Annotated in this window: 39 protein-coding genes and 6 pseudogenes; 19 read left to right on the forward strand and 26 right to left on the reverse strand. The window is 41.9% G+C overall.

The window, feature by feature from the left end; translation table 11 throughout:
* Positions 1-222 precede the first annotated feature (222 nt).
* Positions 223-8,793 carry a YadA-like family protein gene (locus CFY87_RS10820; protein WP_236757423.1) on the forward strand — a complete coding sequence of 2,857 codons (8,571 nt, stop codon included), beginning with the start codon at positions 223-225 and terminating at the stop codon, positions 8,791-8,793.
* A gap of 222 nt (positions 8,794-9,015) precedes the next feature.
* Here CFY87_RS10820 and yczE read toward each other — a convergent pair whose 3' ends face one another.
* Positions 9,016-9,663 carry a membrane protein YczE gene (gene yczE, locus CFY87_RS10825; protein WP_094947741.1) on the reverse strand — a complete coding sequence of 216 codons (648 nt, stop codon included), beginning with the start codon at positions 9,661-9,663 and terminating at the stop codon, positions 9,016-9,018.
* Between the two features lie 241 nt (positions 9,664-9,904).
* On the opposite strand from yczE, the gene CFY87_RS10830 reads away from it, so the two are divergent.
* The 3 genes from CFY87_RS10830 (at position 9,905) to deoD (ending at position 13,238) form a co-directional block, all read left to right on the forward strand.
* Complete coding sequence (locus CFY87_RS10830) at positions 9,905-11,149, forward strand: NupC/NupG family nucleoside CNT transporter (RefSeq protein ID WP_094947744.1); 1,245 nt, start codon at positions 9,905-9,907, stop codon at positions 11,147-11,149.
* Between the two features lie 114 nt (positions 11,150-11,263).
* Positions 11,264-12,493 carry a phosphopentomutase gene (locus CFY87_RS10835; RefSeq protein WP_094947747.1) on the forward strand — a complete coding sequence of 410 codons (1,230 nt, stop codon included), beginning with the start codon at positions 11,264-11,266 and terminating at the stop codon, positions 12,491-12,493.
* A 28-nt stretch (positions 12,494-12,521) separates the two neighbouring features.
* Positions 12,522-13,238: a purine-nucleoside phosphorylase gene (gene deoD, locus CFY87_RS10840; RefSeq protein ID WP_094947750.1), complete on the forward strand. Its 717-nt coding sequence runs from the start codon at positions 12,522-12,524 to the stop codon at positions 13,236-13,238.
* A 35-nt stretch (positions 13,239-13,273) separates the two neighbouring features.
* On the opposite strand, the gene CFY87_RS10845 is transcribed toward deoD, so the two are convergent.
* Both CFY87_RS10845 and CFY87_RS10850 read right to left on the reverse strand, forming a co-directional pair.
* Positions 13,274-14,020, reverse strand: a complete 747-nt coding sequence (locus CFY87_RS10845) for a class I SAM-dependent methyltransferase (RefSeq protein WP_094947756.1) — start codon at positions 14,018-14,020, stop codon at positions 13,274-13,276.
* Positions 14,021-14,027: 7 nt separating this feature from the next.
* Positions 14,028-15,284, reverse strand: coding sequence for an aromatic amino acid transporter (locus CFY87_RS10850; protein ID WP_094947759.1), 1,257 nt, complete (start codon positions 15,282-15,284; stop codon positions 14,028-14,030).
* 297 nt (positions 15,285-15,581) lie between these two features.
* On the opposite strand from CFY87_RS10850, the gene ppa reads away from it, so the two are divergent.
* Complete coding sequence (gene ppa / locus CFY87_RS10855) at positions 15,582-16,109, forward strand: inorganic diphosphatase (protein ID WP_094947761.1); 528 nt, start codon at positions 15,582-15,584, stop codon at positions 16,107-16,109.
* Positions 16,110-16,176: 67 nt separating this feature from the next.
* On the forward strand, positions 16,177-16,953 hold the full coding sequence (locus CFY87_RS10860; RefSeq protein ID WP_094947763.1) for a M48 family metallopeptidase: 777 nt from the start codon (positions 16,177-16,179) through the stop codon (positions 16,951-16,953).
* A gap of 282 nt (positions 16,954-17,235) precedes the next feature.
* On the opposite strand, the gene CFY87_RS10865 is transcribed toward CFY87_RS10860, so the two are convergent.
* Positions 17,236-17,571 (reverse strand): DciA family protein, encoded by a 336-nt coding sequence (locus CFY87_RS10865; RefSeq protein ID WP_094947766.1) that lies wholly within the window; start codon positions 17,569-17,571, stop codon positions 17,236-17,238.
* Positions 17,572-17,673: 102 nt separating this feature from the next.
* On the opposite strand from CFY87_RS10865, the gene secM reads away from it, so the two are divergent.
* The 3 genes from secM (at position 17,674) to mutT (ending at position 21,221) form a co-directional block, all read left to right on the forward strand.
* Positions 17,674-17,979, forward strand: coding sequence for a secA translation cis-regulator SecM (gene secM / locus CFY87_RS11980; protein ID WP_158216630.1), 306 nt, complete (start codon positions 17,674-17,676; stop codon positions 17,977-17,979).
* 73 nt (positions 17,980-18,052) lie between these two features.
* Positions 18,053-20,764, forward strand: coding sequence for a preprotein translocase subunit SecA (gene secA / locus CFY87_RS10875; protein WP_094947772.1), 2,712 nt, complete (start codon positions 18,053-18,055; stop codon positions 20,762-20,764).
* Positions 20,765-20,822: 58 nt separating this feature from the next.
* Entirely contained in the window at positions 20,823-21,221 is a 399-nt protein-coding gene (gene mutT, locus CFY87_RS10880; RefSeq protein WP_094947775.1) for an 8-oxo-dGTP diphosphatase MutT, read from the forward strand.
* On the opposite strand, the gene holA is transcribed toward mutT, so the two are convergent.
* The 8 genes and pseudogenes from holA to CFY87_RS10915 form a co-directional block, all read right to left on the reverse strand.
* The gene (gene holA, locus CFY87_RS10885; protein WP_094947778.1) at positions 21,218-22,264 is read right to left on the reverse strand and encodes a DNA polymerase III subunit delta; all 1,047 of its coding nucleotides are present in this window, start codon (positions 22,262-22,264) and stop codon (positions 21,218-21,220) included. The genes mutT and holA overlap by 4 nt on opposite strands.
* Positions 22,261-22,764 carry an LPS-assembly lipoprotein LptE gene (locus tag CFY87_RS10890; RefSeq protein WP_094947781.1) on the reverse strand — a complete coding sequence of 168 codons (504 nt, stop codon included), beginning with the start codon at positions 22,762-22,764 and terminating at the stop codon, positions 22,261-22,263. The genes holA and CFY87_RS10890 overlap by 4 nt, the downstream gene beginning before the upstream one ends.
* A gap of 137 nt (positions 22,765-22,901) precedes the next feature.
* Complete coding sequence (gene leuS, locus CFY87_RS10895; protein WP_094947784.1) at positions 22,902-25,484, reverse strand: leucine--tRNA ligase; 2,583 nt, start codon at positions 25,482-25,484, stop codon at positions 22,902-22,904.
* A 201-nt stretch (positions 25,485-25,685) separates the two neighbouring features.
* Positions 25,686-25,862 (reverse strand): hypothetical protein, encoded by a 177-nt coding sequence (locus CFY87_RS11750; RefSeq protein WP_158216631.1) that lies wholly within the window; start codon positions 25,860-25,862, stop codon positions 25,686-25,688.
* A gap of 25 nt (positions 25,863-25,887) precedes the next feature.
* Entirely contained in the window at positions 25,888-26,712 is an 825-nt protein-coding gene (gene apaH / locus CFY87_RS10900; protein ID WP_094947786.1) for a bis(5'-nucleosyl)-tetraphosphatase (symmetrical) ApaH, read from the reverse strand.
* 90 nt (positions 26,713-26,802) lie between these two features.
* Positions 26,803-26,979, reverse strand: a pseudogene (locus tag CFY87_RS10905) (xylulokinase); the annotation flags it as partial.
* Positions 26,980-27,091: 112 nt separating this feature from the next.
* Positions 27,092-27,400, reverse strand: coding sequence for a D-lyxose/D-mannose family sugar isomerase (locus CFY87_RS10910; protein ID WP_094947789.1), 309 nt, complete (start codon positions 27,398-27,400; stop codon positions 27,092-27,094).
* 60 nt (positions 27,401-27,460) lie between these two features.
* Positions 27,461-28,032 (reverse strand): annotated as a pseudogene (locus CFY87_RS10915) (ROK family protein); the annotation flags it as partial.
* A gap of 18 nt (positions 28,033-28,050) precedes the next feature.
* On the opposite strand from CFY87_RS10915, the pseudogene CFY87_RS10920 reads away from it, so the two are divergent.
* A pseudogene (locus CFY87_RS10920) lies at positions 28,051-28,781 on the forward strand (response regulator).
* Positions 28,782-28,836: 55 nt separating this feature from the next.
* On the opposite strand, the gene CFY87_RS10925 reads toward CFY87_RS10920, so the two are convergent.
* The 3 genes and pseudogenes from CFY87_RS10925 to CFY87_RS10935 form a co-directional block, all read right to left on the reverse strand.
* Positions 28,837-29,766: an ABC transporter substrate-binding protein gene (locus CFY87_RS10925; protein ID WP_094947792.1), complete on the reverse strand. Its 930-nt coding sequence runs from the start codon at positions 29,764-29,766 to the stop codon at positions 28,837-28,839.
* 49 nt (positions 29,767-29,815) lie between these two features.
* Positions 29,816-30,791: pseudogene (locus CFY87_RS12595) on the reverse strand (ABC transporter permease subunit).
* 25 nt (positions 30,792-30,816) lie between these two features.
* Positions 30,817-32,327 (reverse strand): annotated as a pseudogene (locus CFY87_RS10935) (sugar ABC transporter ATP-binding protein).
* Positions 32,328-32,488: 161 nt separating this feature from the next.
* On the opposite strand from CFY87_RS10935, the gene CFY87_RS12390 reads away from it, so the two are divergent.
* Both CFY87_RS12390 and CFY87_RS10940 read left to right on the forward strand, forming a co-directional pair.
* On the forward strand, positions 32,489-33,193 hold the full coding sequence (locus CFY87_RS12390; RefSeq protein WP_236757429.1) for a hypothetical protein: 705 nt from the start codon (positions 32,489-32,491) through the stop codon (positions 33,191-33,193).
* A gap of 12 nt (positions 33,194-33,205) precedes the next feature.
* Positions 33,206-35,065 carry an ATP-binding protein gene (locus tag CFY87_RS10940; RefSeq protein ID WP_236757430.1) on the forward strand — a complete coding sequence of 620 codons (1,860 nt, stop codon included), beginning with the start codon at positions 33,206-33,208 and terminating at the stop codon, positions 35,063-35,065.
* Between the two features lie 52 nt (positions 35,066-35,117).
* Here the strand turns inward: CFY87_RS10940 and rsmA are convergent, their stop codons facing one another.
* The 5 genes from rsmA to purM all read right to left on the reverse strand — a co-directional run bounded on the left by rsmA (position 35,118) and on the right by purM (position 39,408).
* Entirely contained in the window at positions 35,118-35,984 is an 867-nt protein-coding gene (gene rsmA / locus CFY87_RS10945; protein ID WP_094947794.1) for a 16S rRNA (adenine(1518)-N(6)/adenine(1519)-N(6))-dimethyltransferase RsmA, read from the reverse strand.
* Positions 35,985-36,062: 78 nt separating this feature from the next.
* Entirely contained in the window at positions 36,063-37,007 is a 945-nt protein-coding gene (locus tag CFY87_RS10950; protein ID WP_094947797.1) for a peptidylprolyl isomerase, read from the reverse strand.
* Between the two features lie 69 nt (positions 37,008-37,076).
* Positions 37,077-37,616, reverse strand: a complete 540-nt coding sequence (gene pyrR / locus CFY87_RS10955; protein ID WP_094947800.1) for a bifunctional pyr operon transcriptional regulator/uracil phosphoribosyltransferase PyrR — start codon at positions 37,614-37,616, stop codon at positions 37,077-37,079.
* 116 nt (positions 37,617-37,732) lie between these two features.
* On the reverse strand, positions 37,733-38,371 hold the full coding sequence (gene purN, locus CFY87_RS10960; protein WP_094947802.1) for a phosphoribosylglycinamide formyltransferase: 639 nt from the start codon (positions 38,369-38,371) through the stop codon (positions 37,733-37,735).
* On the reverse strand, positions 38,371-39,408 hold the full coding sequence (purM, locus tag CFY87_RS10965) for a phosphoribosylformylglycinamidine cyclo-ligase (protein ID WP_094947805.1): 1,038 nt from the start codon (positions 39,406-39,408) through the stop codon (positions 38,371-38,373). Before purM ends, purN begins: the two co-directional genes overlap by 1 nt.
* 220 nt (positions 39,409-39,628) lie before the next feature.
* On the opposite strand from purM, the gene CFY87_RS10970 reads away from it, so the two are divergent.
* Positions 39,629-40,093, forward strand: a complete 465-nt coding sequence (locus tag CFY87_RS10970) for a surface-adhesin E family protein (protein ID WP_094947808.1) — start codon at positions 39,629-39,631, stop codon at positions 40,091-40,093.
* Between the two features lie 74 nt (positions 40,094-40,167).
* Here the strand turns inward: CFY87_RS10970 and CFY87_RS10975 are convergent, their stop codons facing one another.
* The 3 genes from CFY87_RS10975 to CFY87_RS10985 form a co-directional block, all read right to left on the reverse strand.
* Positions 40,168-40,890, reverse strand: coding sequence for a TerC family protein (locus CFY87_RS10975; RefSeq protein ID WP_094947810.1), 723 nt, complete (start codon positions 40,888-40,890; stop codon positions 40,168-40,170).
* Positions 40,891-40,959: 69 nt separating this feature from the next.
* Positions 40,960-41,625: a DNA mismatch repair endonuclease MutH gene (gene mutH, locus CFY87_RS10980; protein WP_094947812.1), complete on the reverse strand. Its 666-nt coding sequence runs from the start codon at positions 41,623-41,625 to the stop codon at positions 40,960-40,962.
* A 173-nt stretch (positions 41,626-41,798) separates the two neighbouring features.
* Complete coding sequence (locus tag CFY87_RS10985) at positions 41,799-43,223, reverse strand: porin (protein ID WP_094947815.1); 1,425 nt, start codon at positions 43,221-43,223, stop codon at positions 41,799-41,801.
* Positions 43,224-43,432: 209 nt separating this feature from the next.
* On the opposite strand from CFY87_RS10985, the gene CFY87_RS10990 reads away from it, so the two are divergent.
* Entirely contained in the window at positions 43,433-43,729 is a 297-nt protein-coding gene (locus CFY87_RS10990; RefSeq protein ID WP_094947818.1) for a YfcZ/YiiS family protein, read from the forward strand.
* Positions 43,730-43,795: 66 nt separating this feature from the next.
* Here the strand turns inward: CFY87_RS10990 and ligA are convergent.
* The 3 genes and pseudogenes from ligA to gap all read right to left on the reverse strand — a co-directional run bounded on the left by ligA (position 43,796) and on the right by gap (position 49,989).
* Positions 43,796-45,840, reverse strand: a pseudogene (gene ligA / locus CFY87_RS10995) (NAD-dependent DNA ligase LigA).
* A gap of 250 nt (positions 45,841-46,090) precedes the next feature.
* A complete protein-coding gene (gene ltrA, locus CFY87_RS11000; protein WP_094947821.1) occupies positions 46,091-47,818 on the reverse strand; it encodes a group II intron reverse transcriptase/maturase in 1,728 nt (575 codons plus the stop codon).
* 1,151 nt (positions 47,819-48,969) lie between these two features.
* On the reverse strand, positions 48,970-49,989 hold the full coding sequence (gene gap, locus CFY87_RS11005) for a type I glyceraldehyde-3-phosphate dehydrogenase (protein WP_094947824.1): 1,020 nt from the start codon (positions 49,987-49,989) through the stop codon (positions 48,970-48,972).
* A 344-nt stretch (positions 49,990-50,333) separates the two neighbouring features.
* On the opposite strand from gap, the gene gmk reads away from it, so the two are divergent.
* The 5 genes from gmk to murI form a co-directional block, all read left to right on the forward strand.
* The gene (gmk, locus tag CFY87_RS11010) at positions 50,334-50,957 is read left to right on the forward strand and encodes a guanylate kinase (protein ID WP_094947827.1); all 624 of its coding nucleotides are present in this window, start codon (positions 50,334-50,336) and stop codon (positions 50,955-50,957) included.
* 68 nt (positions 50,958-51,025) lie between these two features.
* Complete coding sequence (rpoZ, locus tag CFY87_RS11015) at positions 51,026-51,292, forward strand: DNA-directed RNA polymerase subunit omega (protein WP_094947830.1); 267 nt, start codon at positions 51,026-51,028, stop codon at positions 51,290-51,292.
* A gap of 75 nt (positions 51,293-51,367) precedes the next feature.
* Positions 51,368-53,491 carry a bifunctional GTP diphosphokinase/guanosine-3',5'-bis pyrophosphate 3'-pyrophosphohydrolase gene (spoT, locus tag CFY87_RS11020; RefSeq protein ID WP_094947833.1) on the forward strand — a complete coding sequence of 708 codons (2,124 nt, stop codon included), beginning with the start codon at positions 51,368-51,370 and terminating at the stop codon, positions 53,489-53,491.
* Positions 53,492-55,573: an ATP-dependent DNA helicase RecG gene (recG, locus tag CFY87_RS11025; RefSeq protein ID WP_094947836.1), complete on the forward strand. Its 2,082-nt coding sequence runs from the start codon at positions 53,492-53,494 to the stop codon at positions 55,571-55,573.
* A gap of 52 nt (positions 55,574-55,625) precedes the next feature.
* Positions 55,626-56,445, forward strand: an 820-nt coding sequence (murI, locus tag CFY87_RS11030; protein ID WP_094947839.1) for a glutamate racemase, incomplete at its 3' end; no start/stop codon positions are given.

The raw sequence follows: 56,445 nt of genomic DNA on the forward strand, positions 1-56,445 counted from the left end.
GGCTATAAGTTTAGTGATGGTAATTCTCGAAATTCACATAAAGACACACCGTTTTATTTAGGCTCAACTCTTGAAATTAAAGCCGGCGATATTTCGTCAAACGGCGCAGACACTCATCTAGGCAAAAACCTAAAAACAGAATTTAAATCAGAATTTGGTAATTCAAAAGCGGTATTTACTATTGGGTTAAAAGACGATCCAGAGTTTAAGACGGTAAAAGTGATGACAACTCCTTCCGATGGTAAGCATGCCGTCAATAAAGAATATGTAGATGGAAAACTTGCCAATGTCGCCGCGAAATTTACTGTTAAGGGAGATAGTGGATCGGAATACCAATTAAATAAAGATAATACAGAATTGAATATTAAAGGGAAATCAGAGCCTAATACTCATCAAAATATTAAAACTGAAGTTAATACTGGAAGTAGAGAAGTTACTTTAAGTCTGAATAGTGATTTAAAAAATATCAATTCTGTTGGTAAAGATGATCATAATAAAATAGCATTTAATACGAATACTACAACTATTAAGCTAGGTGGGATTGATTTAAGTTTAAATAAAACCGGTGATAAAGTCAAAATTTCCGGCGTTGCTGATGGAGTAGCTGACAATGACGCTGTAAACTTTAAGCAATTAGAAGCGTCGAAATTGCATTTCTTATCTGTACATAAAGCAGATAAAAGTAAGGGAAATTACAACAATGACGGAGCAAAAGCGGCAAATTCCGTAGCTATCGGTGTGGATGTAGAAGCACAAACGGGTGCGGATTCTGCGGTCTTGGTCGGACACAGCTTGAGTACGAATGTAAAAAATTCGGTTGTTGTGGGATCGAATATTAACATCGAACAAGGCAGTAATGATAATAATAGAAAAGACGCTGTGGTCGCCATCGGTAGCGGACTGAAATTAAAAAATGCGAAAAGCTCGATCGTGATTGGGGCAGTGGACGAAAGATCGATGGCAGATAACTCTGAAGCGAATGATGCTTGGAGAACGGTCGTCGAAGATGCTATGTGGTCGGTGGTTCTCGGGAACAAAACGAAAATTAAAAATGGTGACGACGTTTTGGCGTTGGGGAATAACATTACTGCAACGGGTACGAGTGCCGGTAAAAGCAGCGGTTTAGTCATCTTAGGAAATAGAGCCAAGGCAACAGACGCCAAAAACAGCGTAGTGATCGGAACTTCGGCAGAATCCAAAGCCGAAAATGCGGTCGTATTGGGTAAAGGAGCGAACGTTGCGGCAAATGCAACAGGCGCGGTGGCGATTGGTGAGAGTGCAAACGTGGCAGCTGCCGCAGGGGATTCCATTGCGTTGGGGAAAAATTCCATGGCGACAGCTAAGAAAACTGTCAATGTCAGCCAAGAAGTGAATGTCGGCAAAAATAGCTTAAAATTTGACTGGCAAAATGGCGGTGTTGGAGCCGATAAATCCGTGGTCAGTGTGGGCAATGTAGGTGCGGAGCGGGTGATCACCAACGTCGCTGCCGGAAGCGTACAGCCCGGTTCCACCGATGCGATTAACGGTTCACAGTTGGATAGCGTAATTCGTGTATTTGGAAAACTGGGCACAGATATTTTAGGGGCGAAAGTGGACACCAACAAAACCTTTAAAGCGTCGACATTTGCCAAGTTAAAAGACAAAGACGGAGCGGACACGAACGTTACAGCTCCAAGTACATTTAAAGATGCCATTGATAAAAACATCGCTAAAATTAATGAGGGGATAGTGTTTGCCGGCAATGAGAAATCATTCACCCGCCAACTCGGTGCAACAGTAACCATTAAAGGCGACGGTACGGATCTCACCTCAAAAGCTGAGAATAACGCAATTACCTTTACGTTAAATAAAGCAAACAGCATTGATAAGGACAATAACACAAACGACGCTAAAGTCGTCACCGCCGGTGCCGTGAAAAATTTTGTGACCGATAAAATTAACAATCTGAGCAGTACCTTGCAGTTAGAGGGGGATAATACCAAAAACGGAACAGCTCAGGCAGACCCAATCGGTAAAGTGGAGTTAAAGACCCAAAAACTTAAACTGGCAGGGGAAGCTGACGAGATTGTCACAGAGGTTACAAAAGACCAACCGACTGTAAACATCAAATTGGCTCAAAAAGTCAAAGATAAGTTGAATATTATTACTGTTGGCGATAACACTGCCAACGGCGACAATTCCTTTGCTTTGGGTAAAGACTCTAAACGAGAAACGAAAAAAACGGTACTGACCGGAATCAAGAATGTAGGTGGTAATGGTGTCACTATTACTTGGAATAATGCGGGTGCAGGACAAGATAAAGAAGTCGTTAGCGTGGGTGATACCGGCAAAGAACGCTTAATTACCCATGTTGCCGCTGGGGAAGTACGTGACGGCTCCACCGATGCCGTCAACGGCGGGCAACTCCACAGCGTGATTGATGTATTTGCTAAATTAGGATTTGACATCCTCGGAGCGGAAAAAGCCGACAATGGAAAAGATGGTTTTAAAACCCCGACATTTGTCAAGTTAAAAGACAAAAACGGAACGGACACGAATCAAGTTCCGGCGACATTTAAAGAAGCGATTGACGGGCTAATCACCACTGTCAATCAAGGGCTGATGTTTGCCGGCGATACAGGTATGGAATTTACTCGCCAACTCGGTGCGACCGTTAATATTAAGGGTAAAGAAGATACAGCAAACAATAAACACAAAAATATCAGCACAGAAGCGAAAAACGGCACCTTGGAAATCGCTTTGAATGAAAATTTAAAAGGCATTAAATCCATTGAAAACGGTGAGAATGCGAAAATTGCCCTAGATGGTGTTAACGGAAGTGATAAAACGATCACTTTCACGTCAGGCGATAAACCGGAAACGGTGACATTAAAAGGTAGCACATTAAGCGGCGTTTCTGAAATTAATAAAGAAGCGGATAAAGGGGCGTTAAAACTCGATAATGCTACCGCTACTTTAGAAAGTGCGAAAGATAAGTCCAAACTTGAATTGAAAGACAGTGAAGCCAAATTAGAAAGTGCTAAGGATAATTCCAACGTTGCCTTGAAAGCCAATGAAGCCACCGTTACGGCTGGTACGGATAAAGGCTCACTAAAACTTGAAGCCGACAAAGCGACTTTAGAAAGTGCGAAAGATAAGTCCAAACTTGAATTGAAAGACAGTGAAGCCAAATTAGAAAGTGCTAAGGATAATTCCAACGTTGCCTTAAAAGCCAATGAAGCGACCGTTACGGCGGGAGCGGATAAAGGAACGTTGAAAGTTGAAGAAAATAAAGCAACTTTAGAAAGTGCGAAAGATGGTTCAAATCTGGCATTGGATAATACCGGTGCAACCTTAAGTGCGGGTAAAGGTGCCGGAAGTATTAAAGTCGTCAATAATGGGGACAAGAAAATCGAGTTAAGTCCGGAAAACGGCTCAACCGTTATGTTGGAAAAAGACGCGAAAAATGGCGGAGTGCAAGCCACCGGCTTATCTACCATCGGTAAAAATGATAGAAACGCCTTGGTGTTTAATGACACCGGAAACACCGCGGAATTAAAAGTTGGCGGAAATGCGTTGATCTTTACACCAACGAATGGAGCCGGAAAAGCTAAAACCGTGAAAATCTCGAATGTGGCGGACGGTAAGCTGGAGAATAGTTCATCAGAAGCCATCACGGGCGGACAACTTCATGCTTTAGGTGTAACGCATTTAGGGTTAACCGTGGATAATAAAGATAACACTAAATTTGAAGCACCAACCTTTACTGCGATTAAAGGTTCTGGCAAAACAGACACACCTACAACCTTTAAAGGCGCAATCGACCAATTAATTACTGCGGTCAATGGCGGATTGACATTTAAAGGCAATGATGACACTAACAGTTCGACTAAATTACAATTAGGCGGAACATTGACCATTGATAGTTCGAGTGCTGGTAGTGAAAAAGACATTACAGCAAAACTGGAGCCGTCTAATGGTAATGATCCTAAAGATGCAGGGAAATTAACATTAACGTTAAATAAAGCTACTTCTGTAGATAAAAATGATGAAAAAGTCATTACCTCAAAAGTCGTAGCAACTGAGCTGGAAAAATATACGAAAACTGCTGATTTGGGTAATACGTATCTGAAAATAGATGGGTCGAATATTGGTGGTGCTTCAGGTAAACAAAAATTTGGTAGCAATGTCGGTATTGCTGAAATCAAATTAACGCCAGACGGTGAGAAAAGTTCAACGGAATTAGTACAGGCTAAAGCGGTGATTGATTACCTAAAAGGTACGGGGGAGAAATCCGTTAAACTTTCTGATTCTTCAACAACGCAGGCGATAGGCGAAGGTTCTATTTCTATCGGACATAATGCTGTGTCAAGAAATGAGGGATCCATTGCCATGGGGTACGGAGCAAACGCATTAAATACTGGGGCAGTATCAATAGGTCAAGATTCCAATGTGCTTGGAATGAGTTCGATCGGTATCGGTAGAGAAAACACGGTACGAGGCAACTTCTCATTTGCCGTGGGAGATAATAACGTTATTGAGAAAGAACAAAATTACGTAATGGGATCGGACAACAAAATCACCGGTAAACAGAATATTTCAATCGGTTCAAGAAATGAAGTTGAAGGAAGCGAAAACATCATCTTAGGCTCGAATATCACGGCAGATGATGAGATACATAACGCCATTGTATTGGGGACAGGTTCGCTGGCGAAGTCCGATGCATTGTCAGTCGGGTCAATGCGACATAAGCGGAAAATTGTGTTTGTTGCCGATCCGACGGACAACTATGACGCCGCCAATAAAAAATATGTTGATGATTTGACATTAACCTATAAATCGAATGGTGAAGACAAAACTAAACAAACCATTAACCTCAAAAATGGTGCATTGGACTTTGTGAAGTCTGAAAATATCTCTGTCTCTGTAAAAGCGGATGGAAAAATTACGCATACGCTGAATAATGAGCTTAAAGAGATTGGAAGTATCAGTGCTACCAAAGATGACAAAGGGGCTAAGATTACTTTATCAGATGGTAAAAATGGAAAAGCTAAAGTAGAACTTAATGACGCTAAATTGACAGGTTTATCAGACGGTAACATTGATGATGAATCAAAAGACGCCGTAACGGGTAAACAACTGGCGGATTTAGCGAGTAAGTTGGGTGTTGCGGTTGATAAGGATAAAACGAAATTTACTGCTCCAATCTTTGAATATCTGTCTAATGTGGATGGCTCATTCAAAGAGAAGAACCCAACCACATTGAAAGGTGCTATTGACGAAGCAAGAGCGAAGTTAAACGAGGGCTTGAAATTCGGCGGTGATGTTCCAACAGGTACAAATAACGGCACCCACTACCTCGGCTCGACCATTAACATTGTTCGTTTAGGTACGCCGACAGGGACAGGTGCGGTAGCTCCAACATCAACCGATGGTTACAGCGGTAGCAACTTAATCACGCAATACACTTATGATAAGGGCAACGCCAAAATCGAAATCGGGTTTAAAGACGCACCGATATTTAGCAAAGTGACTTTATCACAAGAGCAAAAATATGGTGATAGTAAAGTTGGCAACGAAGACGTAATCACCAAGTCTTATCTTGAACAAGCGTTAAACAGCTTTAAGTTTAATGTGGCGTACGATAATAAAACGGTACAAATCGGTCGTGGCGATACCTTGAAGTTTGAAAATGGTTTGAATATTCAAGGTAGCTTGAAGCAAGAGGGGACAACACAGCCAAATGGGGCAACATCTGCCAATAGCACAAGTGCGGTAACTTCAACTACAGCACCAACCACAGCACCAACAACAGTAAACACCCCATCAGGTAGTGAAAATGGCGGTGCAGGTACTACGGTCGTTTCAAATGGTGCTGATAGTTCAAATAGTGGCGGTTCAAATAGTGGCAGTTCTGATAGCACAAGCAATATGGTTTCGTCAGGTGGTACAAATGGTGGTGGTAGCTCAAGTAGTGCAGACGTGGCTTCGTCAGGTGCTACCTCAAGCACAACGCCAGCAAGCACGCCAACCACTACAACCTCAACGACAACAGCTGTAGTCACCATTGGTACGACTGAAGATTTGAAAAATATCAAATCAATTTCCAATGGAGAGAAGGCGAAAATCGCTTTAGATAAGGAAAACAATACCATCAAGTTCACATCGGGTGCGACACCAGAAGATGTGACCCTGACAGGAAGCACACTGAGCGGCGTGTCTGAAATTAATAAAGAAGAGGGTAAAGGGGCGTTGAAACTTGCTGATAGCACCGCCACCTTAGAAAGTGCTAGCGGTAATTCAAAGGTTGCGTTGGAAAACAATGAAGCCACCATCACCGCTGGTAAAAACAAAGGCTCACTCAAACTTGAAGCCGACAAAGTGACCCTAACTAGTGCGAAAGACGGCTCAAGCCTTGCCTTAGCAAAAGACAGTGCCACTGTTAAAGTGGGCGATAAAGCAACCTTTACCTTTAATGAAAATGGCTTAGATTTAGGTAGCAAAAAAATCACCGCACTTGCCAGCGGTTTAGGTTTGCAAGATAACGCTAGCGGAAGTGGTGATAGTGACCCTAATAAGAGCATTATTGACAACGTCCTTGCAGGCGACCCTGATAAAGGTAAGACCGAAGATAAAAACAAAATCGCCAACAACGCCGTGAATGTGAAAGACTTATCCACCGTGGCAAAAGCCCTGATGGATAAAGGTTTAACATTCGTTGGCAATGATAAGCAAGATGTTCACAAAAAACTGGGTGAGACCTTGTCTATCAAAGGTGAAGGTAGCGTGGGGGCAACCGCGGCGGATAATATTGTGGTGAGAGCCAAAGACAATGGGCTTGAAATCGGTCTGACCAAAAATATTCGCAATATCGACACCATTGCTATCGCCGGCACAGGGGACGATAGCGGTAAGGATATATTTATTGATGCCGAGGGCATTACGACTACCGCCAAACTTGATGATGGTACAGTGTTAGTCAATGACCAAACGGCTAGTGGCAATGTGTTACGCAACGGTACTCACCAGACAGAGGTGAAAGCCGGTGAGGTCGCGATTAAGGATAAGAGCGCTCAAGAAATCGTGAGCTTGAAAGTCGCTGACGGTGAAAACGGTCAAGATGGCAAGGGAGCTACGCTGGCGTTTGCCAAAGGCACTGATGGTAAATCAGGCACGGGAACTATTACCGGCTTGAAAGACCTAGATGCCACTTCTGACGGTACCAGTGCGGCGAATAAAAACTATGTGGATGAGAAAGTGTCGGATTTGGACAGCAATCGACCGTTTGATTTCTATATAAAAGAAGGCAAAGACTATATCAAGGTCATTAAAGGACGAGACGGTAAATTCTATGATCCTAAAGATTTAGAAGGAGCGAAGTATGATGTAGGAAGTAAAAAATACGTCACCCAAGATGGTACAACAGTTGAAACCTCTTTATCTGCAGAGGATAAGGTGATTATTCGTGCCGAACCGACCACCTCACCTATCGGGATTAATAATGTAGCAAGCGGTTTGGGGATTACTGCTATAGAGGAGAGTGAAAAGCAATCACTCACTGAGGCGATTAAGGCGAAAGAAGAGGCATTAACAAAACAGAATGAAGCCCTGCTAACCGCTAAAAAAGATGTGGGTAAAAAACAGCAAACATTGGAAGAGAAAACCAATGCACTATCTCAGATTACGGCTGAACGCCCAACTTTATTGATGCAAAAAGCTGACCTTGAGCAGCAACTCAAAGGGCTAAGTGCGAACGATCCACGCAGAACAACCGCACAAGCGGCACTTGACAAGGTAAAAGAGGCACTTACGCAAAATGATCAAAAAGCGACTGAAGCAACAAAAGTTGTCAGTGAGGCATCTGCTGCACTAGATAAAGCGAAAATCGCGTTAGCCGACAGTGTATTAAAAACTCACCAAGCACAACAAGATCTGGCGGATGCCGAGGAAATCTTACGAAATAGAGAATCCGGTGCAGATCGGGTGAAACAATTGCTGGCAGGTAATGCTGGCATTGATGAGAGTAATGTGGCTACGGTCAACGATCTGAAAGCGATTGCCAAAGCAGGTCTGAATTTTGAGGGCAATGACGCTAAACGTCTGCATAAAGATTTGTCGGAGACCTTAACCGTTAAAGGGGAGGGCGAGTTTAACTCTACTGCAACCGCAAAAGGCAACATTAAAGTGGAGTCGGACGGTTCGGGATTAGTGGTGAAATTGTCCGATAAATTGCAAAATCTCACCTCGGTGGAAACCAAAAAAGACGACCAAGGCAGATCCGCCGCCTTGTTGTCTCAAGGGGTGATGGTGAACAATGACACGACGAAAGAACGCAGCCAATTAAGCGAAAACCGTTTGGCATTCTATGAAAACGGGGCGCTAGGACTGAATTTGGACGGTAAATCCCGCGCCTTAAGAATGGGTGAACAAGAGATTATCAAAGTCTCCGAACGGGGTGAAGCTTTGGTTTCCGATCTGAATCCATACAGTTCGGGTCAAGCGATTGCCAATAAAAACTATGTGGACAATAAGGTTAACGAGGCTTCAAGCCGTCTCGGCAATTTGATTAATACCAATAACCAAGATTTACAGGCGGGCATCGCAGGAGCAAATGCAGCGGCAGGTCTTCCTTTGGTTACGATTGCGGGACATTCTATGCTTGCTGTGTCGGCGGCGGGCTATCGTGGACAAAGTGCGGTAGCGGTAGGCTATTCCCGATCCAGTGATAACGGTCGGGTTATCTTGAAGTTGCAAGGTAACAGCAATTCAAGAGGGCATGTCGCCGGATCGGTTGGCGTGGGGTATTTATGGTAACCCTGTAAAATTGTTGCCGAAACTATTAACCGCCTCTCTTTGTTTGGAGAGGCGGTTATGTTTTTGTCGGTTCTCAAACCTGAATATGTTTAACAGCTGCCAACCGTAATTGTTTGGCAATTTCTCCGACCGCCGTTCCTGTCGTGACGGCATCGTCAACCAATGTTACACTCCGGTAAGGAAAAGATTGTCGTTTTGTATTGAGTTGTACTTTTTAGTAATTTAGCGTTTTTGTTGATGAAAAAAGAGGATAAGTTGCAAGGTAAATTGTATTACCCAGCCAATAGAAAAGGCGAAAATTAAGGTGCCGACGCCGACGATTCCGCCGAGTAAAAAACCGAAAAAGCAGACACTTGCCTCCATTAATGTTCGTACAATGCCGACATTCCAATTAAAATAACGACATAATCCGACCATTAATCCGTCTCGTGGTCCGGCACCTTGATGGCAGGTGAGATAAAAAGCGCTGCCGATACCGTAGAGTAAAATGCCGATAAAAATATATAGACTTCGCGAAGAAAGTGTTACGGGCGGGGCGATATAGGCAGTAGTTAGCCCTAATGCCAATGCGATGAGAAAAATATTTAAAATCGTGCCGAAACCCAGTTTTAATTTTAACGGAAACCACATTAACATCACTACACAACTTATCATAAATGATGCCCAACCAACGCTAATGTGGCTTTGAAAGGCAATGCCTTGAGCCAATACTGTCCAAGGCGATGAACCGAAATTGGCTAATACAATCAATCCGTCCCCTATGCCCAATAAGCAAAGGGACAGCACCAAAACCAAAACCGGTCTTTTTTCCAGCGCGAAAAGCGAGCTGGCAGACCATAGGGTGCGGGGAAAAACAGTGATTTTTGCCATAAATAACCTAAATATTGAATGATTGATTGCCTTGTTCGGGTTCATCATAACCTAAAGCGAGCCTCAACTGAACAGCTATATTTTCATAATATATAACGAAAACCGCTAAGCGTTGCGAAAATTTTATGCGAAGTAATCGCTTGCTTTCACATTTTTGAGAATTCGACAAGATTTTTGTGCTAAAAAACGGTAGAATTTGGGGAATTTAGGCACAAGAAGAACGGATAAAGGAAAATACGTTATGAATACTTTAATTAGCTTGATTGGTATTATTGCTTTGTTGGCAATTGCGATTTTGCTGTCGAACAACCGCAAAGCCATTAATTTTCGTACTGTGGGTGGTGCATTGCTGATCCAAATTGCTATCGGTGCACTTATTTTATATGTCCCTACCGGGCGGTTAATTTTACAAAATGTGGCTGCTTCGATAAGCAAGGTGATCGCTTATGGTAATGAAGGGATTAGCTTTTTATTCGGGGGTTTAGCTGATCCGAGTAAATTAGGTTTTGTTTTTGCTATCAAGGTGTTGCCGATTATTGTTTTCTTTTCGGCATTGATTTCTTTACTTTATTATATTGGTGTAATGCAGTGGGTAATTAAAATTATCGGTGGGGCGTTACAAAAAATGTTAGGCACCTCGAAAGCCGAATCTATGTCGGCTGCAGCCAATATTTTTGTTGGGCAGACGGAAGCCCCGTTGATTGTGAAACCTTATATAAGCAGAATGACCGAATCTGAACTTTTTGCGGTGATGTGTGGCGGTTTGGCGTCAATCGCCGGATCGGTATTGGCAGGTTATGTCGGAATAGGTATTCCGCTTACTTACTTGATCGCCGCTTCTTTTATGGCGGCGCCGGCGGGGTTACTTTTTGCTAAGATTTTAGTCCCGCAAACGGAAAAGTTTGATGATTCCTTGGAGCGGGTAGAGATAGAAAAACCGGCAAATATTTTAGATGCTGCCGCAGCGGGTGCTTCCTCGGGTATGATGTTAGCATTGAATGTCGGGGCAATGTTAATTGCATTTGTTGCTTTGATTGCTTTAATTAACGGCATATTAAGCGGTATCGGTGATTGGTTTAATGTGTCGGACTTATCTTTGGGGGTGATTTTCGGTTGGATTTTTAAACCGTTGGCTTGGGTGATTGGTGTGCCATGGGATGAGGCGGAAATTGCCGGACGGATGATTGGAACGAAATTAGCGATTAATGAATTCGTCGGCTATTTAGAGTTTGCTCCTTATCTTAGTGCGGATGCTGCCGTTCAACTCACAGATAAAACCAAAGCGATCATTACCTTTGCACTTTGTGGATTTGCTAATTTTAGCTCTATTGCGATTTTAATTGGGGGATTAGGCGGTATGGCACCAAATCGTCGCGGCGACATTGCCCGTTTAGGGATTAAAGCCGTGATTGCCGGGTCGTTGGCAAACTTGATGAGCGCAACGATTGCCGGATTATTTATTGGATTAAGCGGCGCAGCTTTATAGTTTTATAGCATTTTATAAAAATGCAGTGTGTTTTTAGCGATTTTTATTTTAACACCATGAGTCGCTTGTGGGTTATTATTTAAACGTTTGCGGATAATCTGAAAGGAGAAAGTAATGAAACGAGTATTTATTATGGTATTGGATTCATTCGGTATTGGAGCCTGTGATGATGCGGAAAAATTTGGTGATAAAGGCTCGGATACATTAGGGCATATTGCTCAATATTGTTATGAGGGAAAAGCGAATAACGGTCGTGAGGGGCGTTTATGTTTGCCGAATTTAGAAAAATTAGGATTAGGATTGGCAGCACGGCAATCAACAGGAAACTTACCGGCGGGATTTGCAGCCGCACCTGAATTAATCGGTGGATATGCATATGCTCAAGAAATTTCTTCCGGCAAAGATACCCCCTCGGGACATTGGGAGATTGCCGGAGTGCCGGTACTTTTTGATTGGGGCTATTTCCCCTTATTGAAAGACAGTTTTCCGCAACAATTGTTAGATCGTATTGTGGAGAAATCGGGTATTCCGGGTTATTTAGGCAATTGTCACTCTTCCGGTACCGTGATTTTAGATGAGCTGGGAGAGGAGCATATGCATACCGGCAAACCAATTTTTTATACCTCTGCCGACTCAGTTTTTCAGATAGCTTGTCATGAAGAGACTTTCGGCTTGGAAAAACTCTATGAGCTTTGTCGGATCGTGAGGGAAGAATTGGAGGGTTATAATATTGGTCGGGTTATTGCTCGTCCATTTGTAGGGGGGAGACGAGGGGAATTTCAACGTACCGGTAATCGTAAAGATTATGCGGTGGAACCGCCGGCAAAAACCGTGTTACAAAAATTAGTCGAAGAAAAACAAGGTGAAGTGGTTTCCATAGGAAAAATTGCCGATATTTATGCACACACCGGTATTACGCGTAAAATCAAAGCGACAGGTTTGGAAGAATTGTTTGATAAAACCTTGGTTGAAATGAAAAGTGCGGGTGAAAATACTATTGTTTTTACTAATTTTGTCAATTTTGACTCGGATTTTGGTCATCGTCGTAATGTAGCGGGCTATGCTTCCGCGTTGGAATATTTTGATTCTCGTGTGCCGGAATTATTATCTTTAGTCACGGATGAAGATATGATTATTTTTACAGCGGATCATGGTTGCGATCCAACATGGGAAGGCACTGATCATACTCGTGAGCATATTCCGGTGTTGATGTATGGTGCGGATGTGCCGAAAGGTTTTTTAGGCAAACGCAATACTTTCGCTGATATTGGGCAAACTGTGGCGGAATATTTTGGTTTATCGCCAATGGATTACGGTCAATCAATGATTAATTTTAATCAATAATTCATGTTTAACGAAAGAGGAAAGAATTATGACTCCACATATTAATGCGCCGGCAGGCGCGTTTGCCGATGCGGTATTGATGCCGGGAGATCCGCTACGAGCAAAATACATTGCAGAAACCTTTTTACAAGATGCGCAACAGGTTACCAACGTGCGCAATATGTTCGGTTATACCGGAACTTATAAAGGTCGTCGTATTTCAGTGATGGGGCATGGCATGGGGATTCCTTCTTGCTCAATTTATGCGAAAGAATTGATCACGGAATACGGGGTGAAAAAAATTATTCGTGTGGGATCTTGCGGTGCGGTGCGTCCTGATGTGCATATTCGTGATGTGATTATCGGTTTGGGGGCCTGTACTGATTCTAAAGTCAACCGTATTCGCTTTAAAGATAATGATTTTGCGGCGATCGCGGATTTTAATTTGACCTCGGCGGCAGTTGCCGCGGCAAAACAAAAAGGTGTGGCAGTACGCGTGGGTAATCTTTTTTCCGCCGATTTATTCTATACGCCGGATATGGAAATGTTCGATGTGATGGAAAAATACGGAGTTTTAGGTGTGGAAATGGAAGCGGCGGGGATTTATGGTGTGGCGGCGGAATTTGGTGCAAGAGCTTTAGCGATTTGCACTGTTTCCGATCATATCCGTACTCACGAGCAAACTTCTCCGGAGGAACGTCAATTGACTTTTAACGAGATGATTGAGATTGCCTTGGAAAGTATTTTACTGGATGATGCTGCGTAAGCTAATAAGTCATAAAATTAAGGTAGGTGTCCGTCCTACCTTATTTTTTGTGCTTTAATAAACAATAATACCGGACGATGTTGAAGATCTTTAAATTCGGCGTGCCATTGTTCTTGATCTTCCAGCATAGGTTCGGCGATATGCTGAATTTGAAATCCGTTTTCGATCAATTGATTAATAATGGTTGCCAGGGTGCGATGATAGGTAAGAAAAGGTTGTTTAAACCAATTACGCTCGCGTTTTCCTTCGTCTCGATAATAATTTAAACGATAGGCTATTTGCTGTTTTTGTGTATTTTTTTCCCAGCGTTCCCCCGCGCGGTAGCAGGTGACAATGGGATGTTCTTGGGAAAAAATCAGTTTTCCGCCGAGCACTAATTTCTGTGCAATTTTTTGTAATAAGGCGGCAAAATCCTCCACATAATGAAAGGCAAAAGAGCCGGTGACGAGGTCAAATGCTTTTTCTTCCAGCTGATCCACGTGCTCCATGGAGCAGCGGTACAGCGCAAAGTGCGGTGCAAATTCGGCGAGATTTTGCCGAGCTTGCTGCAGCATCTTTTTTGATAAATCAATGCCAACCACAAATTCAGCTTGGCGTTGCAGATAAAGCCGCAAATGCTCACCGCATCCGCAGCCCATATCCAACAAGCGTTTGCCTTTGAGATCGGGCAATAAGGATAACATAGTTGGTTTTTCCACGATCTCATTGAGACTAATCGGATTTTGGCGTAACTTTTGATACAGCTCGAAAAATCCGTCGGTGTCATATACACTTTGCCGCATCTGTCGGCTATCCTTTAAAATCCGCTAACCAGCCTAATTGCATGGCGATTTGCGCAAAGATATTGAGAAGACCGAATAAAAAGATGAAATATACCATAAAGTTGCCGCCATAAACTGTGAACGAGTGCGCACTAAATTTTTTGCGGCTTGCTTTAATTAATAAACTCGGCACGATGGCAGTCCAGATAGTAGCGGCTAAACCGGCGTAACCAATGGCAAGGACAAAGCCATAAGGAAATTGTAAACTAAGCAGTAATGGCGGTAAGAAGGTGATGAGCGCAGTTTTTGCGCGCCCAAGGAGGCTGTCGCTGAATTTAAATAAATCCGCAATATAATCAAATAAACCAAGAGTTACCGCTAAAAAGGAGCTGGCAATTGCCATGTAGGCAAAAAAGCGCAAAATAATGCCGATATAATCGGTCGGTAAATATTTGTTTAAGGCATCCAAGAGGGCGGCAATATCACCACCTTTTTCAATGACGGGAGAAAATTCGCTGCGCGGTAAATTGCCTTGTACCGCGATTTGCCATAATAAATAGATGCCTAAGGCAATGGCAGTACCGATAAAAATAGATTTCAGCACTTTTCGGCTGTCGCGATCATAGTATTTCACTAAACTTGGAACATTTTGGTGGAAACCGAAAGAAACTAAGCACACCGGCAGAGAAACCAGTGCATAAGAAAAATATTGCGGATCCTGTTGCGCGACTTGATCGAATAAAACCTCTGTGTTAACGGAGGAAACCAAGCCGGTGATGGATAAGATGAAAGAAATGACCATACCGGCGATTAATACGGTACTAAAACGATCGACCGCTTTGGTGGAAAACCAGACAAAAAGCCCCAGCACTAAACAGAAAATTAAGGAACCGGAAGTGCGTCCAATTTCGACCGCACTTTGCTCGGAGCTGAACAATTGGTTGAGAAGACTTTCCGTGATCCCACCGCCGGAGGTGATGTAGGCGTAGGTGAGAATGTACAGTACGAAGGCGAGCGCAATTCCGTTGATCACATTCCAACCTTGACCGAGTAAATCTTTGACGATAGTGTCAAAGCCGGCGCCGGTAGGATAATGTAAATTGGCTTCCAGCAGCATTAAACCGGATGTGGTCATACAAAACCAAGTGTAAATTAATATTAACACTGAGCCGATAAACCAAACTCCCGCCATGGAAGTTGGGTTGGCTAACATTCCGGCACCGATGGTACCGCCGGCGATAATCATTGCGCCGCCGAAAAGCGAAGGGCGTTTTTGTACAGTCATAAATAATCCTAATTAGAAAAAAGAAATTTGCACTATTATAGTAGTGCAGAATAAAAAAGCAATAAAAGTGCGGTAATTTTTTCTTTGTTTTTACTTTATAAATAACGTGAACTTGTTATAAATTTGATGGGATATTTAAAATAGTTGATCGCTTAAAGTTTTGAGCAATGACTATATGATAGCGCTATTTTGTGCGAACTCAGCGGATAATATTACACCTCTCTCGACAAATTACCTGAAATAAGGCTATAATTTCGTTGATTTGTTTACAATTAATGTTCAAAAAGGAAGATTAAAATGGGTTTAGAAAATGTACCAGCGGGTAAAGAATTACCTGATGATATTTATGTAGTAATTGAAATTCCGGCAAACTCTGATCCGATCAAATACGAAGTGGACAAAGAAACCGGTACGTTATTTGTTGATCGTTTTATGGCAACAGCAATGTTCTATCCGGCTAACTACGGTTATGTGAACAATACCTTATCTTCTGACGGTGATCCGGTGGATGTATTGGTACCTACTCCTTATCCGTTACAACCGGGATCTGTGATCCGTTGTCGTCCGGTTGGTGTGTTAAAAATGACGGATGAAGCTGGCGGTGATGCAAAAGTTGTGGCGGTTCCGCATACTAAATTAAGCAAAGAATATGATCATATTAAAGATGTGGGCGATTTACCGGCATTGCTAAAAGCGCAAATTCAACATTTCTTTGAAAGCTACAAGGCGTTAGAAGCCGGTAAGTGGGTGAAAGTTGAAGGTTGGGGCGATGTAAACGAAGCCCGTAAGGAAATCTTAGATTCTTTCGAACGCGCTAAAAAATAAGTTCATAATGTACCGTTCTCATGTTTGAGAACGGTTTTTTTATTTAAAATCGAAGATAGAAGCGATTATGTTAAGTCAAGTGAAAAAGTTTGCCTTGGTATGTTCAGTGGCTGTAATGTTAGCCTCTTGTGCGGATTCCGCCACGATTAATCAACAAGCCGCATTGAGCTATAGGCAAGAAATGGGCAAGGTTAGAACCCAAGGGGCGATCGATACGACCTCGGCAACCGCAAAACGCATTCATAAAATTTTTAATACTATGCGCCCTTATGCAGATCGAGAAAACCAAACCGGGGTGAAATTTAATTGGGAATTAACTGTAATTAAATCCAATGAATTAAATGCTTGGGCAATGCCGGGCGGGAAAATGGCGTTTTATACGGGATTAGTGGATAAATTGAAACTTACGGATAATGAAATTGCTACTGTTATGGGACATGAAATGGCGCACGCGTTGAAAGAACATGGTAAAAAGAAAACTAATTTAGCGCAAGTGACTAATGTGGTCGGTTCGGTGGTTCATTCGGTATTAGAGGCTAAAATCGGTTCAGATATGAGCGGATTGGCGGTAGGTTTAGTGTCTGATTGGGGATTGAACAAACCTTATTCTCGTAGCAATGAAACGGAAGCGGATGAAGTAGGTTTGATGTTGATGGCAAAAGCCGGATATAATCCGGAAGCAGCGCCGGCGGTGTGGGATAAAATGAAAAAAGCCTCGGAAGGGCAATCTCGCGGTGTGCTGGAAAGTTTAGCCTCAACGCACCCGAGTGATGAAGCCCGTCAAGAAAATTTATTGCGCTTAATGCCGAAAGCTGTTGCAATTTATAAAGCCGGAAAAAGTTAAATGATATCCTTGTGAAAGAGGTACGTGTGGTTAAAATTCTTTATATTTTTGACCGCACTTTGTTATTTGGCACAAGAAAAGTGCGGTGCTTTTTGGTACAGTTTTCCTTATCACATTGCAAAAAATTTAGCATCCGGCTAGATTTTGGGTTGTTTATTCATTCTTGGCGTCGGCTACAGGAAAAATATCGCGCATCACCAAAATTCAATCGGAAATGGCAATGACCTTATCCAAAAGATGAACTAAATCATGCTGATGCCTGTGCGCAACCGATTTAATGCGCTAAAGATAATGTTCGACATCACTTGCCGGTAAGGATTTTAATTGTGGATTGATGGTAAAGGTAAACCGTTTAATTTGCGGGTAAGTTTTGTTTATTGCCTGTAATAAGGCAACTTGTTTAAATAAAAAACCTTGGCGAATACTAGCATGCGCCACCTCAATAAATAAGGTTTCTTTAGTCATGTGGGTGATTTTATAAAAACCGTGAAACTCTTTTGGAAAGAAAGGGTGTAATTGCGCGTTCAGTTGATTTAAACGCACGCCTTTTTCCATAAGGTTTGCCAAAGCGGATGTTTCCAGAATGGTTTGTACATTGACGGTTTTTTTATAGCGCATAGGATTGTTTTCCGATTTTTTATCTCAATATTATGACATTGCGGCGGATTTCCGTTACAATGATACACATTTTTCGCACAAGACAACATAACGATGATTTTAATGAAAAGCAAACAAAATTTTTGGTCGCAATTACTGCTTAGTATGATTGCGATTTTTGCTTTGCCTGTGGCGGCACAGGGATTGGAAAATCATGCGCTTGGCGGTGAAACCTGTCCGAATGAGCAACGTCAAGCTCCACAACAAGCAGTCAATTTGATTGTGCCGGCGAAACAAACGCGGCAAGAAGGCGGCAAACAGCCCTTGTTGTCGGTAAAAACGGATATTTTTTTCAAAAAAGAACCGCACTTTAACACCTCTATATTGCACGATATCGCCCCCATTCGTGCAGGTCCTCTGATGAGTTGATCGCAATAAAGTATAGTGTTCACAGTACCTTGGTGTTGTGGTGGATTAATTCTATTTTTAAGTAAGAAATCGTATGTTAAGAACAATAGCAACCAAAATTTTTGGTAGTCGTAATGACCGTATTTTACGTCGTTTAAATAAACAAGTTGCCCAAATTAATAAATTAGAATCGACATTTGAAGCCTTAAGTGATGAAGCATTAAAAGGTAAAACCACAGAATTTCGCGAAAGATTACAAAATGGCGAGAAGTTGGAGAATTTGATCCCGGAAGCCTTTGCGACAGTGCGAGAAGCGAGTAAACGGGTGTTAGGGATGCGTCCCTTTGATGTGCAATTGCTCGGCGGTATGGTGCTAAACAATCGTTGTATCGCCGAGATGCGCACCGGGGAAGGGAAAACCTTAACTGCTACCTTGCCTTGTTATTTAAATGCGTTGACCGGAAAAGGTGTACACGTGGTCACGGTGAATGATTATTTGGCGCGCCGTGATGCGGAAACCAATCGTCCGTTATTTGAATTTTTAGGTATGACCGTTGGTGTCAACGTGCCGGGAATGGCGCCGGAAGATAAACGCGCTGCTTATGCCGCCGATATTACTTATGCCACCAACAGCGAACTCGGTTTTGATTATTTGCGTGATAATTTGGCACATTCCGCCCAAGAGCGTTTCCAAAAACAGTTGCATTATGCTTTGGTCGATGAAGTGGATTCCATTTTAATTGATGAGGCAAGAACGCCATTGATCATTTCCGGTCCGTCGGAAGACAGCTCGGATCTATATATCGCTATTGATAAACTGATTCCGTTATTGGTCAAACAAGAGAAAGAAGATTCTGACGAATTTCAAGGCGACGGTGATTTCACCTTGGATTTGAAAAACAAACAAGCACATTTAACCGAACGTGGACAAGAAAAAATCGAAGAATGGTTGGTGCGACAAGGCTTGATGAAAGAAACCGAGTCCTTATATTCGCCGGCGAAAATTACGTTATTGCATCATGTTTATGCGGCATTACGTGCACATACGTTATTTGAACGTGATGTGGATTATATCGTTAAAGAGGGGGAAGTGGTGATTGTGGATGAGCATACCGGGCGCACCATGGCAGGACGTCGTTGGTCCGACGGTTTGCACCAAGCAATTGAAGCGAAAGAAGGGGTGAGAATTCAAAGCGAAAACCAAACTGTAGCGTCCATTACTTACCAAAACTATTTCCGCTTGTATGAAAAACTGGCTGGTATGACAGGGACGGCGGATACGGAAGCTTTTGAATTCCAACAAATTTATGGCTTGGAAACCATTGTTATCCCAACCAATCGTCCGATGATCCGTGATGATCGTACGGATGTGATGTTTGAAAATGAACAATACAAATTTGAGGCAATTATTGAGGACATTAAAGATTGCGTAGCGCGTAATCAACCGGTGTTAGTGGGGACGATTTCCATTGAAAAATCCGAAATGTTGTCCCATGCCTTGGATAAAGCGGGCATCAAACATAACGTATTAAACGCTAAATTCCATGCACAAGAAGCGGAAATTGTTGCTAACGCCGGTTATCCGGGGGCGGTGACAATTGCAACCAATATGGCAGGGCGCGGGACTGATATTGTTTTGGGCGGTAACTGGAAAGCGGAAGTGGCGAAACTTGAAAATCCAACCGAAGAACAAATCGAGGCGATTAAAGCAGAATGGCAAAAACGTCATGAAATTGTACAACAAGCGGGCGGTTTGCATATTATCGGTACCGAGCGTCACGAATCTCGTCGTATCGATAACCAATTGCGCGGTCGTTCCGGTCGTCAAGGTGACCCGGGTTCTTCCCGTTTTTATCTATCGTTGGAAGATGCTTTAATGCGCATCTACCTCAACGAAGGAAAATTGAATTTAATGCGCAAGGCCTTTAGTACGCCGGGCGAAGCAATGGAATCCAAAATGTTGGCGAAAGTGATTGCCTCCGCTCAAGCGAAAGTGGAAGCTCATAACTTTGATGGACGTAAAAACTTGCTGGAATTTGATGACGTAGCAAATGATCAACGCCATGCTATTTATGAGCAACGTAATGTGCTGTTGGATAACGAAAATATTTCCGAAACTATTGAAGTTATCCGTGCAGATGTGTTCAATGCGGTAATTGATCAATATATTCCGCCGCAATCTTTAGAGGAAATGTGGGATATTGCCGGCTTGGAAGTGCGTTTACAACAAGATTTTGCTTTGGAATTGCCGCTGTCTAAATGGTTGGAAGAAGATAATACTTTGCATGAGGAAACTCTGCGTGAACGTATTATTCAAGCCTCGGTGGATGAATATAAGCAAAAAGAAGCCTTAGTGGGTGAGGAAACCATGCGTCAATTTGAAAAAGGAGTGATGTTACAAACCTTAGATGAATTGTGGAAAGAGCATTTGGCAGCGATGGATCATTTGCGTCGTGGGATTCATTTACGCGGCTATGCGCAAAAAGATCCGAAACAAGAGTACAAAAAAGAATCTTTCCAAATGTTTACGGAAATGTTGGATGCCTTAAAATTAAGTGTGATTACCACCTTAAGTCGCGTTCGTATTCGTACCCAAGAGGAAATCGAGGAAGCGGAGCGTTTACGCCAATTAGCGCAAGCGCAGCAGGTGCAAGGAATGCAATATCACAGCAGTGATAATGAGGAAAACGCATCTACTGACGAACATCATGAATTTGCCAATCGTAAAATTGGACGTAACGAGCCTTGTCCTTGTGGATCCGGTAAAAAGTACAAACACTGTCATGGTAGTCGAGCGAAACATTAATTTAGCAAAAGTGCGGTTATTTTGACCGCACTTTTTTCACATCGGGATTTGATTGAGCATGACAAAACCAATAATTCAAGTTGCCGCCGGCATTATTCGCAATGAATTTGGGCAAATTTATTTGACACAGCGTCTTGAAGGGCAAGATTTTGCCCAGTCACTAGAATTTCCCGGCGGTAAAGTGGATGCCGGCGAAACGCCGGAACAAGCCTTGGCACGCGAATTGGAAGAAGAAATTGGCATTCATATTTTAAGTGCGGTCATTTTTGAACGATTTTTGTTTGAATATCCGAATAAAATGATTCATTTCTCTTTTTATTTGGTGGAACAATGGATTGGTGAGCCTTTTGGACGAGAAGGGCAAGAGGGTGCTTGGGTGGCACAAAATGAATTGGATGCCGGAAAATTTCCGCCGGCAAATGCGCGATTGATTCAGCGTTTACTCGCTGAAAGTTAGCAAGACGGGTGGGCAATTTGCATGGATAATGCCGCCAACTCGCTCCAAACTTCATCAGAAAACTCTATTTTTACCTTGCGCTCAATTTTCGCTAGGTGTTGAATAATGACATAAAGTTGTCGGTAATTAAGGCGCTGGATGCATTGAGTAAAAAGCGGGCGACGATTTTGCCACACTTTTAAGCGATCAAATTGTTCTCTTAGTTGCGCTGTCGGCAACGGATCTTGCAGGCTGTTTAAGCGTTGTTGCACTTGAGTTAAGGTTAAGAGGGTAATCAATTCGCGCTGTAATGTGCGCAACAAAATTACCGGTTGCACATCTTCTGCCTGTAACCCTTGTAAAATCCGTTTAGCGCGGGCATATTTCCCTTCCAGTAAGGCATCAATCCACTGAAATGGTGTAAAAATTGACGATTGTTCCACCGCCACGCGTACTTTAGCCGGTGTGACTTTGTCATTGGGATAAAGTAAGGCAAGTAATTGCAAGGCTTGTTTCAGTGCCGGCAAGTTATTTTCATAGCTATAGCATAAAAACTGTGTTGCTTCATTATCTATCGCCAATTGCATATTTTTGGCGCGATTGGCGATCCAGCGCGGCAGTTGAGCGACACTTGGCGTTTGGCAATTGACCACGGTGACGTTTGGCTCAATTTGTGCACCCGTAGTAAACCACGCCTGCTTCTCCATTACTTTATTCAGTTTGCTAACATGCAAAATGAGTAGCACGTCAGCGTGTAGGGACTGCATTAAGGTTAGCAAATGTTGTTGGAGAGGCGTGGAAAGATTTTCCGGCAGATGTAAGCGGATGATTTGACGATGAAAAAACAATCCCATGGATTGAACCCGTTCAAAAAGTACCTGCCAGTCGGTTAAATGATCAATGGTGAGATCAAATTTTTCATCAAAACCTTGGGTAAAGGCGGTTTGGCAAATGAGATCGGCACTTTCTTGTTGTAACAGCGGATCTTGTCCCGCCAAATAATAGATTGATGCCAATTTATTATTTAGTGATTGAGAAAGTTGTTCGCTGAAAATTCGGATCATTTTTGTGTTTTGACTTGCTGTTGTAAGGCAATCATTTTACGAATTAATTGGAGCGCCGCTTGCTCCCGCATATCGCTCCAGAGTACTTCTTTTTCTGCCGATTTTGCTAAGGCTGCACGAGAGTTATCAAAGAATGTGCGGCTAACGCGCGCTGATAGCGGGTAACTGACTTGATTTAATCTGACTGTTGCATTCACATCCAGGATCAGCAATTTTTCTGCTTCACGTCCGCGTTTAAAAATTGAGGCGACTTCATCGTTGGTCGTAGTTTTATTTAATCTTAAGGTTGGCACTTGGCTTTTTGCCTCCACTAAATTAATTCCGTTTGATAGCAATTGTTGCCGCACTGCCATGGACATTTCGCTGTACGGATCGCTGCTTTCCAAGGTTAAGGTTTTTAATTCATTCGGAATTAATTCACCATTTTGGAAATGGAAACCGCAAGCGGAAAGAGCGAATACGCCGGCGACAATAAAAAAAGTTTTGATCGATTTCAACATATAATGACTCTGTTTACAGAATTAAAATTAGCGGTACTTTACCATAAATCTGCAGGGAACAAAAAGAAATATCCCGCTTTGATTTTGTTTCGCAAAATAACCGCACTTTTATAGGCAAAGTGCGGTCTTTTTTGGCGTTATTTGGCGACGAAACTGAGTAATTTACCCGGTATATAAATCACTTTTTGTATGGTTAATCCCTCAAGGAATTTTTCTACATTGGCATCAGCCAGCGCTACTTGTTTAATGTCTTCCTCCACCATATCGGCAGGGACGGTAATTTTCGCACGTACTTTACCATTTACTTGCACGACCACCAATTTTTCCTCGTCGATCATGGCTTGTTCATCCGCTTTCACCCAAGGCGCAAAGTCAATGGTGTCCGCGTTGCCCAATTCTTTCCATAGTTGGAAACAAATGTGTGGCGTAATCGGATATAACATACGAATAACCGCGCTCAAGGCTTCCGCCATTACCGCGCGATCTTGTGCATCATTCAATGGGGCTTTGGTCAGTTTATTCATCAATTCCATGATCGCGGCAATTGCGGTATTAAAGGTTTGACGACGCCCGATATCATCGCTAACTTTAGCAATGGTTTTATGTACATCACGTCGCAAGGCTTTTTGCGCGCCGGAAAGCGCGGTCGGATTTATTGCTGTTTCAGCCGAATTTTTGCTGTATGTAAAGGCTAAATTCCACAAACGACCCAAGAAACGTTTCGCACCTTCTACGCCGGACTCTTGCCATTCCAAGGTCATTTCCGCCGGCGAGGCGAACATCATAAACAAGCGTACCGTATCTGCACCGTATTTTTCTACCATTTCTTGCGGGTCGATACCGTTGTTTTTGGATTTTGACATTTTGGTCATGCCGCTGTGTACCAATTCATGACCTTCGTCGTCCACTGCTTTGGTAACGCGACCTTTTTCATCACGTTCAAGGCTAACTTTAGTCGGCGATACCCAAATGCGTTCGTTGGTTGGGGCGGTGTAATAGAATGCATCAGCAAGCACCATTCCTTGACACAATAATTTTTTAGTTGGTTCATCTGAGCTGACTAAGCCGGCATCACGCAATAATTTGTGGAAGAAACGGAAATAGAGTAAGTGCATGGTGGCGTGTTCGATACCGCCGATATATTGATCCACCGGTAACCAATAATTGGCTTCGTCGCTGTCTAACATTCCGTCGTGAAATTGCGGGCAAGTATAACGTGCATGGTACCAAGAGGACTCCATAAAGGTATCGAATGTATCTGTTTCTTTTAATGCCGGTTGACCGTTATAGCCGGTTTTCGCCCAGTTTGGATCTGCTTTGATTGGGCTTTTCACTCCATCCATCACTACATCTTCCGGTAACACAATTGGCAAATCCGCCAATGGCGCCGTCACCACTTCGCCATTTTCCAAGGTTAACATTGGAATTGGTGCGCCCCAGTAACGCTGACGAGAAACCCCCCAGTCACGTAAGCGATAATTCACTTGGCGTTTACCGCATCCCATAGCTTCTAATTTGTCGGCAATACCGTTGAACGCCGCATCAAAATCAAGACCATTAAATTCAGCTGAATTAACTAATTTACCATGTTCAGTAAATGCTGCTTTGTTTAAATCAATGGCTTCCCCATTTGCCGGCTCAATCACTTGTTTAATTGGCAAGTCATATTTTTGTGCAAACTCAAAGTCACGCTCATCATGCGCCGGCACTGCCATTACTGCACCGGTACCGTAATGCATTAACACAAAGTTTGCTACCCAAACCGGTACTTTTTCGCCCGTGATCGGATGGAGCGCGAATAAACCGGTTGCCATGCCTTTTTTCTCCATGGTCGCAAGTTCTGCTTCCGCGACTTTGGTATTTTTCGCTTCTTGGATAAACGCTGCTAATGCCGGATTTTGCTGTGCGGCAAGTTCCGCTAACGGGTGTGCCGCAGCTACTGCCACATAAGAAACACCAAAGAATGTATCCGGACGTGTGGTATAAACGGATAATTTGTCGTTTACGCCCTCGATATCAAAGGTAATTTCCACTCCTTCAGAACGCCCGATCCAGTTGCGTTGCATAGTTTTTACCATCTCCGGCCATTCCGGCAAACTGTCCAAACCGCCTAATAATTGTTCTGCATAATCGGTAATTTTAATAAACCATTGCGGAATTTCTTTTTGTTCCACCGGCGTATCACAACGCCAGCAGCATCCTTCGTGAACCTGTTCATTGGCAAGTACCGTTTCATCATTCGGACACCAGTTGACAGTGGAGGTTTTTTTGTATACTAAACCTTTTTTATAAAGTTCCGTGAAGAACCATTGTTCCCATTTATAATAATCCGGTTTACAGGTGGCAATTTCGCGATCCCAGTCAAAACCGAAACCCAATAATTTGAGTTGCTTTTTCATGTAGGCAATATTTTCGTAGGTCCATTTTGCCGGTGCGGTTTTATTTTTTATCGCCGCACCTTCCGCCGGCAAACCAAATGCATCCCAACCCATTGGTTGTAATACATTTTTTCCGTTCATACGTTGATAACGAGAAATCACATCGCCAATAGTATAATTGCGCACATGTCCCATATGTAAACGACCGGATGGATAAGGGAACATGGAAAGACAATAATATTTCTCTTTGTTCGGATCCTTCACCGCTTTGAATGTTTTATTTTCAGCCCAAAATTGTTGAACTTCTGATTCAATCAAATCGGGACGGTATTGCTCTTGCATAATTTTACCTTTAAATTTCAGAAAAACTGACCGCACTTTGACGGTATAAATTAAGTTGGAAAATGTGCTATAGGATAGCGTAAAACAGGAAAAATTGATAGAACTTTCAAGAAACTGACCGCACTTTTAGCGACAAAGTGCAGTCAATTTTGGGGATTGTTATGTGATAATATTTGAGATTTACCGTTCGTTAAGGCAACATTATTTTTCCCATTGATAGAGGTTGTTAGCAAATTTTTTCAAAAATTCTGTCCTATGCGGACTTAATTCAAGACTACTGTTACTGACATACATTTCTCGTCTCATAATATCGGAACCTAAGAAAATGAAAATTTTGCGTAATTCTAAATCCGCTGCAATACCGCTGTAGATCTTCAAGGATTAATCCACAAGGGGTACTTTTTTATTTGGCATAATTTTTCACCGCACTTTGCGTAAAATATTGTTGATCTTCCCAACGTAATATGGTCATCCGATTGCCCCAAACACAGCCTGTGTCCAGCGCAAAAATGTGATTCGGCGTCGGTGTATCTACTAAACTTGCCCAATGCCCGAAGATGATATTTTGTGTTTTAAATAGCGGGTTATTAAGCTTAAACCAAGGCGTGAGTTCAGCCGGCGCTTGCCGGACAGTTTCTTTGCAAACAAAATCCAAGCGATGATCGGAATAACAAAAACGCATACGGGTTAACACATTGATGCTATAACGCAAGCGATCCAAACCCTGCAGTGCCGGCGACCAACGATCGGGTTTATCGGCATACATATTTTCAATTAACCAATGACAATCTCCATGTTGCAAAACCTCTTCGATTGCTTTGGCGCAAGATTTTGCGGTTGGTAAATCCCAATCCGGAGAAATGCCCGCGTGCGTCATCACAAAATCAAGTTTTTCATGATGAATTAACAAGGGCTGATGGCGCAACCAATCAATTAATTCCTCAAAATCCGGCGCGGAAAAAATACTGTCCACTCGATCGCGCGGTTTGGTTTTTTTGATACCAAGTGCGGTGGAAATTAAGTGCAAATCATGATTTCCTAACACGGTTTTTCCTGCTTCTCCCAAAGATTTGACAAAGCGCAAACACTCCAGCGATTTATCCCCGCGCGCGACTAAATCTCCGGTTAAATAAAGTTGATCCTTATACGGATCAAACTGCACACTTTCCAATAAAAGCTGTAATTCATCATAACAGCCTTGCAAATCACCGACGAGGTAGGTTGCCATAGATTGCCTTGTCACCTTAGGAGGGTTATCTCCACCAATAATACATTGTGCTTTATTGTAACCAATATTATTTGGCTGTCAAAAAGACGATCAGTGAAAATCCTTTATCCGTTGATATAACGTCGCAAATTTCTCACGTTTTTGTTGATAATATTCATGCCGTTGCAAATTTGGTTGATATATGGCTTCTAGGGGTAAAGGCTGACAAAATTGCGCAATATCTTGTTGCGGATTGAGCGCGATTTTTGCCGGTTTTGCCACACCCAATCTTTAATCCCTTGTTGTATCGTTTCTTTCGGATAATTCGAGATTAGCATGGTGCGATCGATCAATTGCCTAGGGCAATGGTTTTGCGGAAATCTGCCATGCTAATTTTTTTTCAATGGTAATGCATAGGCGTAACTTGGTTTTCATTAACCAGCATGATTTTTTCTGCATAAGGTTTATGGTTATGCGTTGATTGGTTGCGGATAGTAAATAGCGTTAACCCCGTTGTGGCAAATTGACCTAAATTAAAATCGGTTACATCCCAACCTAAGTGCGCTTCTAGGATCTCTTGGTGTTTTGCCCGATCTAAGGTTTTCCAGTCAGTTAAGCTGTAGCGGGCGAATTTAGGTAATAAAAAATGATATTGCGCCATGAGGGCTTTGGCTTGCAAAATCGCTTGATTAATTTCAGAACGTTTCATATAAACCTCGTTAAAAGTGCGGTCATTTTTTCTTGCGTTTTGTGCAACAATAATGAAATGCTATGATTTTTCTAGTGGCCATAACCAAGCCGCCCACGCACACCGCTGGAATCGCCATGTACTGCTTTTTTGATTTCGGTTGCGCATTCTTTACCAAAAATATAATCGCACAATAATTTAGGCACATTGCGATAAAGGCGTTCAATGTTACAGACACCGCCAGCGAATACCACGCTAATACATTGATATAGGCGGCGAGCGCTTTGGCAAGGCGGCGTTCGTAGGCTTGTAATGATTGCTCGGCAAGCGTATCTCCTTGTTCGGCGAGCCGGACGATTTCTTCTCCTTTTAGACGGATACCGGAGCGTCGTTGATAATCGTCACAAAGTCCAGTGGCCGGAGACAAATTGTTCAACACAACCGCGTTTGCCACAGTAACAAGGCGAGGATAAGGTGACAGCTTGTTCTTCTTCATCTTGCCATGGGAGCATATTATGCCCCCATTCTCCACCGATTCCGTTGGCGCCTTGGTGTGGTTTACCGTTAATCACAATACCCGATCCCGAATCGGTACCTAATATCAATGCCAGCACAATATTTTTGCCCGCACCGGCACCATCAGTCGCTTCGGAAAAAAAGGGAGCTGAATAATGTCGCCTAAAACGTCTATTCTAGTGATTGATGATGACGTTCAAATTTGTGAACTATTAACCGATACGTTCGAAGAATATGGTTACGAGGTTGTAAGCGTCCAAAATGGCGAGGCGGCTTTAAGATTATTACAATCTCGTAAAGCATTTTCTTTAATTTTTCTTGATCTTATTCTGCCTGATATTAATGGTCTTATTTTGTTGCAACGGTTAAAATCTTTAACTCATGCGCCCATCATTATGTTGAGTGGGCTGAATTCCGAATTCGATGTGGTCGTCGGCTTGGAAATGGGCGCTGATGATTATATTACCAAGCCTTTTTATCCGCGCGTTGTTGTGGCGCGAGCCAAAGCAGCTATTCGCCGAACCCAACCCTATAATTTTTCCTCCGATTATGTCCACAACGGTTTTGCGTTTGACAAATGGTTTTTAGATATTGATAACCACAAATTATTTTCTCCGCAAAAACGTGAGATTGCCTTAACGCAAGGGGAATATATCTTGTTACACGCCTTAGTTTCTCATGCGCAAAAAGTCTTATCCCGTACCAAATTATTAGACTCACACATAGCGAAAACTTGGAAATTTTTGACCGCACTATTGATGTTTTAATTATGCGGTTACGTAAAAAAATTGAACCGAATGCAAAATCCCCGACATTTATCCAAACTGTTCGCGGAAGCGGGTACTTGTTTAGTTGTGCGGTGGAGCCTTGTTCAACGCAATTTTAAATCTTGACTGAAGAAGGGATGCGCCTCATTTGGGTTCATCCCTTGTTTCAGTTTTTTATTTCACTGTCCAACCTTTATAATCTTTGATGTTATCGCGATTAATTAAGGTAACTGGAATTAAGACCGGTTTCTCCGGTGCCGGTTGTCCTTGCAAAATGTTGTAGCAAATTTGTACCGCTTCTGCTGCCATGACTTGCGGATCTTGTGCCGGTGTACCTTGGAACAAACTATCGCTTTGTTTTAATGCTTCCTCTCCATCTGGCGAGCCATCTACGCCCATAATAAAGAATTCACTGCGTTGTGCTTGTTTTGCCGCTAAATCTGCTCCGATTGCGGTTGGATCATTAATCGCAAAGACCGCATCAATTTTTGGATGCGCGATTAATAAGGACGTCATCACTTCTAAATCACCTTCGCGGCTGCCTTTGGCATTTTGATTATAAGACAGTACATTGATGTCTTTATTTTTCGCAAAAATGTCCATGCAACCTTGTACACGATCTTGTACAGCGGAAACTGGTGGACCGTTAATAATGACGACATCCTCTTTTCCGTTTAATTTATCCACAATGGTCTGACAAGCAATTTCGCCCGCTTGATAGTTATTAGAGGTCACTGTTGCATCTGCGCCATCGGCGGCAACGTCAACCGCGACCACAACAATTCCCGCATCTTTGGCACGCTGAACCGCTGGTCCAATACCTTTTGAGTCGGCAGCATTCAGAATAATCATATCGGTTTTTGCTGCTATAAAATTATCAATTTGAGCGACTTGTTGTCCTAAGTCATAGCCGCTGGATACTAAGGTGACATTGATATTCTCGCCGGCTAATTCGCGCGCTTTCAATTCCGCCCCTTTCGCAATTTGTACGAAGAATGGGTTGGCAAGATCGCCTACGGTAACGCCGATGGATTTTAATTCTTTAGCTTGCGCAAAAGGGGCGCTGGCTAACATTAAGGATACAGCTAAGGTTTTTAACTTCATATAATGTCTCCCATTGGGTGGTTTAACAGAAATAAAACGATAGAATCAATTAATTTGCTTTACGTGTGCGGTATTTATCAATTAAGACTGCCACAATAATCACGCCACCTTTGATGACGAGTTGCCAGAAATAAGATACCCCCATTAAGGTCATCCCGTTATTGAGTGTCGCAATAATCAGCGCACCGATTAGCGTCCCTGTGATGGTTCCGATTCCGCCGACGAAACTGGTACCACCCAGAATAACAGCTGCAATAGCATCTAATTCATACCCAACGCCTAAATTACCATTGGCACTGTATAACCGAGATGCACTCATGACACCGCCTAATCCAGATAATAATCCGCTAGCAGCATATACAAAAATTAATACAAGCGAGACTTTGATCTCAGTTAAACGGGGCGGCTTGCAAATTGCCTCCGACAGCGTAAATATGGGTTCCTAGCGTTGTACGACGTAGGATAAACCAGCAAATAGCGATAACAGCAAAGGCGATAATAACTAACCAAGGCACTGAACCTAAATAACCGTTTCCGATCCAAGCAAAGGAAATTTTTGAATTAATGACCGTGGTTCCGTCAGCAACCAAATAGGCAGCTCTGTGCAATGCGGTATAGGTTCCCAATGTGACGATAAAAGGTGGTAAGCCTGCAAAAGCAACTAATAAACCATTAAATATGCCCATGCCTAAGCCGGTAAGCAGCGCAATTGGAACAGCAAAATCAGCCAATGCCGGATTGAGAGAGCCAACTAACGCCATGACAGCGGTGACTCCCAAAATTGAACCCACGGATAAATCAATACCGCCGGTTAAGATGACAAAAGTCATGCCGGCTGCCAATACAATATTAATTGACGCTTGGCGGGTGATATTCATCATATTGGCTTCGGTCATAAAATTCGGCGCAATAAATGAAAAGATAATAATAATTAATACAAGAATAGGTTATATTCCCATGGCTTGCATCGTGTCAGCGAGAGCTAATTTTTTTAACCCCGGTTTTGTTGATACTGCATTTGTCATCTTGATTTCTCCTTAACACCCACGCTTACGCTTGCGTCCCAAAAGCTAAACTCATAATATTTTCTTGATTAATTTGTTGTGCGCTGACCTCGCCCACAATATGTCCTTCCCGCATCACATATACCCGATCGCTCATTCCTACGATTTCCGGCAATTCACTTGAGATCATCAAAATCGCCACGCCTTTTTTAGCCATTTCAATCATCATGCGATAAATTTCACTTTTAGCACCGACATCTACTCCACGCGTAGGCTCATCTAAAATAAATAATTTCGGATGAATCGCCATCCAGCGGGAAAGTAATACTTTTTGCTGGTTACCGCCGGATAATCCGCTGACTTCTACGTTGGCATTAGGAACGCGTATTTTTAACCCTTTAATTGCCTGTTCAGTTTCTTTTTCCCTTTGTTTTGATCGATAACCATCAACCTAGCGTCTCGTTCTAATGTCGCCATAGTGATATTTTTAAATACGTTCATATCCAAAAATAACCCTTCTTCTTTGCGGTTTTCAGGTAATAATGCAACATGATGAGCAATGGCATCTCTTGGTGAACTAAAACTTATCTCGCCACCATTTAAGTACATTTTTCCCTCTGTAGGCGGGGTGACGCCAAATAATAAGTGCGCTAATTCCGAGCGTCCAGCACCAACTAATCCGGATAGCCCTACAATTTCGCCGGCACGAACGGATAAATTGACTTGATGCACTTTTTTTCCATCAGAAAGATTTTCAACCCGAAGTACCTCATTGCCGATATCAACGTGTTCTTTGTTAAACAAATCCGTCAACGGGCGTCCGACCATCATTTGCACTAACGTATTTGAATTAATTTCTTCACGAATGAGCGAGCCTACATATTTGCCATCTCGTAACACGCTGACACGATCGGCTAATTCATAAATTTCCGCCATGCGATGGCTAATATAGATAATTGCCAGCCCTTCGTCGCGTAATCGTTTAATTAATGCAAATAACTTCTTTGTTTCTCGTGCCGACAGGGCTGCAGTTGGTTCATCCATCACCAAAATGCGGCTATTGCGGTGTAATGCACGTGCGATTTCGACTTGTTGCTGTTCGGCGATCGTTAATGAGGATACTTTTTGTGCAGCAGTAAATTGCGCTCCTAGACGATTAAGCACTTCTTGTGCTTCTTGTTCCATTTTTTTACGGTTTAAGCCGAAAAGTGTTTTGATCTCTCGCCCTAAAAAAATATTCTCGGCAACGGTCAGATTAGGGGAAAGGTGAATTTCTTGATAAATCAAGGTAATCCCGGCACGGATTGCATCTTTCGGCGAGGAAATTGGAAATGGTACTTCATCAATGTTAATTTCTCCGGCACTGGCAATATAAGCACCGGCTAATATTTTCATTAGCGTACTTTTTCCGGCACCATTTTCTCCCATTAAGGCATGAATTTCGCCACGATAAATATCAAGATTGACGTCCTGTAAGGCATAAAAATTACCGAAACGTTTAGCGATACCACGCATTTCCAAAAGTAATTCAGGCGATTTTTGTTTTACCATGTTCATCTTGATGACCTCATAAAATAAATTTACTGAAATTAGAACATAGTTATATGAATGGAAAATGTTGAATCTCATTCATAATTGTCATAATTTAAGTGTTACTTGCTCTTAATATATCCATATCTCTTTTTAAGATAAGAAGTCAAAAAAGTGCGGTAGAAAATATGAAGTTTTTTAAAATTCTTTTTTTAACAAAACGTTATAGTGTGAGATGGCGTTTGATTACTTTTGTGATTATGGCGGTATTATTGGTGATTTCGATTAGTTTTACCTCAGTGATTGGATTAAATAATACCTATAACTCGTTGTCAAATTTGAGAGATAGATCACTAAATCAAATGTTTTTTTCCATGACATTGGGGGTAAAAACGACGCAAATTTCTACCTATGCCACCCGACTAAGTCAAACAATACGTGCACTGGAATATAAAGAGGCTTCCGAACAATTAAGTAATCATATTCTCCAAGTGCATATTCTGTTAGATGAAATAAAAAAGCATACCGGCGAAGAAGAACGTTGTCAATTTTTTCATCTTGTCCGGCTTATTGAATTGTTGGAAAAAAGCGTAAAAGAATTGCTACAACAATCTCATCAGCGACATGTCAAAAATACCATGATTTTAAGTAAGTTAAATCAAGGGTTGTTATATATAAGGCATATTAAGCGCTTAGAAAGCAGTACGACATCAAATGGATTATCTCAATTGCTGAAAATTGAAAGTCTTATTGAAGATGCTACACGCAGCTTTTTTTCTCCCGGCACGTTTTTAAGTATTCAATCGGCATTTTCTTTTTTACCAGCATTTCAACATCCGCTTGCTTCTCAAGAATGGCAGAATGTGGAGGGAGAATTTAAGCAAATTATTTAACAAGCAAAAACGTTGGCAGGCATCAATTTGCGTATTCAATTTTTAACTTATCAAATAGATTCCTTGGTCAAACAAATTGATCAGGGCTATACCCGTTTAGCTAAAGAAAAAGTGGAATTAGTCAATAATGAGTCGAAACAAATACAAACTAATTTGTATAAAAATATTGTATCTATTTTAATTTTTGCTTTGTTTACCATTATATTAATTTTGGTTTTAGGGTTGTATATTTACCGTTTATTTGGCGAGCGTTTATATTCGATTACGCAAGCTTTAACACGTTTATCGCAAGGGGATAAAACCATTAACGTGCCTCAACAGCAAAAACGGGATGAAATCGGCGATTTAGCACGCGCCTTTGATATTTTTCAAAAAAATGTACTGAAATTAGACCAAACGAACGCATTGTTGAAAGAAAAAAGTGAATTATTGCAACAAACTTTTTGGGCGATTCGTGATGGATTTGCAATTTTCGATCAAAAAGGCGTTTTAGTTTCTTGTAATAAAGAATTTGTACAAATCGTCGAGCCGGGGCATCCTCTCGCCTCTTTTCAAGGTATTCGACAACTGGTGGATTTACTGGTCGCTGGAGGCGCGAAAGTATATGGCGCCGATCAAGCGTTGACAGAAGCGGTTTTGACTGAAATTCGCACCAAAGAAGAACCCTTGGAGATTTTATATAATAACTTTATTTTTGAATGGCGGATAAGCCCATTACAAGACGGTGGGTTAGTGGCATTCTTAATCGATCGCACTCAACGTAAAAAGTTAGAGAATGACTTGGCTCATAGTCAAAAAATGCGTACTATTGGACATCTCACAGGCGGAATTTCCCATGATTTTAATAACTTTCTCGCAGTGATTATCGGTAATTTGGATTTGATCGATTCGGCAGCTTTACCTGAAAAACAAGCGAAAAGAATACAACGAGCCTTAAAAGCGGCAGAAAACAGTGCAACGTTAACTCAGCGTTTATTGGCGTATGCCCGTAAGCAGCCATTGCATCCGATGGCACTGGATATTAATCAATTATTGCTTGATTTTAGTGATTTTATGAAACACAGCTTACCACCGGCGATTAAAGTGCGGTTAGATTTAGCCGAGAATTTACCGTTTGCGTATATTGATAAAAATCAGCTTGAAACCGCATTGGTTAATTTATTGGTCAATGCCAAGGATGCGTTAAATGGAGAAGGGAATATTGTCATCCGCACATGCCAAAAATTAGTTCAACGAACCTATTGGCAAGAGCAAATGTTGCAGCTTTCTGTGATTGACGAAGGTTATGGGATGGATGAAACCACCAAAAAACAAATATTTGAACCTTTTTTTACTACCAAGCAAAATGGCAAAGGAAGTGGTTTGGGGCTTTCAATGGTTTACGGTTTTATTCGCCAATCAAAAGGGAGGGTTATTGTAGAGTCGTCGCCGGGTAAAGGGACGACAATTCATTTACAACTGCCGATAGCCCAAGAAAATTCCCAAAAAATCACTGTCCTTTTGGCACCACAAGAGCAAAAAATGAATTTTGCTAACCTGTTGTTGGTGGAAGATCAACAGGCTTTACGCGAGACGTTGACAGAACAATTGAGTGAAATGGGGTATTGCACTGTAGCGGTTGATTCGGCGGAAGCGGCGATAGATTATTTTAATCAGAAACAACCGATCGATTATTTATTATCCGATGTAGTATTAAGTGGACAATTAACGGGAGTTGATTTAGCTAATTATGTCAAACAATCTTATCCACGAACAAAAATTTTATTGATGACTGCAAATTTTGCTGAAGATATTGAAAAATCAACAGAATTTATCGTGTTAAGTAAACCGTTTCATGTGGATAAACTGGCGCTTTTATTGTCAAAATTATAATGAGGACTTAAAAACAAGAAATCTGTTTTAAGACAGATTTCTTGATCAAGATTTACGCCTCCACATCATCAAGCGTTTCATTGTGATTGAACTCTGCCGGCGGGTTGTCGGCGAGCCAGTTGGCGAGGCGGGCGTAGTCGGCAATGGAAAGATTTTCTGCACGGGCGTTTAAATCAATGGAAAGTGCGGTCAATTGTTCGGCAGAAAATAGCGTAGAAAGTGCGTTGCGCAAGGTTTTTCTGCGTTGGTTAAAAGCTTGAGTGCAAACCCGATTGAGCCAATAGAGATCTTTGACCGGATGTGGTAATACTTGATGGGGAATTAAGCGTACAACGGCGGAATCGACTTTGGGGGCCGGTTTGAAGGCACTTGGCGGGACTTCCAATACCGGCATGACTTGGCAAAAATATTGCGTCATGATGGTCAGGCGTCCGTAGGCTTTGCTGTTTGGTGCTGCACACAAACGTTTTACCACTTCTTTTTGTAACATAAAGTGCATATCTTGGATGAGGTAATGAAACTTGAATAAATGAAACATCAACGGGGTAGAAATATTGTAAGGCAAGTTGCCGAATACCCGTAATTTTTGATTTTTTTCCGCCGGTTTTTCATCAAGATACAATTGCTCAAAATTAAATTGCATAGCATCGGTTTCGATTACATTGAGTTTTTGATGTAAAAAAGGATGACGGCGCAGACGTTCTGCAAGATCGCGATCTAATTCGATGACAGTGAGTTGATTAACGCGCTCGGCAACAGGTTCGGTAAGGGCGCCTAAACCCGGTCCGATTTCAACTAAGAATTGATCTTTTTGTGGATAGATCGCTGTGACAATATTGTGAATAACATTATCGTCGGATAAAAAGTTTTGCCCAAAGCGTTTACGCGCGGTATGTCCTAAATATTTTTTTGAGTTCATTTGATTGCCTTTAGCCAGAAAAATTGGAATGTATTATAAAGCAAAATCCCAGCATTGGGCTGGGACTTATCGGATTATTTATTTTAAATATTTAATATCGGCGTGTTTACGCAATGCTTTTACCCAGTTTTTCGATGCTTCTTGTAATTGGTGATTAACAAGTTGCTCGTAGGCTTTTTGCATATAGGCTTCTTGCGTTCTATTGCCTTGACGAGTATCGGTCACCTCTAGAATATGCCAACCGAAATCGCTTTTAAATGGCGCGGAAATTGTGCCTTTTTTAGTGTTTTTGACGGTTTTGGCAAAGGATTCTACATAGGTTTCCGGAAAGGCAAAGCCGAGGTTTCCGCCATTGGCGCCGGATAAATAATCTTTGGAATATTTTAACGCGGCATCGGCAAAGGAAATTTTACCGGAGGTAATATCAGCACGAATTTGCTTTAATTGAGCTTTTGCCTGTGCATCATTTAACATCGGATTGAGTTTTAACAAAATATGACGTACTTGATATTCCGTATCGGTGACTTTTTTTGCAGTCCCTTTTTCTTGCGCTTGTTTTAACATTTTTCGCCCGAGTGCTTGAACTTCTTCGCGTGTAATGTCAACGCTTTTACCAATCGCTCGATTGCGTACTTCACTCATTAGTAATTGGTTGGTGATTTGGCGACGATAGGTTTCAAAGGCAATGCCTTGATAATCCAGCACATCCAATAATTGACCGTAGGTTAAACCGTTTTGTGCGGCAATATTTTCGATAATTTGATCTACCTGTGCATGGTTAATTTTAACGCCGACTTCTTTGATAGCTTGTTGTACCAAAATATCGTCAATAATAGCATCTATAGCCGCTTGGCGATTGGCTTCCGTATTGGCTTTTTTGCCTAATGCTCGTTTTACTTGACTTTCCAAAATTGGCGCACCGTTAATAGTCGCCACCACGCGTTCTACTGCTTGCGCACCGTTTGAAAGAGCAAAGAAACTGACAATAGTAAATAAAAAAGTTTTAAAAGTAATGGCTTTCATTTTTATCCCAAGGTTAAGTTTAAGAAAACTATTCATTAGAGTAACAATTTTGCAAAAGGTTCACAAACATTAATTAGAAAGCAAGGCGACTTCATAGCAATGATCAAATTTCATCGTGCGCACTTGGACTTTTTCACTGCGACTGGTCGGAATATTTTTCCCCACATAATCGGCACGAATAGGCAATTCACGATGACCGCGATCTACAAAAATCACCAACTCAATTTTGGCAGCACGCCCAAAATCAATTAGCGCATCTAAAGCCGCGCGAATAGTGCGTCCGGTAAATAACACGTCATCTACTAAAATAACGGTTTTATTTTGGATGCTCAAATAATTTGAGGCACCGCTATATGTTGGCGATTGACTTTGCGGTTCGGCATATTCCAAATCGTCGCGATAAAATGTAATATCCAAATCCATTGCCGGCAGTTTAACGTTGGTTAAATCGGCAATTTTACGTTTGATTAATTCGGCTATTTCCGCGCCACGACGTTTGATGCCCACGATAATGATATCATCAAGAGATTGATGTTTTTCGATAATTTCGTGTGAAATACGAGAAATGGTACGGATAAATTGGTTTTCATCAATAATGATTTTTTCCATTGGTGCTGATCCTAATCCTGTGGAAAATATAAGTTGTGTTACTATATCAAAAATTATAACAAAAATGACCGCACTTTTAGAAAAAATCCTGACGTAAGTCAGGATTTTGCATGATTTCAGTCGACGGCATAGCCTTGTGCCGGCAACGGTTGTCCGTCTAAATAGGCACGATTCTTAATTAATTTCAAGCGATCTTCCACAAACCATTTTACGACCAACGGGTAAATTTGCCGCTCTTGTACTTTAACCCGCTGTTCAATATCGGCAACGTCATCATCAGAGAAAATCGGTACTTTCGCTTGTAAAATAATGGCTCCGCCATCTACTTCTTCATTGACAAAATGCACCGTTGTACCGTGTTCGCTATCGCCAGCGGCAAGCACTTGTTGATAGGTATGCAACCCCGGATATTTCGGCAATAAAGAGGGGTGAATATTGAGAATTTTGCCGGTAAAACGTTGGGTAAATTCGGCGCTAAGAATTTTCATATAACCGGCAAGTACAATTAAATCCGCACCGAGATCTTCAATATAATTGCCAATAGCATGATCCATAGCTTGATTATCGGCATAATTTTTACGCAAAAAACATTGTGTCGGAATATGTGCTTTGGCGGCACGTTGTAAACCGAAAGCCTCTACCTTATTGCTGATTACCGCACAAATTTCGGCAGCAAAAAAGTTTTCCTTACAGGCATCAATAATCGCCTGTAAGGTTACGCCATGACCGGAAATTAAAACAACGATTTTTTTCATTAGCGAATGATAACTTGTGCTTCGTTTTCTTCGGCATGTTCAATTTGACCGATAACCCACGCTTGTTCACCGGTTTGTTGCAATAATGCTAAGGCAGTTTCCACATCTTCTTTCGGCAAAGCGATAATCATGCCGACACCACAGTTGAAAGTACGGTACATTTCGTCATGTTCAATATTGCCTTGTTCTTGTAACCAGTTGAAAATCGGCGGCCATTGCCAACTTTGCTCATTAATGACCGCTTTCACCGATTTTGGTAAAACGCGAGGAATATTTTCCCAGAAACCGCCGCCAGTTAAATGGCAAATCGCGTGTACATCAGCGTGTTTAGTTAATTGTAAAACCGGTTTGACATAGATCTTTGTCGGCGCCATTACATGCTCGGCAAGGGATTTTCCGGCTAATTGCGCTTCTTTCGGATTTACGCCTGCCACTTCGATAACTTTACGAATTAAGGAATAACCATTGGAATGCGGACCGCTGGAACCCAATGCAATCAAGACATCACCCGCTTTGACTTTGCTACCGTCGATAATTTCACATTTTTCTACTACACCCACGCAAAAACCGGCAAGATCATAATCGCCGGCATGGTACATTCCTGGCATTTCTGCTGTTTCTCCACCAACCAGTGCGCAACCGGATTGCACACAACCGTCGGCAATGCCTTTAATAACGCTTGCCGCTACATCTACTTCCAATTTACCTGTTGCATAATAATCAAGGAAAAATAACGGTTCAGCACCTTGTACCACAAGATCGTTTACGCACATAGCGACTAAATCTACCCCGATGGTATCGTGTTTGTTTAAATCAATGGCAAGACGTAATTTTGTGCCGACACCATCCGTACCGGAAACCAAAATCGGCTCTTTATATTTGGTCGGTAGCGCGCATAAGGCACCAAAGCCACCTAATCCCCCGATAACTTCCGCACGGGCAGTGCGTTTTACGTCGGTTTTGATTTGTTCCACCAAGGCATTACCGGCATTAATATCAACTCCGGCATCTTTATAGCTTAATGACTGTTTACTCACGATGGTTTCCTATTTAATCTAAAAAATAACATGGATTCCGTCATTGTAGCATGCCTAAGCAATCGTTTGCGATAGATTTTTTTTAGCAAAAGAAAAAATTATTTATCTAAGATTAAATCGACCTAATATTAAGATGTTGCCTGTTTTTTTGATTGGATATTCAAGATAAAGTATGCCACAATGAATGTGCTCCCTTAAGGCGGAGTCTAAGGAGTGCAATATGAAAAAATGTAGTCTTGCGGTTGTGATAGTGTTATTGATTGCGTGCTCGACTGCGCCACAACCATCGCAAATCGAGGTCAACTTAGTTCCACCGACCAACATTCAACCCGGGTATTATAAATTGGTAAAAGATGCAGAATATTTTATTGATACTGCCTCGGTGTGGGAGGATAACGAAGACAAGCATTTAATTCATTTTGATGTAGTGATCAATTCAAATAAAGGGCTATTTGTTTACAAAGACAATCCGGAACTTTATGCTAAATCGCTGCGTGAATATAAAATTATGAACTGCAAAAATTTCCATCTAACTCAGGTCAGAACGGATTATTATTCTGACTTTTGGGGGCAGGGTGTAAGGGCAGCGCCGAAATTTCAAATTCGACATACGATCAGATTACAAAAAAACTCAACCCTATACACCATAGGGCAGCTGATGTGTGCTAACCTATATCGTGTTTGATGGTAAGTATAGATGGAAATTTAAAAGCAAAAGTGCGGTTATTTTTGACCGCACTTTTGTTTTTAAAGATGTAATTAAGGTTTTGAAATTAATCGTTTACGCATTTTGATATTAATCATTTCTACAACGATAGAGAAGCCCATGGCAAAATAAATGTACCCTTTCGGAATATGGAAGTCCAAGCTTTCTCCAACTAATGCCATCCCAACTAAAATCAGAAAAGATAAACACAGCATTTTTAATGTTGGATATCTTTCTACAAAATCTCCAATTGATTTTGCGGAAAGCATCATTATCAATACTGCAATCACAATTGCGAGTATCATCACCTCAATTTGATTTGCCATTCCCACAGCAGTAATGACAGAATCTAAAGAAAAAACGACATCTAAAATAGCAACTTGAACTAATACGCTGATAAAACTCGGATTTTTAATCGTTTTCTGTTCATCCTTGTCTTCCGGTTTCACTGCATGATGAATTTCATGGGTACTTTTTGCTACTAAAAACAATCCACCAAGCAATAAAATTAAATCTCGACCGGAAATTTCTTGTTCAAATGCAATAAACAAGGGGGCAGTTAACTTCATCAACCAAGACAAAGACAGTAACAATAAAATACGTATTGTCATTGCCAACGTCAAACCGATAATCCGACCGGGTTGGTGTTGATGTTTCGGGAGGCGACTAACCAAAATACTGATAAAAATAATATTATCAATTCCTAATACGATCTCAAGTGCAGTTAGCGTAAATAATCCGATCCATGCCTCCGGGCTGGCGATCCATTCAAACATAAATTAGTTCCTTAATAAAAAGTGAAGAGTAAATAATATATATTTTTCATTGGAATGAAAAGCAGTAAATTAATTTGCTGTCAAAAAATCTTGCAAAATTCCCTCAGTAAAATTTTTGCGCAAATAAAAGCCTAAAGGCAGCGTATCAATTAATTCACCATGGGGACCGATACCTTTGGTTAAGGCGCGACTGTTGGCGGCTTTCGGACGCAGTTGCAAAACTTCGCCCAAACGGGCATTGATTTTATCCAATTGCCCCAACACAATATATTCCATCAATTCTTCCCAATCTTGGCGCAATTGTTGCGCTTGGTGGGCATTGGGTTGCCACAAAATCGGTGCGCCGATGTGGCGTTGCACTAAAGGAAGTCGGCGTTCGCCCTCAACCGGAATCCATAGCACCTTAGACAGTTTATGTTTGACGTGTGAATTTTCCCACGTAATACCCGTATTTTGAACCAAGGGCGCGAGGCTGACAAACGTGGTTTCCAGCGGTTTTCCGGTGGCATTGATTGGAATGGTTTTTAGCTCAATGCCGAGATGAGAAAAATCTTGTTCCGCTTTGCTACCGGCGTTAGCGCCGAGGGCAATTTCAATCAATGTGCCGACCCAACCTTTGTCGCGTTTTAAATTGGGCGGAACAGGATGATGTAATTCCGTAGCAAGTTCGCCTAAGGTAAGTCCGGCGATTTGTTGGGCGCGTTCCAGTAACGCTTGTTCAGTTTGCGGTTTCATAAAAGTGCGGTCAGTTTTTGCATTAAGTCCAAATTTGTCAATTGATCTTGCTGTGTTGGCATCAATAATTTGCCTATGGGCGAGGAATAATAGCAATAATAGATTGTTGTCATGATTTTCCTATAAAAAAAGCGTATCCGAAGATACGCTTATTATTGCCCATTTTGGCTAAATTAGAAACTGTAATTCATCGAAATACCATAAAGGTTTGCTGTTGCGGTGGATTTATAATCGCCAACCACATTGACTAAACCTCCTATGGATTGGGTTTCTTTAAAGTGAAGTTTTTTGCCTCGTAGATGAGCGTAGGCTAAGTCAACGGATAAATTTGGCGTGAATTTATATGTTGCACCTAGGCTATACCAAGTACGATCTGTATCCGGAATTGCCGCACTGGCATGCGTTCTTGGTGCAGCGGCCTCATCATACGCAATACCGGCACGTAAAGTTAATTTGTCATCCACATTATAGGTAGCACCCAATGCGATACGTGAATTATCCTCATATTTTTCAGGTTTATAGAATGCTTTGTTACCATTTTTATATTGGGCATCTAATTCTTGTAAACGGCTCCAACGTGTCCATTTGTAGCTATAATGCATCGCAAATTTATCGGTTAATTGGTGGAAACCGGAGAATTCGACATATTCTGGTAAGTGCAAGGTTAACCCCCCATTTCCCACGTCAGTATTAATTCCGGTTTTAGTTGGTTGTAAACTTAAAGCGGAACGATCTTTAAAATCAATATCAATTTTGGAATGGTAGGCTAAACCGAAACGGTTGCGTTCATTGACCTCATATACCGCACCTAAATTCCAACCGAATGCCCATGCAGTCTTATCTTCCAAATGGGTTAATACGGTGCTTTTATCAACTCGACCGGCTAATGCGCCTACTGCGCCTAATTTGGCAAGTGTGCCGGCAGGTAATTTTCCGGCTTGTTCAAGTGCCGTAATCTTATCGACAACGCGTTGTTTTGTTAACGGATCCGTGGCAATATTGCGCACACCGGTTGCGAGTATGCCGGCAGTACGTTCAATTTCTGCTCTGGCATAAATCGCATTCACTCCGGCACCAAGGCTCAAACCTTGGGAGACGCGATAAGAACCGCTCAAATTTAAGTTAATGGTAGTTAATGCCGTAGTTCCGCCAAAAATACCGCCATCATAATCGTCCTTGTATTGGCTTTTTAATCCGAAGTTGACATTCATACCTGCACCAAATGCAAATTTATCATTAATTGGTTGTACATAATATAAATGTGGTGCAGCGGCTGTCGGTACAACATCATTGGATTTAGCATCGCCCGTAGCAATTTTTTCACCTGCAACGTTAACACTAACGGTACCTGACATATTGATATTAGAGTCAATGACAATTTCACCGGCACTGATTTGCGGTACTTTAAATAAACTCATTAATGCCGGGTTAGTGGCAACAACGGAGGCATTATCCGCAATTGCCGCTTCACCAGCATAGGCACGTCCTAAGCCGCTGGAAGAAATTTCTGCCAATTGGAAAGCGGAAGCAAAAGCGCTGCCGGCGGAAAGCGTGAATAAAGAGGCAATGAGCGTTTTAGAAAATAATTGTTTATTCATTAGAGGAACCTTGATTTATTTGCTGTTTTTTATAAAGTCTCCGAATTTTAAGTGAAAAAAATGGGACTGCGCAAATAAAATCATTGATTAAGAGAAGTGTTCAGACCAGTTGAAAGGGAGCTTTTTTCAAAAAGTGCGGTTAAATTTGGAGTTAATTTTGAACAGTGCTAAAATCATTGTATCTTTTATTATTAACAAAGGAATAAAAAATGTCAGAAAAAACCTTACAATGTAAAGCGGAAGAAGTGAAAGCTTGTTGTTGCGTTGATGTCGGTACGATCATTGATAACTCCGATTTAACCGTCGATTTTTCACAATCCTATGCAACCGAAGCGCAAGCCAAAGAAGCGCTTGAATATTTAACGCAAAAAGCGCGTGCTGCGGAAAGTGAGCCTTGTGAAATTAAAAGTGAAATTGCAGCGGTAGAGGGCAGTTATCAACTGAACGCACACTTCACCTTCAGCTGTCAAGCAGAAACCATGATTTTCCAATTATCTACCCGTTAATTGAAAATTATAGCTAAAACAAAAGGATACTATGATGGTATCCTTTATTTTTGCGAACTTGCGGGATTATCTGTTTAATTGTGCTAAAAATTCGGTTTCGGAGATTACCTGAATATTTAATTGTTCCGCTTTCGTTAATTTACTACCGGCATTTTCACCGGCAATCACCAAATCGGTTTTAGCGGAAACACTGCCGCTGACCTTGGCACCTAATTGCTGCAAGATTTCTTTTGCCTCGCTTCTGCCCATTTGGCTTAAGGTACCGGTTAACACAATGGTCTTATCTTTAAACGGATTTTCGCGGACTTCTTGGGATTGTACGTCGTCCCAATGTACGCCTTGCGCAATCAGATCATTGACGACTTCCACATTATGCGTTTCGCGCCAAAATACATAAATGCGCTTGGCGACCACTTCTCCGACATCTTGCACAGCTTGTAACTGTTCTAAATCAGCCGCTTGAAGTGCGGTCAAATTTTTAAAATAATTGGCTAAATTTAACGCAGTTGCTTCGCCAACTTCACGAATTCCTAATGCGAAAATAAAGCGGGAAAGGGTAGTTTTTTCGCTTTTTCTAAGCTATTTAACGCATTTTCAGCGGATTTCGCGCCCATTCGCTCCAAACGCATTAAGGTAACTAAATCCAGCTTAAATAAATCTGCCGGCGTGTGAATCAGTTCGCGATCTACTAATTGTTCAATCAGTTTAGCACCGACGCCATCAATATCCATGGCTTTGCGTGAAACAAAATGTTTTAGTGCTTCTTTGCGTTGTGCCGCACAAAATAATCCGCCGGTACAACGTGCTACCGCTTCGCCTTCAATTCGGATAATTTGCGAATGGCAAACCGGACAATGGCTTGGAAAAATAATCGGTTTGGCATCCGGCGGGCGCCGTTCGTGTAATACGCCGATAATTTGCGGGATCACATCGCCGGCACGTCGGATCACCACGGTATCGCCAATAGCAATATCTAAGCGTGTAATTTCATCTCCGTTGTGTAAGGTAGCATTGCTTACCGTGACGCCAGCGACAAAGACCGGTTGCAATTTTGCGACCGGTGTAATTGCGCCGGTTCTGCCCACTTGAAATTCGACATCATTTAATAGGGTTAATTCCTCTTGTGCGGGGAATTTATAGGCAATCGCCCAGCGCGGCGCTTTGGAGATAAACCCTAGTTTTTCTTGCAGCGCAATATCATTGACTTTCAGCACCGTTCCATCAATATCATATCCGAGAAAACTGCGTTTTTCAGCAATAGCGCGGTAGAAATTTAGCACGTTTTCCACACCGTCACATAAACGGATTTCATGGTTAACCGGAATGCCGATTGATTTTAGCCACATTAGGCGAGCGTAGTGCGTATTTGGTAATTCCACGCCCTCGGCAATACCAATACCGTAGGCATTTAGCACTAACGGGCGTTGACTGGTAATGCGTGCATCCAATTGACGCAAGGAACCGGCGGCGGCATTGCGGGGATTGGCGAAAGTTTTTTCGCCTTTTGCTAAGGCAGTTTCATTGAGTTTTTCAAATCCCGCTTGTGGCATAAACACTTCGCCACGTACCTCAAGGCGCGCCGGTGGTGTATCGGTTAATAATTGCAATGGAATATTGCGAATGGTACGGATATTGGCGGTAATATCTTCGCCGGTCGTACCGTTGCCACGGGTTGCCGCTTGGGTTAGTTTTCCGTTGACATATAAAATACTTACTGCCAACCCGTCCAATTTCGGTTCGCAACAAAAGGTCAGCGGAGCGGGTAGAGCAACCAGGCGATCTTGAATCCGCTTCACAAATGCATAAAATTCTTCGTCAGAAAATGCATTATCCAAAGATAGCATTGGAATTTCGTGTGTTACTTGCGAAAAGGCAGATAAAGGTTGCGCACCGACGCGTTGGGTCGGCGAATCGGCGCTGATAAATTGCGGATAACGTTGTTCTAGCGTTTTTAGTTGGCGGAACAGCCGATCATATTCCGCATCCGGCAAAATCGGATTGTCGAGGACATGATAGTGATATTCGTGAAAACGGAGTGTGCGACGTAATTCGTCGATTTGTTGTGCGATTTTTTTGGTTGTATCCGCTTGAGTTTCACTTGGTTGAGTCATTGCTGTTCCTGTTAAGTACAAGCCTTGTCGGCAGTAAATTGATGTGGGGTTATTGTAAGGAATTGGAAAAATTTTGCCATAAAAAACTGCACCTCATTTGTTGAATTTTCAACATCAGAAGTGCAGTCAAATTAGCGATTATAACGAAAAGGGTAAGATCGGGTAGCCAAGTTGTATTACTACAACTTAGCCCCCTAAGAACTGTACAAGCAAATTTCTCTGCATACAGCTCAAGCCTTTCTATTAACTGCTACGCAGTCGGTTTCGCAACGTTCAAATTCAGGCGATGAATTTGTTGGTGACACTCAGGATGTACTAAACATCTGTTATTTAGTGAATCTGTTCCACCATACATTTTGTAAATTATATGATGATCGTGCCAGCCGCTTTCTTTCGTTATTGACGTATTACACAATGCACATTTTCCTTTCTGCTCTTTGTAAAGAGCTTGCCATTGCTGTCTGTGTGATTGTTCATCATACATTCTGGCTTGAGCAAGGTTTTCTCCATACATTTCCCATTCAGGTAAAAATGGTTTGTATTGTGATTTTATCTTTCTGTGTCGCTTAATTTTCACATATCCACAATAGAGTAAATTTATTGGGATTTGTTCTCCTTTATTGCTGTTGGTGACTGTGCCGAAAATCCAATTCCGAGTTGCATTTGAATAAAAGTATTTCTCTTTAATCCAAATTTTTCCTTTGTTTGGATGTCTTCGTCTGCACCAACGCCATAAGGCTTTCCAAATTAAACTATCCATTCGGTTAAATATCACTTTAGCCACAACGTGTTTATGATAGTTTGTCCAACCTCTTATCATTGGATTTAATACTTTTATTAGGTCATCTTGTTTCGCCATTTTCATTTTTGAAATTGGTTGTTTTACCTTGTCGTAAAATGCTTTTGCATTTTTCTTACTTGGTTTAATAATCAATTTTTTATCAAAACGTTTAACAGTCCAACCTAAAAAGTCAAATCCGTGTTCGATATGCACTACCTTGGTTTTACTTTCCGATAAGGAAAGTCTTCTTTCTGCAAGAAAGTTTTTCACCATAGGGATAACTTGTTCTTCCAGTAATTCTTTTGATATACCTGAAATAATAAAGTCATCTGCATACCTAACGAGGTATGTCCGATGTTTTGCTATTTTAAGACTATTCTTTGCACCAAAGTGCTTGATTAGCTCTTTTTCTAACCCATCTAACGCCATATTTGCCAACGTTGGAGAGATAATACCACCTTGCGGTGTCCCCTCCGTTGTTGGTTTTAGTTGACCGAACTCAACAACACCTGATTTTAACCATTTCTTGAGTATTCGCTTATTCATTGGAATATGCTTGAGTAGCCAGTCGTGGTTAATAAAATCAAAACAACCATGTATATCTGCATCCAGTACCCATTCTGCCATTTGACGAGATTGGTTTCCTTTTGTTGAAAATATACTATGTATATGTGATATAGCATCTGCCGTTGAACGGTTTAATCTAAATCCATACGAATTATTGTCTGCTGTTGTTTCTGCTATGGGTTGCAATGCTAGTAAATACAACATTTGCATTGCTCTATCTTTCATCGTGGGTATGCCTAATGGACGTTTCTTCCCATTTGACTTTGGAATGAAAACCCGTCTTAATGGTTTAGGTTGATACCCTTTACTTGATAGATCTTGTATAGCAATCCATTTGGATTCAGGTGTATCCCAAATCCGTTTATCAATACCAGCGGTTCGTTTGCCTGTATTTTCCGTCACCCGTCGTACTGCTAATGCTTTTGCATAAAACGAGTGGGTAAGCATTCGTTGTAAGTTTTTAACCTTACGCCAATTGCTTTTCTGTGTTGCCTTCTCAATCCGCACCTGCATTCCTTTCACATATCGGTTTGCTTTATACCAATTGATATAATGCCATTGCGATATATGTGAGGTCGCTGGAGCTAGACTGCTTACTAATTTCTTAGTATGATGAGTTTGCTCTTTCATACTTACCTCCGTTGAGAGATAAGTTTTCTTGGTAAATTAATCGTTCCTCTTTCTGTTTGGACACTTCAAGAGTTGCTATGATTACCAATAAATTTACACTCTTGAATCACTAAGGATAAAGAGTGCGTGCGTTGGTTTTATTTGATTGGTTTTCAATCTGCAAGCCAACGCTCGCTTTTATCCCGTCAAATTTAAAGGAATTTGTCAGACATCTTGCGATGAAAGACCGGTTAAAGTCTGCACCCTTTTGGGTTAGGTCATATTTCATACCCTATTTGCACCATTACAGTACAACCTTCGCTTTCTCTAACTTCTTTTACCTACACCACCAATAGCATTGCTTACGCGTTGCCTGCCATTTTTCAGGCGGAGATATAGGCTTACCAAGTTCCATTATTACTACATGGATAGGGAAGATATAGTCTTTTTTCCGACAGTGTTTATGATGACGTATCCCAAGGCTAAAATGAGATAACCCACTGCATACCTTTGGGTTCAAGCCGATAGCGACCGTAGGCTTGTTCTACATTGTTAGTAATGATTATTTCAATGAAAGGGGATTTGGGTAAATTTAGAGCGAGAAGTAGCCGTGCTGTTCCGCAAGCCATTCACGGGCAACTATTACTTTCAAGTTGCTGAGGGTGTTTCTTAATAAAAGAATATCCCGAAGTACAGTAAATAAAGATAAGTGTAAAGGTGGCAACCAAATAGAAGAAATTCCACTTTCTTATACTCGAACCGTTTCAGATTGCTACGGTATCTTTCGGACTTTATTTATAGTAGGGTTGAATAATCATTCTTTATGGACGATATGACGTTTTGGATTTGATCCAAGTCACTCTATAAATAGGCGACTAACGGTAGTCCTATCTTTCGATAACGGATCTTGCTTGCTTACTCCTCTTAATATTTATCTAAATATTAAGTACATAAAAGTGAAGACCATACCTTATTACCGCATAAAGTTGGAGATATTCTTACCAACTTAGAACTAGATCTTGAGCAACGCTCCTTTTCTAGTCTGCTACCCAAACTCTTCCCGAGAAGATCTGGATAATCAAGAGAAAGCTACATTACATAGCTTTCTCTTAATTGAGTTAAATCCTTGATATATAAGGACTTAACCCCAGTAAGCACGACGCTTGTCGCACTTAGCCTTTGTAGTTATAAATGTGAGCAACTAAATCTAATACTTTGTTTGAATAACCGGTTTCGTTGTCATACCAAGAAACAAGTTTTACAAAGCTGTCAGTTAATGCGATACCGGCATCGGCATCAAAAACAGAAGTTAACGCACAACCATTGAAGTCAGTAGAAACGACAGCATCTTCGGTGTAACCTAAAACGCCTTTTAATTCACCATTGAAAGTTTTACCTTCAGCTGCTGCTTTAACTGCCGCTTTGATTTCTTCGTATGAAGCCGGTTTTTCAAGATTAACGGTTAAGTCAACAACAGACACGTTTGGAGTAGGAACGCGGAATGCCATACCGGTTAATTTGCCGTTTAGTGCAGGTAATACTTTACCTACTGCTTTCGCTGCACCGGTTGAAGATGGGATGATATTTTGAGATGCACCGCGACCACCACGCCAGTCTTTTGCAGATGGACCATCAACGGTTTTTTGTGTTGCGGTTGTTGCGTGAACAGTTGTCATTAAACCGTCTTTGATACCGAAAGTTTCGTGGATAACACGTGCTAACGGCGCTAAACAGTTTGTTGTGCAAGATGCGTTAGAAACGATATCTTGACCGGCGTAAGCGGCGAAGTTAACACCACGCACGAACATTGGCGTTGCATCTTTAGATGGACCGGTTAAGACTACTTTTTTCGCGCCGGCAGTGATGTGTTTACGTGCAGTTTCATCCGTTAAGAAAATACCGGTTGCTTCAACTGCGATATCAACACCAATTGCACCCCAATTTAAGTTCGCAGGATCACGTTCAGCAGTAACGCGGATCGTTTTACCGTTAACCACAAGGTTACCGTCTTTTACTTCTACGGTACCGTCGAAACGACCGTGAGTTGAATCGTATTTCAACATATAAGCCATGTATTCAACGTCGATTAAGTCGTTGATACCTACAACTTCAATGTCATCACGTTGTTGTGCTGCACGGAATACGATACGACCGATACGACCAAAGCCATTGATACCAATTTTAATTGCCATAAGATTTTTACCTATAATTTAAGTTAAACAAAACGGTTAAGCTTTAATGGAGTTACCCAAACTTGCCGGGCAGGATTATAGCATGGTTTCTTTTTTTGATGAAACTGGACTATTGACAAAACTATATCAGATAAACTTTTTGTGATCTATGTCAAAATTTTGAAATTTTATGCTTGGTTATTATGCTTGCTTATATAGAGGTGAACTGTTTTTTATTTAACCTATCTATATGATGTATGTCTTCATATCCCCTTAAAAACTTCACAAAAAAACACCACACTTTTGCTGATTTTTTATTGAATTATCGGCATAATGGGAAGAAACATGATGTGGAGGGAAATTGAATGTCGCAAGGAAATCTTTATATTATTTCAGCGCCGAGTGGGGCGGGGAAATCGTCGTTAATTTCGGCATTATTGCAGAATAGTCAGGAAAAAATGATGGTGTCGGTGTCGCATACGACGCGTCATCCGCGTCCGGGCGAGGTGGATGGGGTGCATTATCATTTTGTTTCTCATGTAGAATTTGAGCAATTAATCGCGCAAGATTTGTTTTTGGAATATGCCAAGGTATTTGGTAATAATTATTACGGGACTTCGTTGCCGACCATTGAAGCGAAATTGGCTGAGGGGTTTGATGTCTTTTTGGATATTGATTGGCAGGGCGCACAGCAAATTCGTGCTAAATTGCCGACGGTAAAAAGTATTTTTATTTTGCCGCCCTCCGTTGAAGAATTGGAGCGTCGTTTAATTGGGCGCGGGCAGGATAGTGCGGAGGTGATTGCTTCTCGTATGGCACAAGCAGTAAGCGAGATGTCGCATTATGTTGAATATGATTATGTGGTGATCAACGATAATTTTGAGCAGGCATTAGCGGATTTGGGGCATATTTTGCGTGCGGAGCGTTTGACGGTGATTTATCAAGGTGAACAAAACTCTACCTTAATTCATCAATTACTGGCAAAATAGACCGCGCTCTAGTATGATAAATACCCTTTTTTATTTTTGTAGAAATTTAACCTTTGATGGAGTAAGTTATGGCTCGTGTGACAGTGCAAGATGCTGTGGAAAAAATTGGTAACCGTTTTGATTTAATTTTAACCGCGGCGCGTCGTGCCAGACAGTTGCAGTTGCATCAACGTGAACCTTTGGTCTCTGAAGATAATGATAAACCGACGGTAATTGCGTTGCGTGAGATCGAGAAGGGATTGATTAATAACGATATTATGGATTCACAAGATCGTTACGATGCGTTAGAACAAGAAAATGCGGAAGCGCAAGCGGTTTCGTTATTAAGCAAATAGTCCGTTGCTGAAGAAAAGTGCGGTCATTTTTTGTTTAATTTATCAAGTGATAGTGAAAGTGAAGTCAGGTGTTCTTTGTTTCTATTTGAAAGTTTAAATCGAATTATTGAAGGCTATTTGCCGGCGGATAAAATTGAGCTGGTCAAGCGCGCGTTTGTGATCGCGCGAGATGCGCACGAGGGGCAAACGCGTTCCAGTGGCGAGCCGTATATTACGCACCCGGTGGCGGTGGCGTCGATTATTGCTGATATGCGTTTGGATCATGAGGCGGTGATGGCGGCGTTGCTGCACGATGTGATTGAAGATACGCCTTATACGGAAGGTCAATTGAAAACGGAATTCGGTGAAAGCGTGGCGGAAATTGTGGAAGGGGTGTCTAAACTTGATAAATTAAAATTCAGAACTCGCAAAGAAGCGGAAGTGGAAAATTTCCGCAAAATGATTTTAGCCATGACGAAAGATATTCGAGTGGTATTGATGAAACTTGCCGACCGTACGCACAATATGCGTACGTTAGGCGCGCTGCGTCCGGATAAACGTCGGCGTATTGCCAAAGAAACCCTCGAAATTTATGCGCCGCTAGCACATCGTCTTGGCATTGAACATATCAAAAATGAGCTTGAAGACTTAGGCTTTGAGGCAATGCATCCGCAACGTTATGCGGTATTGCAAAAAGTGATTCAACTGGCGCGCGGTAATCGTAAAGATATGATTCAACGCATTGCGGATGAAATTAAAGGACGCTTGGATGATGTAGGAATTAAAGCCCGCGTGTTCGGGCGCGAAAAGCATTTATATGCCATTTATCAGAAAATGCGCTTAAAAGATCAGCAATTTCATTCTATTATGGATATTTACGCATTCCGTGTGGTGGTGGATTCGGTGGATACTTGCTATCGTGTGTTGGGGCAAATGCACAGTTTATATAAACCGCGTCTGGGGCGAGTAAAAGATTATATTGCGGTGCCGAAAGCCAATGGTTATCAGTCGTTGCATACGTCTATGATCGGACCGCACGGTGTGCCGGTAGAGGTGCAAATCCGGACTGAAGAGATGGATCAGATGGCGGAAATGGGGGTTGCGGCGCATTGGGCATATAAGCAAGGCGGGCGCAATGACAGTACCACCGCGCAAATTCGCGCGCAACGTTGGTTGCAAAGTTTAATTGAATTGCAACAAAGCGCGGGTAATTCTTTTGAATTTATTGAAAGTGTAAAATCGGAATTTTTTCCGAAAGAAATTTATGTGTTTACGCCGAAAGGGCGTATTGTTGAGTTGCCGGTAGGCGCTACGCCGGTGGATTTTGCTTATGCGGTACATACTGATATTGGGCATTCTTGCGTGGCGGCGAATGTTGATCGCAAACCTTATCCTCTGTCGCAAGCCTTACAATCCGGACAAACCATTGATATTATCACCTCAAATAATGCATGCCCGAATGTGGGATGGTTGAATTTTGTGGTGACTGCCAAAGCGCGTACCAATATTCGTCATGCCTTAAAAAATCTTCGTTCCGATACCGCGCTAATCTTAGGTAAACGCCAACTAAGTAATGCGTTACAACCGAAAAAATTGGAAGATGTGGAGCCGCATCGTATTGAACACGTACTCACAGAACTGAAACTGGATAGTTTTGATGATTTGTTAACTGAAATCGGATTAGGTAATCAAATGAGTGCGGTGATTGCTTATCGTTTGTTGGGCGAGCCGATTGAGATTGATACTGATGGTGATATAGGTAATAACAAGTACGTTCTGGAGGTAAAAAGTGCGAAAGGATTATTGACCACATTCGCTCATTGTTGTCATCCAATTCCAGGCGATCCTATCGTCGCTTATGCCAGCCCGGGGAAAGGGTTGGTTATTCACCACGAATGTTGTGCAAATTTAAAAAATCGCAAAGACGGTGCCGAACGTTATACGACAGTGGAATGGGAAAAAAGTGATGTGAAAGCGGATTTTGAAACCGAATTGCGTATTGAAATGCTCAATCAGCAAGGCGCATTACCAAATTTAACCTCTGCGATCTCCTCGTTAGGAAGCAATATTCATAGTATTTGGACAGAAGAACAAGATGGGCGTTTGTATCAAATTGTCGTCTTATTGACCGCGACAGATACCCAACATTTAGCCAATATTATGCGTAAAATCAAAACTCTTCCGGGATTAGTGAGCATCGTTCGCAATACGAATAGCTAAATGAACAGCGGGTTATTTGACGCCATTCCGTTAACCACTTTATCCGGCGTGGGCGCGGCGATTGCAGAAAAATTAGGGCGTTTGGGGATTTTTAATCTACAAGATTTATTATTTCATTTCCCCATGCGTTATGAAGATCGCACTCGAATTACACCCATTGCCGATTTGCGCCCCGAACAATATGCCACCATTGAGGGTTTTGTCCAAACTTGTGATGTTCAATTCGGTAAACGACCGATTTTAACCGTCAGTTTGTCTGATGGCAGTTCTAAAATTACCCTGCGCTTTTTCAATTTTAATGCGGCAATGCGCAATAGTTTCCAAGTGGGCGCCAGAGTGAAAGCCTTTGGCGAGATAAAGCGCGGTCGATTTATGGCGGAAATTCACCATCCGGAATATCAAATTGTGCGTGATGATGCGCCTTTACAATTGGAAGAAACGCTCACGCCGATTTATCCGACTACAGAGGGGTTAAAACAAGCCTCGTTACGCAAATTAACTGATCAAGCTCTTGCCTTGCTGGATAAAATGGCGTTGCCGGAAATTTTGCCGGCGGCGTATAACCCCCATCAATTTAGTTTCAAACAAGCCATTCAATTATTGCACCGCCCACCGCCAGATTTAGCATTAGAATTGCTGGAACAAGGTAAACATCCGGCACAACAGCGGTTGATTTTCGAAGAATTATTGGCGCACAATCTTGCGATGCAAAAAGTGCGGTTGGGAACGCAGCAGTTTTCAGCGATTCCGTTGAGCGATAAAAGTGATTTAATTGAACGATTTTTACAGCAACTGCCTTACCAACCGACATCGGCTCAGCAACGCGTGAGCCAAGAAATTGCCGTCGATTTAGCACAGGATTATCCAATGATGCGCTTAGTACAAGGCGACGTTGGTTCGGGAAAAACGTTGGTGGCGGCGTTGGCTTCATTGAAAGCGATTGATAATGGTAAACAGGTCGCATTGATGGCGCCAACGGAAATTTTAGCCGAGCAACACGCCGCCAACTTTCGCCACTGGTTTGCACCATTGGAAATTAATGTTGGTTGGATTGCTGGAAAAGTGAAGGGCAAAGCGAGACAAGCTGAATTGGAGAAAATTCGAACCGGTCAGGTGCAGATGATCGTCGGCACGCACGCTTTGTTTCAAGACGAGGTAGAATTTGCAGATTTGGCGTTAGTCATTGTGGATGAGCAGCATCGCTTTGGCGTGCATCAACGGTTAAGGTTGCGTGAAAAAGGCAATAAAGGCGGTTATTATCCGCACCAATTGATCATGACTGCAACCCCGATTCCTCGCACCTTGGCAATGACGGTGTATGCTGATCTGGATACGTCGATTATTGATGAGCTACCGCCGGGGCGTACGCCAATTCAAACAATTGTGATTTCCGAAGACCGTCGCCATGAAATTGTTGCGCGTGTGCAACACGCTTGTGTACATGAACATCGCCAAGCTTATTGGGTGTGTACTTTGATTGATGAAAGCGAAGTGTTGGAAGCGCAAGCGGCGGAAGCCACCGCGGAAAATCTACGTAAAACCTTACCGCACTTGCGTATTGGGTTGGTGCATGGGCGCATGAAACCCGCGGAAAAACAAGGTATTATGGATCAATTTAAGCAAGCGGAATTGGATTTATTGGTGGCGACGACGGTCATTGAAGTGGGCGTGGATGTGCCGAATGCGAGTTTGATGATCATTGAAAATGCGGAACGTCTTGGGTTAGCGCAATTGCATCAATTGCGTGGGCGCGTCGGGCGAGGAAGTACAGCATCATTTTGTGTGTTAATGTATAAATCTCCGCTGGGAAAGGTTTCACGACAGCGGCTGCAAGTGATGCGAGAAAGTCAGGACGGTTTTTTGATCTCGGAAAAAGATTTAGAAATTCGTGGACCGGGCGAAGTATTAGGAACCAAACAAACCGGTATTGCTGAATTTAAAGTCGCCAATTTAATGCGTGATCGTAAAATGATCCCGACAGTACAATATTATGCGAAACAATTGATCGAAAAACATCCAGAAATTGCAGATTCCTTGATTTCCCGTTGGTTAAATCATCGGGAAATTTATTCAAATGCTTGATAAAATGTGCTTAAAGCGCGGTCATATTTTTTAATATATTCGGAATGATAAGATGAATGAACAAAAACCGACAATTCTGTTTTTTGATTCCGGAGTTGGCGGATTTAGTGTGTACAAAGAAGTACAGCAGCGTTTACCCCATTGCCACTATCTTTATTGTTTTGACAATGTTGGTTTTCCTTATTCGGAAAAATCGGAGGAGACGATCATTGCGCGGACGCTGAATATTTGCCGTCGCATTGATCAACAATATCCGCTGGATTTGATCGTCATTGCTTGCAATACTGCCAGCACAGTGGTATTACCGATATTACGGCGCCATTTTGCGATTCCAATTGTGGGAACGGTGCCGGCGATTAAGCCGGCTGCGGAAATTTCGCAAACGAAACATATTGGGCTTTTGGCAACGAAAGGGACGGTAAAACGTCAATATGTGACGAATTTAATCCGGAATTATGCCGGCCATTGTCATGTGGAGCGACTTGGTACTACAGTGTTGGTCGAAATCGCGGAACAAAAATTACGCGGTAATTCTGTTGATTTATTAGTGTTGTATCATGAGTTGGCAGCATGGCGGGATATGGCGGATTTGGATACGGTGATTTTAGGTTGTACGCATTTTCCATTGATTAAAGATGAGATCCAACTTTGTTTGCCACAAGTGAAGTTTTTTATGGATCCGGGGAAGGCGATTGCACTACGGGTGCAAAGTTTATTGCAGAATCTTAAAGTGCGGTCAAAAATGGAAAAGAAAAATATCATTTTTTGTACGCAAAATAGTACGTATGAAAATACCTTTAAACAAGCGCTGGCATTATGGGGCTTTGAGCAGATTGATGTGCTGGCGGATTTGATGATAAAAGAGATGAATA

This window comes from Actinobacillus seminis (genome assembly GCF_002263215.1).
Taxonomy (GTDB): domain Bacteria; phylum Pseudomonadota; class Gammaproteobacteria; order Enterobacterales; family Pasteurellaceae; genus Actinobacillus_B; species Actinobacillus_B seminis.

Coding starts and splice junctions, on each gene's coding strand:
- apaH (WP_094947786.1), bottom strand. CDS start 26,712: ATGGCAACCTACCTCGTCGGTGATTTGCAAGGCTGTTATGATGAATTA.
- holA (WP_094947778.1), bottom strand. CDS start 22,264: ATGATCCGAATTTTCAGCGAACAACTTTCTCAATCACTAAATAATAAA.
- CFY87_RS10850 (WP_094947759.1), bottom strand. CDS start 15,284: ATGACTGTACAAAAACGCCCTTCGCTTTTCGGCGGCGCAATGATTATC.
- CFY87_RS10860 (WP_094947763.1), top strand. CDS start 16,177: ATGTTAAGTCAAGTGAAAAAGTTTGCCTTGGTATGTTCAGTGGCTGTA.
- ltrA (WP_094947821.1), bottom strand. CDS start 47,818: ATGAAAGAGCAAACTCATCATACTAAGAAATTAGTAAGCAGTCTAGCT.
- mutT (WP_094947775.1), top strand. CDS start 20,823: ATGACAAAACCAATAATTCAAGTTGCCGCCGGCATTATTCGCAATGAA.
- mutH (WP_094947812.1), bottom strand. CDS start 41,625: ATGAAACCGCAAACTGAACAAGCGTTACTGGAACGCGCCCAACAAATC.
- gap (WP_094947824.1), bottom strand. CDS start 49,989: ATGGCAATTAAAATTGGTATCAATGGCTTTGGTCGTATCGGTCGTATC.
- CFY87_RS10890 (WP_094947781.1), bottom strand. CDS start 22,764: ATGTTGAAATCGATCAAAACTTTTTTTATTGTCGCCGGCGTATTCGCT.
- gmk (WP_094947827.1), top strand. CDS start 50,334: ATGTCGCAAGGAAATCTTTATATTATTTCAGCGCCGAGTGGGGCGGGG.
- secM (WP_158216630.1), top strand. CDS start 17,674: ATGAAAAGCAAACAAAATTTTTGGTCGCAATTACTGCTTAGTATGATT.
- CFY87_RS10910 (WP_094947789.1), bottom strand. CDS start 27,400: ATGAAACGTTCTGAAATTAATCAAGCGATTTTGCAAGCCAAAGCCCTC.
- CFY87_RS10985 (WP_094947815.1), bottom strand. CDS start 43,223: ATGAATAAACAATTATTTTCTAAAACGCTCATTGCCTCTTTATTCACG.
- rsmA (WP_094947794.1), bottom strand. CDS start 35,984: ATGAACTCAAAAAAATATTTAGGACATACCGCGCGTAAACGCTTTGGG.
- CFY87_RS10950 (WP_094947797.1), bottom strand. CDS start 37,007: ATGAAAGCCATTACTTTTAAAACTTTTTTATTTACTATTGTCAGTTTC.
- CFY87_RS10835 (WP_094947747.1), top strand. CDS start 11,264: ATGAAACGAGTATTTATTATGGTATTGGATTCATTCGGTATTGGAGCC.
- CFY87_RS12390 (WP_236757429.1), top strand. CDS start 32,489: ATGAAGTTTTTTAAAATTCTTTTTTTAACAAAACGTTATAGTGTGAGA.
- pyrR (WP_094947800.1), bottom strand. CDS start 37,616: ATGGAAAAAATCATTATTGATGAAAACCAATTTATCCGTACCATTTCT.
- purN (WP_094947802.1), bottom strand. CDS start 38,371: ATGAAAAAAATCGTTGTTTTAATTTCCGGTCATGGCGTAACCTTACAG.
- CFY87_RS10830 (WP_094947744.1), top strand. CDS start 9,905: ATGAATACTTTAATTAGCTTGATTGGTATTATTGCTTTGTTGGCAATT.
- rpoZ (WP_094947830.1), top strand. CDS start 51,026: ATGGCTCGTGTGACAGTGCAAGATGCTGTGGAAAAAATTGGTAACCGT.
- CFY87_RS10970 (WP_094947808.1), top strand. CDS start 39,629: ATGAAAAAATGTAGTCTTGCGGTTGTGATAGTGTTATTGATTGCGTGC.
- recG (WP_094947836.1), top strand. CDS start 53,492: ATGAACAGCGGGTTATTTGACGCCATTCCGTTAACCACTTTATCCGGC.
- yczE (WP_094947741.1), bottom strand. CDS start 9,663: ATGGCAAAAATCACTGTTTTTCCCCGCACCCTATGGTCTGCCAGCTCG.
- CFY87_RS10925 (WP_094947792.1), bottom strand. CDS start 29,766: ATGAAGTTAAAAACCTTAGCTGTATCCTTAATGTTAGCCAGCGCCCCT.
- CFY87_RS10865 (WP_094947766.1), bottom strand. CDS start 17,571: ATGCGCTATAAAAAAACCGTCAATGTACAAACCATTCTGGAAACATCC.
- leuS (WP_094947784.1), bottom strand. CDS start 25,484: ATGCAAGAGCAATACCGTCCCGATTTGATTGAATCAGAAGTTCAACAA.
- deoD (WP_094947750.1), top strand. CDS start 12,522: ATGACTCCACATATTAATGCGCCGGCAGGCGCGTTTGCCGATGCGGTA.
- CFY87_RS10845 (WP_094947756.1), bottom strand. CDS start 14,020: ATGCGGCAAAGTGTATATGACACCGACGGATTTTTCGAGCTGTATCAA.
- CFY87_RS10975 (WP_094947810.1), bottom strand. CDS start 40,890: ATGTTTGAATGGATCGCCAGCCCGGAGGCATGGATCGGATTATTTACG.
- CFY87_RS10990 (WP_094947818.1), top strand. CDS start 43,433: ATGTCAGAAAAAACCTTACAATGTAAAGCGGAAGAAGTGAAAGCTTGT.
- secA (WP_094947772.1), top strand. CDS start 18,053: ATGTTAAGAACAATAGCAACCAAAATTTTTGGTAGTCGTAATGACCGT.
- CFY87_RS10820 (WP_236757423.1), top strand. CDS start 223: ATGACAACTCCTTCCGATGGTAAGCATGCCGTCAATAAAGAATATGTA.
- ppa (WP_094947761.1), top strand. CDS start 15,582: ATGGGTTTAGAAAATGTACCAGCGGGTAAAGAATTACCTGATGATATT.